Below are 40,617 nucleotides of genomic sequence, written 5' to 3'. Positions count from 1 at the left end.
GCGGGGCGTACAGCCGCTCCTGGGCCGCCTTCTTCTGCAGGATCGCGATCCGGGTCTCCAGGTCCGGCTCCCGGCGGGGCGCGGCGTGCGTACCCCGACCGGGTCCGATGTGTCCTGGACCGGTGGTCAGGCGGCCGGCGCGCCGGTGTACGCGGCGGTGGTGCGCGCCACCGCCGCCCGCGCTGCCTCCGGGTCGGTGCCGGCGACGACGCTGGCCTCGCCCCAGCTCTCGCTGCTCAGCGTGATGAACTGCCGCCCCTCTTCGGAGCCCAACCAGGCGGCGGCCTCCTCGGGCGCGACGCCGGCGCCGTCGGCGGCCAGGTGGGAGGCGAGGCCGAGCAGGCCCATGTCCCAGCCCACGCCCACGGCGCCGGGGCCGAACTCGGCCCAGCGCTCGTCGTCGACGTGCGCGACGTGCTCCAGTTCGAACCGGGTACGCCCGTCGGCCTCCGGCGTCAGCCGGACCTCGATCCCGCTGACGTCGCCGCCGTACTCCCAGGTGGCGGCGAAGCTCTTCGGCGGGTCGCAGCGCTCGATGGTGCCGCCCGCGTTGCCCTCGAGCTGGTAGCGGCCGTGCAGCCGCAGCTCGCCGGAGATCGGCAGGAACCAGCGGGGGATGCGTTCGGCGCTGGTGCAGGCGTCCCAGAGGTCGTCCAGCGGCGCGTCGTACGTCTGGCTGATGGTCACCACGCGGGCCTCGCCGGCTTCCAGTGTCCGGCTGCCCACGGTGCGCCGCACGGAGCTGATCTGGTGCGTGACGTCGGTCATCGGGATCTCTCCTCGCTCGGGTCCTTCGGTGGGTGCGAGCGCCGTTCGCGTCGACCACGCGCCAGTTCGGTGGCGAGGGCGTCCAGGGCCGGGGCCCAGAACCGGCGGAAGCCGGCCAGCCACTCGTCGACCTCGCGCAGCGGTCGCGGGTCGACGGCGTAGAGACGGCGGGCGCCCTGCGGCCGGACGGTGGCGAAGCCGTTGTCCCGCAGCACCCGCAGGTGCTGCGAGACGGCCGGCTGCGAGATGCCGTACTCCCGCTGGATCACCGCGCAGACCTCCCCGGCGCTGAGCTCGCCCTCGGCGAGCAGCACCAGGATGCGGCGGCGTACCGGGTCGCCGAGGACGTCGAAGGCGTGCACCGACCCTTTGTATCAGCCCGAGCTTATATAAGCAATCACCCGAGTCGGGCGGCGACGGCGGAGCGCAGCTCGGGGAGTCGGCCGTGCAACAGTCCGGGGCACTGGGTGTTGTTGAAGTCCTTGTGCCCGTAGATCTCGCTGGCCGGGATGCCGTACTGCTGGCAGGTGAAGGCGCAGAAGACGATGAGGCTGTCCCAGAGCGCCTGCGGCGGCTGCACGTCGAGGTAGATGCCGTCGTTCTCGATGCCGATCGCCTGGCTGTTCTGCCCGACGCAGTGCGCGCCCTGCACCATGGTCTGCCCGTGCAGCAGCGCGTAGAGGCTGCCGTGTCGGCCCTCGGTGAGGTACCCGCCCCGGCTGTTGGTGAAGTGCTGCCCGGAGTCGAGCCAGCCGTTGCTGTCCATGTGCAGGTTCTGGATGTCGCGCGAGTTCTGGTACGCCCGGGCCAGGCTGTAGTCGGTGGTGTTCGGGAACGCGGTGTGGTGAATGATGATCTTGTTGGGTCGGCTCTGCACCACGCTGACCGCCGACGACGGAGGCCGGGCGCTCCACGTGGCGCAGTTGGCGATGACCGGCTGGTCGACGGGGGTGGCGACGGCGCGCGCGCTGCCGTCCCCGCCGACCTGGGTCAGGGCGGAGGCGCCGGCGGCGGCGCCGAGCAGGACCGCGCCGCGCAGCATGGTCCGGCGGGACACGGGTACGGACATGGGGCCTCCTTCGTTCCGGTGGTGCCGGCGGCGGGCCGGGCGGCCCGCCGCCGGTCGTGGGTCAGCAGGGCCCGTTGCAGGCCAGCACCTTGAGCCGGTCCAGGGTGCCGTTCCAGACGTTCTGGTCACCGGGGAAGGTGCCGGAGGAGGCCCACTGCCAGAACGAGTACGTCCCCCAGCCGGCCGGCAGGGTGCCGACGGTGCTGGAGTAGCGGGCGATCCAGAGCGGGTTGTTGGCGGCGAACTGCGAGGTGTTGCCGGTGCAGGTGGTCCACCAGTCGGTGGTGGTGTAGATGGTCGCCCACCGGCCGGTGCGGGCGTAGTACTGGTTGACGAAGGAGGCGATCCAGCTGCGCATCGAGGCCTGGCTCAGCCCGTAGCAGGTCGCGCCGTACGGGTTGTACTCGATGTCGAGCGCGCCGGGCAGGGTCTTGCCGTCCTTGGACCAGCCGCCGCCGTGGTCGACGAAGTAGTTGGCCTGGGTGGCGCCACTGGAGTTGTTGGGCAGGGCGAAGTGGTACGAGCCCCGGATCATCCCGACGTTGTAGGAGCCGTTGTACTGCTGGGCGAAGTACGGGTTGGTGTAGCCGGTGCCCTCGGTGGCCTTGACGTACGCGAACCGGGCGCCGTTGTTCCAGGCGGCCGACCAGTTCACGTTGCCCTGCCAGCTGGAGACGTCCATGCCGGGCAGCCCCGCTGGGGCGGCGCTGGCGGGGCTGGCGCCGAGGCCGACGGTGGCGACCGCCGTGACGGTCGCCAGGAGTGCGGCCGCGGCCGCGCGGAGACGGTTCATCTTTCCTCCCTGGGGGTCGCCGCGCGAGGCGGCGGGAGTGGCGAAAGGAACTGTCAGTATTAGGTCATGAAGCGTAGATAGTTTTCAATAGAAGCAGTCAAGATTATCTATGGAATAGGGGTCAGTCGGGCGTGCCCGGCCAGCACCTCGGCGCGGCCACCCCGGACGACCCCCGGTCGTGCGCGATGTCCGCGCACCGGATCCTGGCCGCCGGCTACCCGCGCCTGAGGAAATTCGTCGCCGGAGTGTCGATCCGCCGGCCCGCCGATCGTGTGGAGGGTGGAAGCTGGTCCACATCCACCAGGAGGGGCGACATGAAGCAGTACCTGTTGAGCATCTACCAGCCGGCCGGCGAGGGCCTGCCGGACCCGGAGTTCCTGGCCGGCGTGATGCGGGAGATCGGCGTCATCCGCGACGAGCTGACGGCGGCCGGCTGCTGGGTCTTCGGCCAGGGCCTGCACGCCCCGGAGACCGCCACCGTGCTGCGCCCGAAGGGCGACGAGGTGCTGGTCACCGACGGCCCGTTCGTCGAGGGCAAGGAATATCTGGGCGGCTTCACCGTCATCCGGGCCGCCGACCTCGACGCCGCCCTCGAATGGGGCCGCCGCTACGCCCTCGCCACCACCCTGCCGATCGAGGTCCGCCCCTTCCAGGGCGAGGGGTGACCCTCGACGTCGAGGCGGCCTTCCGCGCCGAGTACGGCCGGGCGGTCGCCGTCCTGGTCCGCGTCCTCGGCGACATCGACCTCGCCGAGGAGGCGGTCCAGGACGCCTTCACCGAGGCGGTGCGGCGCTGGCCGGAGACCGGGCCACCGCCCAGCCCGGCCGGCTGGATCATCACCACCGCCCGGAACCGGGCCGTCGACCGGCTGCGCCGGGAGGCGTCCCGGGCGGACCGGCACGCCCAGGCCGCCCTGCTGTACGCCCAGGAGCCACCGGCCGAGGAGGGACCCGTGCGCGACGACCGGCTCCGCCTGATCTTCACCTGCTGCCACCCGGCGCTCGGCCCGGCCGCCCGGGTCGCGCTGACCCTCCGCCTGCTCGGCGGGCTGAGTACCGCCGAGATCGCCCGCGCCTTCCTGGTCCCCGAGGCCACCATGGCCCAGCGGCTGGTCCGCGCCAGGGCCAAGATCCGCCACGCCGGCATCCCGTACCGGGTCCCCGGCGACGCCGACCTGCCCGACCGGCTGCGGGCCGTGCTCGCCGTGGTCTACCTGATCTTCAACGAGGGGCACACCGCCAGCGCGGGGGAGCGGCTGGTCCGCGCGGAGCTCTGCGCCGAAGCGCTGCGGCTGGGCCGGCTGCTGGTCGACCTGATGCCCGATGAGCCGGAGGCGGTGGGCCTGCTCGCGCTTATGCTGCTCACCGAGGCCCGCCGGCCCGCCCGGGTCACCGCCAACGGCGCGCTCGTCCCGCTCGCCGCACAGGACCGCACCCGCTGGGACCGCACCCTGGTCGCCGAGGGGCAGGCCCTGGTCCGCCGCTGCCTGCGCCGCAACCGGCCCGGCCCGTACCAGCTCCAGGCCGCGATCAACGCCGTGCACAGCGACGCCCCGACCGCCGCCGACACCGACTGGGGCCAGGTCCTCCAGCTCTACGACCAGCTCCAGGCGCTCGCCCCCGGCCCGGTGGTGGCGCTGAACCGGGCGGTGGCCGTCGCCGAGGTGCACGGCCCCGCCGTGGCGCTCGCCCTCGTCGACGACCTGGACCTGGACCCGTACCACGTCTTCCACGCCGTCCGCGCCGACCTGCTGCGCCGCCTCGGCCGAGCGACCGAGGCCGCGCTGGCCTACGAGGCCGCCATCGCCCGCACCTCCAATGAGGCCGAACGCACCCACCTCCGCGCCCAGCTTGATCGTCTACGCCTCAGCGACCCGACACGCCGGTGGATGAGCCGCTGACACGTAGTCGATCACGGTGGGCGTAGCAGGTCGCGGGGGCGGATGGGGGTTGTCCACAGGGGGGTGAGCCTTCCACAGGAGGGCTTTTCGTGCTTGTGGTGGGGTTGAGGGCGCGGCAGGGTCTGCGGCGTGAACGAGGTGCTCGGGTCCCTGGTCAGGCATCGAGGCGGCGTGGTCACCTGGGGTGTGGCGCGGCAGGTGGTGCCGGAGTGGATGCTGCGCCGAGCCTGTCGAGCCGGCCACCTCGTCCGGGTGCTGCCTCAGGTCTACGTCGATGCCGGGTTGATTCGGGAGCCGGTCCTTCCGGGGGATCCTGTGCTCGCCCGCCTCGATCCATCGGCGGCGCAGCGCGCCGCGCTCGCGTACGCCGACGGGCGAGCCGCGTTGAGTCAGTTGAGCGCCCTCGACGTGTGGGGGCTGCGCAGGCAGCCCCTGGGTGAGTCGGTGCATCTCGACGTGGCCGCCGGCTCCGGGCTCCGCCCACGGCCACACCTCCTCATTCACCACCGGCGGGGGTTCACCCTCGCGCCACCGCAGGTCCTGAGTCGAGGTGGTCTCCCGCTTGTCCGGCTGGAGCGGGCGCTGGTCGACGCGTGGCCGCTGTTGCCTCCCGCGGAAAGGCTCGATGCGGTGATCCGGGCGGTGAACGATCGGCTGACCACACCGCAGCGGCTCGGCGCCGCGCTGCGCGTGAGCCCGAGACTGGCCGGTCGCGCCGAGCTGCGGACGCTGCTGGATCGGCTCCGGGCCGGCTGCCGCAGCCCGTTGGAGATCTGGGGTCACGACCACGTCTTCACCGGCCCGGGGATGCCGCCGTTCCAACGGCAGACACGGATCGTCATTGGTCGCCGGACGATGTACCTGGACGTCTGGGCCGAGCGGGAGCGGGTCGACTTCGAACTCGACGGCGCCGCCACCCCACGGTGACCGGCGACAACGCGAGACAGACCTACGCCGGGACGCGCTGCTCGCCACCGCCGGCATCCTCGCGGTGCGCTTCGCGCACCGCCGCCTGGTGCACGAGACCGACGCGGTACGCCGTGAGGTGCTGGCGATCCTGGCCAGTCGCCGCGCGGACGGATGAAGCGCGACGGGTGAGGTCAGTCGCGCAGCGTACGCAGGATGCGGGTGAGCTGTTCGCGATCGGCGGGGGAGAGGTGGCCGAAGAAACGGTCCGCCTCGGCGTTGCGGGCCGCGCGGATGGCCGCGCCGGTCCGGGTACCCTCGTCGGTCAACGCGACCAGGGTCGCGCGCCGGTCGGCCGGGTCGGGGTGGCGCGCGACGAGCCCCCGTTCCTCCAGACCGTCGACCACCTCGGTGGTGGAGCGGGGCGCGATGTGCAGGTGGTCGGCGAGCGCGCTGAGCCGCAGGGCGCCGTGCCGGCCGAGCACCGCGAGGGCGCGGGCGTGGCCGGGGTTGATCTCCCACGGTTCGAGGGTCCGCCGGGACTGGTGGCGCAGCTGGCGGGCGACCGCCCAGAACAGCTCGGGCAGGCTCTCCTCGTGCGCCTCGCGCTCGTCGGCGTCCACCGGAATACCGTAGCAGAAACTCGTGTTGCTACCTCATGATGAGGTAACCTCAGCAATTGTCTCCGACAGGAAGAGGCACTCCTTGGACCCGACCCCCACGCAGCGGCAGGGCCGCGGTGGCGCCCCCCGTACCGTCACCGCCGCCGAGAAGGCCCAGGCCCGCGAGGTGTCGCTGCGCCGTATCGGCCGGCTCTTCACCGCGTACCGCTGGCAGTTGGCCACCATCACCGTGATCATCATGGTCTCCTCGGTGCTGGCGATGGCCACGCCGTTCCTGCTGCGTACGGTGATCGACCGCGCGCTGCCGGAGCGCGACCTGGCCCTGCTGGTCTGGCTGGTCGTCGGCATGGTCGCGGTCGCGGCCGTGACCGCCGTCCTCGGCGTCGTGCAGACCTGGATCTCCACCCGGGTCGGCCAGTTGGTGATGCACCGGCTGCGCACCGACGTCTTCACCCACCTGCAGCGGCAGTCGATCGCGTTCTTCACCCGCACCCGCACCGGCGAGGTGCAGTCCCGCATCACCAACGACATCGGCGGCATGCAGGCCGTCGTCACCTCCACCGCCACCTCGATCGCGGCCAACCTCACCACGGTGGTGGCCACCGCGGTCGCCATGGTGGCGCTGTCCTGGCGGCTCTCCCTGGTCTCCCTGGTGGTGCTGCCCCCGGCGATCTGGCTGACCCGCAAGGTCGCCCGGATGCGCCGCGAGATCACCGCCCAGCGCCAGCGCGAGCTGGCCGACCTCAATGTCACCATCGAGGAGGGGCTGTCGATCAGCGGCGTACAGCTCAGCAAGACCCTCGGCGCCGGCGCCGCACTGATCAACCGGTTCGCCACCTCCTCGGCCCGCCTGGTCGACCTCGAACTCCGCTCCGAGCTGGCCGGACGCTGGCGGATGGCCACGATGACGGTCATCTTCGCCGCCATCCCGGCGGTCATCTACCTCAGCGCCGGCCTGCCCGGCACCGCCGGCACCCTCAGCATCGGCACGCTGGTCGCCTTCACCGCCCTGCAGGGCGGGCTGTTCCGTCCCCTGATGGGGCTGCTCAACGTCGGCGTCTCGCTGACCGCCTCGCTGGCGCTCTTCGCCCGGATCTTCGAATACCTGGACCTCCCGGTGGAGGTGGACGACCCGGCGCACCCGGTCGAGGTCGACCCGGCGCGGGTCCGCGGCCACCTGCGCTTCACCGACGTCACCTTCAGCTACCCGGGCAGCGACACCGCCGCCGTCGCCGGGATCACCCTGGACGTGCCGGCCGGCACCAGCCTGGCCCTGGTGGGCGAGACCGGCTCCGGCAAGAGCACCCTGGCCGCCCTGGTCAGCCGGCTGCACGACCCCGGCAGCGGCCGGATCACCATCGACGGCGTCGACCTGCGCGACCTGCGGCTGACCGACCTCGCGGCCGTCGTGGGCGTGGTCAGCCAGGAGACCTACCTGCTGCACACCACGGTGCGGGAGAACCTCCGGTACGCCCGGCCCGCCGCCACCGACGCCGAGATCGAGGACGCGGCCCGCGCCGCGCAGATCCACGACCTCATCGCCGGCCTTCCCGACGGGTACGACACGGTGGTCGGCTCCCGCGGCCACCGCTTCTCCGGCGGGGAGAAGCAGCGCCTGGCGATCGCCCGTACGCTGCTGCGCGACCCGCGCATCCTGGTGCTGGACGAGGCGACCAGCGCGCTGGACACCGAGACCGAACGGGCCGTCCAGCGGGCCTTCGACGCGCTGTCGGAGGGCCGCACGGTGGTCACCATCGCGCACCGGCTCTCCACGGTCCGCGACGCCGACCAGATCGCGGTGATCGACCACGGTCGGATCGTCGAGACCGGCACCCACCAGAGCCTGCTCGACCGCGCCGGCCGGTACGCGGCGCTCGCCGCCTGATCGGGCAGTCACGCCTCAGACCGGTCGGGGCACCGACGCGAACGGGGAGAGGGTGAACCAGCGGGGCACCGCCCGGCGCAGCGCCTCCGGTCCCTGCAGCTCGACCGTGTCGCCGCGCAGTGCGTCTGACCACGTCGAGTAACCGCGCCAGACGTCGATCAGGGCGCGCAGGCTGGCGCGGACGCTGACAGCGAGCGGGAAGCCGGGATCGGCGTCGCAGACGTCCGTCTCCGTCGGGGTGATCACCAGCCACCAGTCACGCTGCCTCGGCGGCACGTCGGTGAAGCTGAACCGGACCACCGTGCGTCCGTCCGGCACCACCGTGTGGTCGACGTGGCGATGCATGTCCCACAGCAACAGCTTCGGGTCGAGGTCCTCGTCGCCGATCTCACCGACCCAGCGGACGCCCCACACCCCGAGCGCCTCGACGATCGGACGCAGCTCCTGGCCGGCGGCCGTCAGGACGTACCGTACCTCCGTGCCGTCGGCCTCCCGACGCACGATGCCGGCGACGCTCAGCTCGTGCAACCGCCGGGACAGCAGTGCGGGCGAGAGCCGGGGCAGCCCGCGGCGGAGTTCGTTGAAGCGCCCGCTGCCACTGACCAGCTCGCGGACGATCAGCATCGTCCACCGCCCGTCGAGCAGCTCCATCGCCTTGGCGACGGGGCAGAACTGGTGATACGACGACCCCATGTCCGAAGCGTAGTCACCGGGCTGCACACACGCCCGGTACAGAACGTGTACTAGGCGCGCCGCGCGGCCGTCCCTAGCGTCACTGGCAGGAGCAGCAGACACGGAGGAGACAGCCATGACGACATCCATCGACGCGGCCGACAAGGCCCTCAAGTCCCGGCACCGCGCCATGTGGGCACTCGGCGACTACCCGGCCGTGGCGTCCGAGATCATCCCCGAGCTGGGGCGAACCCTGGTCGCGGCGTGCGGGATCCGATCCGGTGACCGGGTGCTGGACGTCGCCGCGGGATCGGGCAACGCGGCGATACCGGCCGCGCTGGCCGGCGCGCAGGTCACCGCCAGCGACCTGAACCCGGAGCTGCTGGAGGTGGGCCGGCGACTGGCCGACCAGCAGGGTGCCGATCTGGAGTGGCGGCAGGCGGACGCTGAGGCGATGCCGTTCGACGACGGTTCGTTCGACACGGTGCTGTCCTGTGTCGGCGTCATGTTCGCCCCGCACCACCAGGCCGGCGCGGACGAACTGGTCCGGGTCTGCCGGCCTGGCGGCACCATCGGCCTGCTCAGCTGGACGCCGCAGGGGTTCATCGGGCAACTGTTCGCCACGCTGAAGCCCTACGTGGCAGCGCCGCCACCCGGGGCGCAGCCCGCTCCGCTGTGGGGCGACGAGCAGCACGTGCGCGCCCTGTTCGGGGACCGGGTGGCCGACATCGCGGCGCGCCGCCAGACGCTGCGGGTCGACGGGTTCGCCACGCCCGAGGCGTTCCGCGACTACTTCAAGACCAATTACGGCCCCACCGTCGCGGCGTACCGGGGCATCGCCGACGACCCGGACCGCACTGCCGCGCTCGATCGCGACCTCGCCGAACTCGCGCGCCGCAACGACCGCGGCGCGGGGGCGACGGTCATGGAGTGGGAATATCTCCTCCTCACCGCCCGTCGGGTGGGCTGAAAGGCAGAGCCTGCTCGACCGGGCCGGCCGGTACGCGGCGCTCGCTTCCTGAGCGCGCCACGCACCGGCCCGCTGCGGTCAGGTCGAGGCGGGCGGGGGAACCGTGATGGACCGCTTGAGGATCTTCCCCGTGGGCCCCTTGGGCAGCGCCGGCACGATCCACACCTGGCGCGGGTACTTGTAGGCGGCGAGCTGCGCCTTGACGTGGTCGCGCAGCTCCTCGGGGGTGGCCGAGGCGCCGGGCCGCAGCGCGACCACGGCGACCACCTCCTCGCCGAGCGTCGGGTGCGGGGTGCCGAGCACCGCCGCCTCGGCGACGGCCGGGTGCTCGTAGAGGACCTCCTCCACCTCGCGGGGGTACACGTTGAACCCGCCGCGGATCACCAGGTCCTTCGTCCGGTCGACGATCCGGTAGTAGCCGTCCTCGTCCCGGGCGCCGAGGTCGCCGGTACGGAACCAGCCGTCCACGATCGCCTCGGCGGTGGCCTCCGGACGCCGCCAGTAACCCTTCATGACGTTGTGCCCGCGGATGACGATCTCACCCACCTCACCGATCGGGGCCGCCGCGCCGTCAGCGGTGCGGACGTCCATCTCGACGCCCTCGATCGGGGTGCCGATGGTGCCCGGCTTGCGCGGCCGGTCGGGATGGTTGAACGACGCCACGGGCGAGGTCTCGGAGAGCCCGTAGCCCTCCAGGATCACGCAACCGAACTTCTCCTCGAACCGGCGCAGCAGCTCGACCGGGAGTGCCGCGCCACCCGACACGCAGGTCCGCAACGCCGACAGGTCCGGCTCACCTGACCCGGCCGCCTGGAGCAGCGCCGCGTACATCGTCGGTACGCCGGCGAACATCGTGGCCCGGTCGCGGACCAGGATGGCCAGCGCCTCGGCGGCGTCGAACCGGGGGAGCAGGGTCAGGCAGGCGCCGGCGGCGACCGCGCAGTTCAGCGCGATGGTCTGGCCGAAGGAGTGGAACAGCGGCAGCGCGCCGAAGACCACGTCGTCCGGGCCGAGCCGCAGCAGCGTCGTCCTGCTGACCTCGACGTTGCGTCGCAGATTGTCGTGGGTGAGTTCGGCCCCCTTGGGCTGCCCGGTGGTGCCCGACGTGTAGAGGATGACGGCGGTGTCCAGGGCGTCCCGCTCGGCGACCTCGGTCACCGGCTCGTACGCCGCCAGGGTCTCGGCGAACCGGCCGGGCTCCACCACCAGGCTCACCCCGTCGGCCCGGTCGATGTCGGCCCGCTCTCCGGCGTGCCAGGCGAGGATCCCCTTCGCCCCCGAGTCGTCCAGGTGGTAGCCGACCTCCCGAGGCTTGAGCAGCGGGTTCATCGGCACGACCACGCCACCGGCCCGCAGGATGCCGTAGTAGCCGATGGCGAACTCGGGCACGTTCGGCAGCATCAGCGCCACCCGATCGCCGGGCCGTACCCCGTGCGCGCGCAGGTAGCCGGCGCACCGCGCCGAGGCGTCGTCCAACTCCGCGTAGCTGACCACCCGGCCGCCGAGCCGCAGGGCCGGTCGCTCCGGGGCGCGCGCCGCCGCCGCCACCAGCATCGAGGCGAGGTTGCTCATCGTGCCCTCCGCTCCGGCGCTCATTCGGCGGTGAGGTGCCGGGCGATGACGGCCGCCGGCCCCTCGGTCATCAGGATCGTGTAGTGGTTGCAGTCCTCGACCAGTTCGGTGACCAGGTGCGGGGCCTGTTCCCGCCAGTGCGCCACCAGGGGTGCGGGCAGCATGCCGGGTTCCTGACCGAACATGCCGCGCGGGGCGTGCAGCAGCATCGTCGGGACGGCCAGCCCGACCAGGTCGGCGCCGAAGGAGGCCGCACCGACCAGCAGGTCCCGGCCGTCCTCGCGGACCGCGTCGCCGCTGACCCGGGACCGGATCGCGCCGTGCGGGCCGGTCACGTCGTACCGGACGTAGGCGATCATGTCGTCGTTCCAGTCGGCGGCCAGGGCCGGGTGGGCGCGGAAGAAATCGACGTAGACCTCCTCCGAGGCGAACGTGTCGCTGAGCCGGGCGATGGCCGGCCCGAGGGTCGCCGCGAGGACCGCGTCCGGGTCGGCGTCCGCGGGCACCGGCAACGGCAGGCCGCCGTCGACCAGCACCAGGCGGGTGAACAGTTCCGGCCGGCGGGCCGCGGCGCGCAGGGCCGCGTACGCGCCCATCGACTGCCCGACCAGCGCCACCGGCCGCCCCTGACCGAACTGCTCGGCGGCGGCGCAGATGTCCTCGGCGTGCCGGGTCATGCCGTACGGGCCGGGCAGCTCGTTGCTGCCGCCCCGGCCACGTAGGTCGAGCGCGATCAGGCTCCAGTCCGGGGGCAGCTGCCGGGCGACCGCCCGGAAGGCCATGCCGGAGGCGGTGATGCCGTGGGCGGCGACGACGATCTTCGGGCCGGTGCCGAAGCGGAGCGCGGTCAGCGTGCCGTCCGGCACCTCGACCTTCACCTGTTCCATCTGGTCAACCTCTCGTGAGGGGGTGCCGGTCAGCCTCGGGGGAGTGGGCTGCCGACGAGTCGGAGGGCGAAGCCGACGAAGGCGTCGGCGACCTGGTCCCGGGTGTACGGCTGGTCGGGGCCGAACCAGTTGGCCACCCGCATGCCGAGGCTGCCGATGGCGATGCCGGTCAACGGGATGTCCTCGATGTCGAACGCGCCCGCCGCCGCGCCCCGGGCCAGCACGGTCAGCAGGAGCTGCCGGGCCTCCTCGCGCAGCGCCAGCGCGGGCGCGGCCCGCTCCGGTGAGAGGGCATGCAACTCGTGGTTGGCCACCAGTGCCAGCAGCGGGTAGTCGGCGTGCGTGAGCACCTGGGCGCGTACCAGCGCGGCGAGCTGTTCCGTCGGCTCGTCGCCGGCGGCGGCGGACGCCTCGCGCATGCGCCGGTGCAGCTCCTCGTGGCCGAGTCGGATCAGCTCGGCGAGGATCTGCTCCTTGGCGGGGTAGTGCGCGTAGAGGGTCGCGGAGTTGATGCCGACCTCGCGGGCGATGTCTCGGATGGAGGCGCCGGCGAAGCCGTACTCGGCGAAGAGCTTCAACGCCGCGCGCAGGATGCGGCCCCGTGTGCCGGGCGGGGTGACGTCCTGGGGCAGGTCCGCGGCGACCGCGGTGAGCCGGCGGGGGTTCCAGGGCGGTTGCGTCACCGGGCTGGTTCTCCTTCCCAGTGCGCCAACCAATCGATTGGTTGACACCGTAGCGCACCGAGCGGATAGTGACCAGCGTCACTACCCTACCAATCGATTGGCAGCCCCACCGACCAGCAGAGGAGAGTCGGTCATGCCCGATCCGGCCCCCACCCGGCGCGTCACCACCCGACTTCGCCGGCTCGCCACCACCGCCCTCGCCGCCGTGCTCGCGCTGACGGCGGCACCGGTCGCCCCCGCCAAGGCGGCCAGCGGCAGCTACTTCTACGGCACCTACACCAGCCTCGCCGGCACCCGCGACTACCACGGCTACGTGCCGTCGACCTACCGGGCCGGCACGCCGATGCCGCTGCTGGTGGCCCTGCACGGCTGCACCGAGAACGACGTGGGCTTCGATCTGCTGACCGGGCTGAGTGCCCTGGCCGAGCGGCGTGGCTTCCTCGTCGTCTTCCCCGACCAGTCCATCCTCGCCAACCCGGCCCAGTGCTGGAACTGGCCGCTGTCGACCAACCAGCACCGGGGCTGGGGCGAGCCGTCGATCATCGCCGGCATCACCAACCTGATGCGCTCGCGCTACACGGTCGACGCGAAGCGGATCTACGCCACCGGCGTCTCCGCCGGCGGCGTCATGTCGGTGATCATGGGCGTGACCTACCCCGACCTGTACGCCGCAGTCGCCACCGTCGCCGGCTGCGAGTACGAGTGCGACCTGCTGCAACTGCGCTCGCCCGACCAGGCCGGGCTCGACGCCTGGCGGGAGATGGGCAGCCGGGCGCGACCGGTACCGGTGCTGATCTTCCAGGGCACCGCCGACCTCGTGGTGCCCCCGTCGACCGCCGGCCGGATCGCCGGCCAGTGGGCACAGACCGACGACCTGGCCATCGACGGCGTCGACGACGGCGACGTCACCGCCACCCCGAGTCTGGTCGAACGCGGCCAGGTGGCGGGCGGTCGGACGTACACCCACAAGGTTCATCGGTCGACCGGCGGGACGGTCATGATCGAGCAGTACCTGATCGACGGGGCCGGCCACGTCTACCCGGGTGGCTGCTCGTGCAGCCTCTACGGCGACCCGTCCGGCCCGGACGCCAGCAACCTGAGCTGGGACTTCTTCCTGGCCCACCCCCGATCCTGACCATCACGCGGGACGGCCGGGGACCTGCCCGGCCGTTCCGCCGCGACCGTCAGGCGGTGTGCAGGCCGGCAAACCGCTACCGCCTGGTCACCTGGCCCTAGGATCTCTGCCATGCAGGAGGGCCGGTGGACCACGATCACGCCGTCGCAGTTCGCGCACGAGCGGGAGGCGCTGGCGCACGTCCAGGCGCTGCTGCCGGATACGGAGCCATACCGGGCGTGGTCCAACTTCACCTTCACCGCGCAGACCGGTCACCCCTACGAGGTTGACCTGCTGGTCGCAGCCCCGGGCGGGCTCTACCTGATCGAGATCAAGAGCCTGACCGGCCGGCTGATCTCCAGCGGCTCCAACTGGATCCTGAACGGGCCGAACAAAACCCGGGTCTTCGAAAACCCCCTGCACCTGGCCGACGCGAAGGCAAAGAAGCTCAAGTCGCTGCTCCAGGTCGCCGCCGAACGCCGGAAGGGGGCGAAGGTCACGATTCCGTTCGTGCAGGCGGCGGTGTTCCTGTCCAAGCCGGGGCTGCATATCGGGCTCTCCGATCACCACCTGCACGGCATCTACGGGCCCGAGCCGATGCCCGGCCACCAGCCGGGCCAGTTGCCGACCATCGGCTCGTTCCTGCAGCGTCCGCCGCAGGACGAGCAGCAGCGGGTCACCAAGGAGATGTCGGCGGCGTTGCCGGACCTGCTGAAAGAGGTCGGCATCGCCCGCAGCCGGCGGCACTACCAGATCGGCGCGTGGGAGCTGGAGCCGCGCCCGTTCGACCTCGGCCCGACCTGGCAGGACCACCAGGCCCGGCACGGTGACCTGGAGCGGGAGCGCCGCCGGATCCGGATCTACCTGGTCGAGCGGAACGCCGTCCAGGCCGAGCGGGCCAGCATCGAACGCGCCGCCAAGCGCGAGATGCAGGTGCTGCACGGCATCAACCACCCCGGCATCGTCCAGGTCGACTCGATGGAGTCGCACGAGGCCGGGCCGGCGCTGATCTTCCGGTACGACCCCCGCTCGATCCGCCTCGACCACTACATGGCCCAGTACGGCGACCGCCTCGACGCGCTGAGCCGCCTGGCGATGATCCGCCAACTCGCCGAGACGGTGGCGTACGCGCACCGCCGGCGGCTGCACCACCGTGCGCTGTCGGCGCGCAGCGTGCTGGTCAGCCCGGGACGCCGGCGGCGGGGTGGCAGCGAGGACGAGGCGTGGTTGATCCCTCAGCTGCAGATCAGCGACTGGCAGGCGGCGACCCGCGGTGTCGACGGGAGCGGCGGGGGCAGCAGCGGCGACCCGGTCACCCTCTCCACGCATGCGGCCTCGCACATCGAGCGCTCGGCCGAGGCGTACCTCGCGCCGGAACTGACCACGCCGAAGCCGGACGCGGTCGCGATGGACGTCTTCGGCCTCGGCGCGCTGAGCTACCTGATCCTGACCGGCCAGCCGCCGGCCGCGAAGCGTGCCGAGCTGCTGACCCGGCTGGCCCGGGACAACGGGCTGCGCGCCTCCGCGATCGCCGACGGGATCACCGAGTTCGCCGACGAGCTGATCCAGGCGGCCACCGCCCCGGTGCCGACCCAGCGCCTGACCACGGTGGCCGAGTTCGTCGAGATGCTCCAGGTGGTCGAGGAGGAGCTGACCGCCCCGCCGCCGGCGTCGGTGCACCCGGAGGAGCCGGAGCCCGAGCAGGTCGACCCTCTCGAGGCGCGCGGCGGCGACCGGGTCGGCGAGTGGAAGATCGTCCGCAGCCTCGGCACCGGGTCGACCTGCCGGGCGTTCCTCGGTTTCAACGAGCGCACCCGCCGCGAGGAGGTGCTCAAGGTCGGGCTCTCCGACGAGAAGGGCGCCCGGCTCGCGCACGAGGCGAGGGTGCTCGGCCCGCTCACCGACTCGCGGGTGATCCGGCTGGCCCGGCCGGAGCCGCTGCAGATCGGCACCCGCACGGTCATCGTGCTGGAGCACGCCGGTGACCGCACCCTGGCCCGCAAGCTGCGCGACGACGGCCGGCTCACCGTCGACGAGCTGGAAACCTACAGCGACTACCTCTTCGGCGCCCTCGACTACCTGGAGGGCGAGGGCGTCTACCACCGCGACATCAAGCCCGACAACATCGCCATCCGGGTCCGCCCCAACCGCACCCGGCAGCTGGTGCTCTTCGATTTCTCCCTGGCCGGCGTCTCGGTCAAGGAGATCACCGCTGGCACCCCGCGCTACCTGGACCCGTTTCTCGGCACCGCCAACCGGCCGGGCTACGACAAGCACGCCGAGTGGTACGCGCTCGGGGTCACCCTGCACGAGATGGCGTCCGGTGAGCTGCCGGTCTGGGGCGATGGCGGCACCGAGCCGCAGCTGACCGAGGGCCCGCCGGTGCTCGCCGTAGAGGCGTTCGACCCGGCGGTCCGCGACGGCCTGGTCGAGTTCCTCCAGCGCGCCCTGCACCGCGACCACCGCCAGCGGTTCGCCTCGCTCAAGGACATGCGCGACGCCTGGCAGCAGCTCTTCCGCCGCTCCGACGCCAGTGCCCCGGTCGGCACCGACCACCCCGAGATCGAGACCGAGGAGCCGGACGTCGAGGGCGCCGCGGCGGCCCGCGACGAGGCCGCGACCAGGGCGACCCGGGCCACCGCGCTGGAGGCCGCCGGTCTCACTCCGCGCGCCGTGTCCGCCGCGCACCGGCTGGAGGCCACCACCGTGGGCGAGCTGCTCGCGGTGGCCAACAAGCTCGCCCACCTGCCCGGCCTGGGCGCGAAGACCCGGCAGGAGCTGCAGCGCCGGGTCAAGGAGTGGCGCCAGCGGCTGGGGGAGCGGGAGACCATCTCCACCACGCCGGCCGCCCGCAAGGCCGCCACCGCCGAGGCGGCCACCGAGACCGCCGCCGGGGACGGCGACGCGGATCTGGTACGCGTCGGCCTGGACGCGATCGCCACGCTGCTCGTCCCGGCGAAGAACGGTCGCAACGCCACCGAGATCGAGGGCACCCGGCTGCTGCTGCACCTGCCCGACGAGTCTGGCGCGCTGCCGGCCCTGCCGATCTGGCCGCAGCAGCCGCAGGTGGCCACCGCGCTGGGCGTCACCTCCGGCCGGGTGGCGCAGGTCCTCGGCAAGCAGCGCAAACGCTGGCACGACATCCCGGTGGTCGGCAGCGTGCGTACCCAGATCATCGAGCTGCTGCGCGACGGCGGCCGGGTGATGGGCGTCGCCGAGCTGGCCGCGGCGCTGCTCGGCAGCCGCGGCTCGGTGCGTACCGGGGATGCGCTGCGTCTCGCGGTGGCGGTCGCCGCGGTGCGGGCCGCCGTGGAGGTCGACGCGCGCGCCGACGAGCCGCGCCTGCTGCTGCGCCGGCACGCCCGCGCCGACATCAACGGCAAGCCGCACCCGCGCGGTGACCGGCTGCTGGTGGCCCTCGAAGCCGGCGAGGACGACGCGCCGGACACCCCGGCCGCGCCGGCGCTGCTCGACTACGCCGACGCGCTCGGCAAGACCGCCGACAAGCTCGCCGCCAGCGAGGTGCTGCCCAGCCCGGCGACGGTGCTGCGTACCCTCGCGGCGGTGACCGCGCCCGGCGGGGCGGCCGACGCGATCGACGAGCGGCGACGCGTGCTGCTGGCTGCGGTGGCCTCGGAGCGGGCCGCCGCGACCGCGCGGCTGGAGCTCTACCCGCGCGACCTGGATCCGGTACGGGCGCTGCGGCTGGCCCAGGCCGGCGTGGTGCCCCCGGCGACCTCGCCGGATGGGGGCCGCGGGCTGACACCGGAGCAGGTGACCCAACGGGTGAGGACGCGCTTCCCGGAGCTGGATCCGCTGCCGCCGCACCCGAAACTGGACCGGCTGCTCGCCGAGGCCGGCTTCGAGCTGCGCTGGGACCGCGACAAGTACGTCCCGCCGCCGCCCCGCAACGCCTCGTCCTCCATGTCGATCATGCAGCGGCGTCCGTCGGTGACCATCGCGCCGAGCCGGTGGACGGCCGAGTCGCCGGAGCTGGCGGCGGCGATGCGGGCCGAGGAGCGGCTGACCGGCGCGAGGTCCGCCGGCGGGTTCCGGGCGCTGACGGTACGACTGTCGCGGTACGGCCTGGCGCGCGAGGAGTTGGCCCGGCGCTTCGACGCCCGGCCGGTCAACGTGGCGGCCCGCTTCCTCGACCACCTGCACGCCCTGGTCGACGCGCACCCCAAGCCGACCTGGGAGACGGTGGTCGGCGCGGACATTGCTCCGCCCGGCTCCCGGGGGGCGATCAAGCTGGGGGAGTACGTCGAGCGGGCCTGGGAGTTGGCCCTGCCATCGCTGCGGGCCTCGTTGTCTGCTGATGCCGGGCCGGTGCTGCTGCACGATGCGGCGGTGCTGGCGCGGTACCGGGCGATGGACCGGCTCTACGAGCTGGCAGACGCTGCGCGCGGTGGGGCGGGGGGCGTGTGGGTGCTCTGCCCGATGGAGGATCCGGCGCTGCTGCCCAAGCTGGACGGTGCGGTGGTGCGGGTGGGTGACAACGAGTGGATTGCGTTGCCGGACGCCTGGGTCGTCAACGCCCATCGGTCCCTGGTGGCATGACGAGCGCGGTCCGCTGGCCGCTCCTCCTTATCCATAGCCGGTGCCCATTCACAAGGGGCAAATCGTTCGTTAGTGGTCACTCCCCTTGGGAGGGTCGCTCTCGGCCGCTGTGGCCCATCGCGAAAACGACGGAAGCTGTGTACGTTGCGTAATGTGGCTCCTGTTCGGACGCAAGGTGGGGGGACCGAATGACGCAGATGCTTGACCGGAATCGTCTCTATGCGTTGATCGGAGCCTTGGAGGATGATCTTCGTGACCTAGTGCGGGCGCATCTTCTGGGTGTAACTGATGAGCGCCAATTGCTAGGTCCGGCTTATGACAAGGCCGTTGAGCGGTATCTCGACGACGCTGGGGCGGCGAGCGCTGGTTCGGACATCCTGGATTACCTGGACCTTGGGGATGAAATAGCCATCCTCAATCGATCTAGCCAAGCGCTGCCTGCAGGGGTGCGAGAGTCATTGGCTGCGAGTGCCCGACGTCTAGAAGACCTCATAGGTATCCGAAATAGGGTAATGCACCGTCGCCCACTGCTTCCAGACGACTACGACAATGCTGCTCGTTGGTTGAAGGATTTGCACGATGGCGGCTTTGTCGGGGACAGCTTGAAAACCACCCTGAAGCAACTGCGAGAGGACCCAACGTGGTCACCCACGACGTCATATGCTAGACCCTTTGCATCTAGGGTTATCAACAACCTGCCCTTGCCGGACTTTGACGAGACCGGCCTTATCGGCCGGCGTCGTCAGGTGGAACGTGTAAGGCGTCTTCTCATACAGCGCCGGTTTCCCGTTCTTACGCTCGCCGGCCCAGGTGGTGTAGGTAAGACGGCGCTAGCTTTGCAAACTCTTCACGAGGTGGCGGAGGATCTGGAGTCGCCCTACGACCTAATCGCCTGGGTGAGCCTCAAAACAGAGCAGCTAACTGCAGCGGGCGTCCAAGTGATCCGAGAAGCGGTGCGCTCTTTGGAAGACGCTATCCCGAGCCTTGCTGCTCCGCTAGATACATCGTTTGCAGGAGGCATTAACGAAATTGCGCAGTCGCTCGAGGGTATTGATGCAATCCTCGCGATTGACAACTTGGAGACCGTTAGTGCTGCCGAGGTGGTGACCCTTGTCGACCAACTGCCTGCAACCGTCACATGCTTATTCACCTCCCGAGTGGGGCTAGGCGAGATTGAACGGCGAGAAATCGTCGGCCCATTGGAGATGCAGTATGCGGTAGATCTTTTCCGGCGACTCTGTCGCGCGCGTCAGATTGAGCATTTTGCTAAGTTGCCGCCCCAGAGGATTGAGCAGGTACTCAGGATCTTGGGTACCAGTCCGTTGGCCATCAAGTGGTTCGTGCTTGCTGTTGAAGCCGGACAGTCGCCGGAGACAATTTTGAGGCAGCAAACCGACCTGATTCGGTTCTGCGTACAGAATGTGTACCAAGGGCTGTCTGAGCGCGCTAAGGATGCTGCTGTCGTTCTGGCTCATGTAAATCGTCCGTTGACTGTTCAAGATATGAAGCTTTACTTTCCTGACACTACTCCCGACGACCTTCGTTTTGTGATCCAGGAACTTCTTCGACGCAGCCTCTGCACGAGTTCCCTACTCGACGACTCCATGACGGAGCATTTCCAGGCGACGGATGCTCTTGTCGAATACCTCAGGATAATCGGCGGTGCGAGCAATGAATTCCTGCATCAGATCCAGCGGGCCGAGGACGAGTACCGCCGTGAAGAGGAACGGCTTCGCCTTGAGCAAGGAAGAACGCCACTCCGGGTAAATGTGATCAGCGGAGCAGGTGAGCACAGAGCGTCAGCCCTCAGGCTGCGTCAGGCTCTCACGATCTCATCGAAGGGCAACACCGAGGAAGCCCTCAGGATAATTCATGAGATTGAGCAGTTGGAACCCGAATACTGGGAGCTATTTAGAGTCCGTGGATTTCTGCTATCGCAGATCAATAGAATCGATGAAGCGACCTTGACTTACGAGCAGGCTCTGAAATTGGCAAGGGATGAGGAGTCCCGGGCCAGGGTGCACTTCTTTTACGCGGGCCACCTTACTCGAAAGGTTCGTGATTCGGAGAGCGCACTAGTACATGCGAAGGCAGCGCATAAGGTACTGCAACGGCACGAGACGGCGCTAGAACTCGGAAAGGCTCTCACCTACGTCCAGGAATTTTCTTCCGCGGTAGACGTACTTCGACGTGCGTGCAGGACGCCTGATGTTCGAGGGCAGTTGATCGCTGGTACCCAACTCGTGGATACTCTGAGGCGACGAGCCGAGGTCGAGGCGGATGAGTTGCGAAGCCCGTCAACCGCGCTGGAGTCTCTCAAGGAGGCGCTTGACGAGGGTTCGCAAATGCTGGCAGGCGGTATTCGTGATCGACGTCTAGAGGAACGCCTTTGGGAGTGCCTTTCCGACGCTCTTCGGTTCGCCTCATGGCTCTCGGACGGACACGGGCGGGACGAGGCGATCCGTCATGTTTTGTCGTCGGCGCGATCTCTCTCTCCGAGTTTTGGCGGCAAAGCACATCGGTTTGCCGCCGGCCATGCTGCTAGGCTGCTGGCAACTCCAAACCTGCCGACTGATGTAATCCCTGAGTTGAAGGCGATCGCTAACCGTGGATTGAATGACGTCGAGAGTGCGTCGTCAGGTGCGGCGGAATGGGATGTCGGGTCCGAGTTGGTTGGGACGGTAAAGACATGGAAGCCGGAAAGGAGCTTCGGGTTCATCTCCGCGATTGATGGCTCGGGTGATTATTTCTTTCATGCTACAGACCTGGAGAACCCGCCAGATCGAATTTTTCTCAATCAGGGAATTTCGGTGGAGTTCATCGTTGCTGTGGCACAGGACCGTCCGAGAGCGGCGGTGGTTAGATTGCGGGATGCCGCCGACCTCTCAATGTTGAGGCAGCGTCGGTTGACTATCCGAAGTGTTAGCCGGGGCTTTCTTTTGGCACAGGATGATCAGTCGGGCTCGACGGTATTTGTTGGCCGGCATGCGTTCAAGAGTATTGGGCAATTCAACTCGGCACGGGAGGGTGCGTCGCTTACGGCCGACCTAGAGGTGCAGGCAGGAGACCGTATTTCGGCCGTCGCAGGGACTGTCGTAGTCGGTTGACGTCGCCCCTGCCTTTCGCTGGGCGCGCTGAACTCGGGATACTTGAACTGACGTCCGAAGTTGCATGCCGCAGCGTTGCAGCATGTGGCCCAGTGCTGGCGGCCCGCAGCGTCCCGCTGGTCGGCGCCTTTCCGCCGGTCGCGCCGATCGCATCACCGAGCATCAGCCCGAGCAGGCTGCCTCGGGTGATTGCCAGCTGCTCTGTCGTCACCTTGGTCACTCAGCGGATCATAGGGGCGAGCACCAACGGCGTGACGCGCGTGTCGGGCCGGAGCACTTGCGCCCGGAGCGCGGCGGAGGCCGGCGAGCTGGACGTAGACCTCGCGTTTGGCGGTGGCCCGGCCGGCGCGGTTGATGACGTAGCCGGTAAGCCAGACTCAGCCGGCGTACGTCGGCCGGTCGCAGACCGAGACCACGCGGAAGGTCAGGGCGCGGTCCCCGGCGAACTGCACCGAGGCCCGGCCGTCGATGATCAGCAGGTCGCCGGGGGAGGGGCACACGGCTACCAGTGGCCCTCGTTGGTGTGGTACTCCTGCGGCGGCCGGCACTCCCGGGCATGCATGGTCTGCCAGTCGCGCAGCGCCCGCTTGAGCCGGTCATTCTCCTGGCTGAGTATCCGTACCTCCTGGTGGAGGTCGTTCAGCTCGTCGGCGACCTGGGCCTGGAACTCGCGTACCTGATCGGGGTCGACGCCGCGGCGGCGCGGGTCGAACGTGCGGGTCCGCACCTCGTGCGGGGTCAACCGGGCCGGGTGGCCGGTCCCGTAGAGCTGGCCACCTCGATACACCTGGGCCACGTCGGTCCTTTCCGGGGCAGGCGGGAGCGCGGAGGGTCGGTGCGGTGGGTCTGGAAGGGCGGGCCGTCCGCACGCCGGCCGCGGGCGGCCCGCCCGCTCCGCCGCCGCAGCTTGAGATCAGCGGTACGACAGCGGAGCAGTCCGGTTGGTCGGGACGGGCATGCACACCCGCCCCGACCAGGGGGATGAGCCGAACTCGTTGCCACGCGAGGTGCGACTCGCGATCAACCATATATGCCTAAGTGGCGGAAGGCAACGCTCGGTTGTCTGGCCAGTGCGTGTCGTGATCAAATTGGCGTGCCACGCGAGGAGTGCCATGCCACAGACACCGGACTACATCCGGATCGCCGACGAGATCACGGATGACGTACGCAGCAGGAAGGTCCAGCCGGGGGACAAGCTGCCCTCGATAGCTGAGATGTCCCAACGCTTCGAAGTCAGCTCCTCGACTATCCAGATGGTCTACGTTCGGCTCGAAGCGCTGCGGGTGATCCGCCGGCATCAGGGCAAGGGCATCTTCATCACCGACCCGAAAACCTGGTTGCGCGAGCCGTAGGTAGCGGGCTGGCAGCCAGAACGGGCCTTGCGGGTACCCCCGTCCCGTGGGCGGGACGACTAGAGTCTTCGTGTGATCGACCGGAAGCTGCTCTTGTCCGACCTGCAGAAGCAGGTCAAGAACCTGGAGAAGGACCTGCGGGAGCAGGCCGAATCGGTCGAGGAGGTGCGCCTGCGGCTGCGTGGCGAGTACGACCACGCCTTCAAGGTCGGGCGTACCGCCGCCACCTGGGCGGCCTGGCGCGACGAGCGGGTGACCCAGGTCGCGGTCGCCTGGATGCTCGGCACCGTGTTCGTACGCTTCTGCGAGGACAACGGCCTGCTGCCCGACCCCTACCTGGCCGGGCCGGGGGACCGGCTGGTGCTGGCCGAGGAGGCCGAGGCGCAGTTCTTCCGGGAGCGGCCCGAGGAGACGCTGCGCGGCTGGCTGGAGCAGGGCTTCGATGCCATCGCCAGCACCCAGGCCGGCAAGTCGCTCTTCGACAAGCGGCACAATCCGCTCTACCAGATCCCGCTGTCTCACGATGCGGCCAAGGAGCTGATCGGCTTCTGGCGCCGGCGCACCGAGCAGGGCGACCTGGTGCACAAGTTCCGCGACGAGTTGTGGGACACGCGCTTCCTCGGCGACCTCTACCAGGACCTGTCCGAGGCGGCCCGGAAGACCTACGCACTGCTCCAGACACCGGAGTTCGTAGAGGAGTTCATCCTCGACCTCACGCTGACTCCGGCGATCGCCGAGTTCGGCCACGACGTGGTCAAGATGATCGACCCGACCTGCGGCTCGGGCCACTTCGTCCTCGGTGCCTTCCACCGGCTTTTGAAGGAGTGGGAGCAGCACGCCCCCAACCGCGACCCCCACGAGCGGGTACGCCTCGCCCTCGACGTCGTCCACGGCGTCGACATCAACCCCTTCGCGGTGGCCATCGCCCGCTTCCGCCTCCTCGTCGCCGCCCTGCGCGCCTGCAACGTCAAGACCCTCGCCGACACGGCCAGCTACGTCTTCCCGCTGCACCTGGCGGTCGGGGACTCGCTGATCAAGCACCGTCCGGGGACGCTGTTCGGTGACGATCCGATGACGGAGTTCGCCTACGCGACGGAGGACGTGCTGGAGCACCCCGGCATCCTGAGCGTTGGCCGCTACCACGCCGTGGTGGGTAACCCGCCCTACATCACCGTCAAGGACAAGGGCCTCAACGAGGCCTACCGCGACATGTATGACGCCTGCTCTGGCAAGTACGCCCTGTCGGTGCCCTTCTCGCAGCGGTTCTTCCAGCTTGCGAAGACCGCTGACGCGAACGGCACGGGCGCTGGTCATGTCGGGCAGATCACCGCCAACTCGTTCATGAAGCGCGAGTTCGGCAAGAAGATGATCGAAAAGCTGTTCGCCGTCGAGGTCAACCTGACCCACGTCATCGACACCTCCGGCGCCTACATCCCCGGCCACGGCACCCCGACCGTCATCCTGGTCGGCCGCAACACGAACCTGAACCGGGCCGGCACGATCCGCACCGTCATGGGCATCCGCGGCGAGCCCAGCGCGCCCACTAATCCCAGCCAGGGCCTCGTCTGGCAGGCAATCGTCGGCCAGGTGCACAGACCCGGCTCCGAGAGCGAGTGGGTCAGTGTCAGCGATCTCGCCCGGGCGCAGTTGGCACACCATCCGTGGAGCCTCAGCGGCGGAGGGGCGGACGCCCTGCTTGCGGCTCTGGAATCGTTGCCGGCCAGGCTCTCCGCGATCGCAGATTCAGTTGGCATCACCTCGGTCACGGGCGAGGACGATCTTTACCTGCTTCCCATCAACGGGGCCCGGGACAGGCTTCGCGTTAATGACACCCGTGCTCTCGTGACGGGCGACGTGATCCGTGACTATCTGACCGCCGTCGATGCGGAGGCCGTGTGGGTTTACGACGAGAACCTGCGCCCGCTGCCGCTCCGAAAGCAGGCGGGCAATGCCGCCTACCTTTATCCCTTTCGAACCGCGATTTCTGGCAGGAAGCGGTTCGGCGTGCCGATGCTTCAGCGCGGGATGGTCTGGTGGGAATGGCAGGAGGTCTACCCGAACAAGCTGCGGACGCCGTTGACGATCACGTTCGGTGAGGTGGCGACGCACAACCACTTCGTGTTCGACCGGGGTGGGAAGGTCTTCAAGCAGACTGCGCCGGTGATCAAGCTACCGGAAGGGTCGTCGGAGGACGACCACCTTCGGCTGCTCGGCTTGCTCAACAGTTCGACCGCCTGCTTCTGGCTCAAGCAGGTTTGCCACGGCAAGGGGAATGGAGGCGTTAACGAGGGCTATCGAGGCGATGAGTGGGAAGAGTTTTACCAGTTCAACGGTACGAACGTGCAGCGGTTTCCGCTGCCCGAGGCGTACCCGCTGGAATTGAGCCGGGGGATCGACGGGTTGGCGCAGCGGCTCGCCACAGTGACCCCGGCGGCGGTCGCGGCTTCTGGCGTGCCTACCCGCGAGTGGCTGAGTGCCGCTCGCGACGAGTGGCACTCGGTGCGGACGCGGATGATCGCGTTGCAGGAGGAGTTGGACTGGCAGGTCTACTCGCTCTACGGGCTGCTGGACGAGGAGTTGACCGTCCCGGCCGGCTCGGTGCCGGAGTTGAAGCTGGGGGAGCGGACGTTCGAGATCGTGCTCGCCCGCAAGGTGGCCGCCGGCGAGACCGAGACGGTGTGGTTTGCCCGGCACTCCTCGACCCCGATCACAGAGCTGCCGGCGCACTGGTCGGACGAGTACCGGGCGGTCGTGGAGCGGCGGATCGCGATCATTGAGGGTAACCGCAACATCGGGCTGATCGAGCGGCCGGAGTGCAAGCGGCGTTGGGCCAGCGAGGGCTGGGACGCGATGCAGGCGAAGGCGCTGCGCGACTGGCTGCTGGACCGGTGCGAGGCGCGGGAGCTGTGGTACCAGCACGTCGACGGGCTCGAGCAGCCGCGCCCGCTGACCACCGCGCAGCTCGCCGACGAGCTGCGCCGCGACGCCGACGTGCTCACCGTCGCCAACCTCTACGCGCCCGGTCAGGATCTCGGCAAGGTGGTCGCCGACCTGGTCGCCGACGAGCACGTGCCGCACCTGGCCGCGTTGCGCTACAAGGACTCCGGGCTGGCCAAGCGCGCCGACTGGGAGCAGGTGTGGGAGCTGCAGCGGCAGGAGGACGCGCTGCCCGACGAGGCGGCGAAGCGGGAGTTCCGCAAGCAGATCCCGGTGCCGCCGAAGTACACCTCGGCGGACTTCCTCAAGACCAGCTACTGGCGGCATCGGGGCAAGCTCGACGTGCCCAAGGAGCGGTTCGTCTCGTACCCGGGTGCCGGCCGCGACGGTGACCCGTCGCTGCTGGTCGGCTGGGCCGGCTGGGACCACCGCGAGCAGGCCCAGGCCCTGGCCACCCTGATCGTGGCCCGCGAGCAGGAGGACGGCTGGGCCGCCGACCGGCTGCTCCCGCTGGTCGCGGGGGTGCGCGAGATCCTCCCCTGGGTACGCCAGTGGCACGGCGAGTTCGACCCGGAGTGGGGCGCCTCGCCGGCGGACATCTACGCCGGCTTCCTCGCCGAGACCACCAACCGCCTCCACCTCACCGACGAGGCACTGACGTCGTGGCGACCGGCCAAGGCGACCCGCGTCCGCAAGGTCAAGGCATGACGACCGCCGACCCGATCCCCGCCGCGTCCACCGCATGGTGGTTGCCGGAGTATGTCGACGAACTGGCCGACGCCCTGGCGCAGCGCCGGTCCCGGCTCTGGCAGCTCACCAGTCCGGGCGAGCTGGCCGCGTGGGCGCTCGCCGAGCCCGAGCCGGCGCCGCTCGACCCGGGGCCGGCCGCGTTCGAGGGCGACTGGGCGGATGGGCTCGACGGAACCCAGCAGGCGGCGTGGGCGCTCGCGGGCTGGGTTACCCGGATGACAGTGCCCGAAGCCGCGGCGACCGCCGGCAGGCACTGGCTGCTGTCCCGGGTCGACCAGGGCGGCGGGCCACTGCTGCGGCTGACGGTGGGCGTACTGGAAACCTTCGGCGTCCTGGAGGACGGCGCGGAAGTGTGGCTCCGGGTCCTCGCGGCGCCGCTCGACAGCGCCGTCGAAGCCGGCGCGCTCGACGAGGAGGAGTGGGAGCGGCGAGGTGTCGAACTCCTGCGGGACGGCACCAAGACACTCTCCGAAGACAAGTACCTGCTGCGCTGCCCGGACATCCGTACCGCGCAGTGGTTGCTGCGGCAGCCGCCGGTCATGGCCGGCGCGCGGATGCTCAACGGGTGGGTGGCCGCCGGCCCATTCCCCTTCAAGAGCAGGTACCGGCCGGAGATCGCGGCACGCGCCTGGCTGGCCGCCGAGACGCTGCTCGGTGCTGAGTCGCCGGCGGCGTCCCCCATGGGTGGCCAGGGCTTCGACCGGCCGTACACCGGCTCGGCCGTGCCCGCCGAACTGCCCGCGCAGCGGTCGTTTGACGCAGCGGCCTACCGGGCCGGGGTGAACGAACACGACCGACTCTGCCGAGCGTTGGTCGACCACCTTGCCGCGTCAGGGCTACGGGTCGGCGCCGGGCTTGCTGGAGTGAATATCGACCTGGCCTGGCGAGACACCAAGGGGCGGCAGTTCATCGCCGAGGTGAAGAGCGTGGTCGGCGGCAACGAGGTCGAGCAGCTCCGGCTCGGCCTCGGCCAGGTCCTCGAATACCGTCACCGGCTGGCGACGCTCGGAATGTGGGTGACGCCCGTCCTGATCGTATCGAGATTTACGGACCGGGCTTGGCCGGCCATCTGCAGTGAGAACCACGTCATCCTGCTGCAGGGTGAGGGCACTTCGGATTGGACGGTTGCGCTGACAAGAGGCCGCGAGCCACACGCCGGTGCTGGTGATCGATGAAGCCGAGGCGTGCAGAGGAGGAGGCGCAGCGCTCGGCTCCCTGGCACCCACCGCGCCCCGGTCGCGTCCGATCCGCGCTGCTGCGGTACGTGCCTCGGGCGGAGGCCGTCGCGTCGGGGCCCGACGCCCGCAACGGGCGGCAGCCGACCCGAAGCGACCACTGGGTCGAAGGCTTCGTCCGCCGACTACCCCCGGGGCGCAGGCATCCCCGACCAGCTCGACCTGCACCGCGAGGCGGTCCGCGCCGTCGAGGTGGTTGACTAGCCGCTTTCCGAGGGACACACCTACGTGCGGCGCCACCACCGTACTGGTTCCCGTAAGGCTCGCCGGAAAGGTTAACGGGCGGCTGCGGCAGCGTACCGGTCCACCTGTTTGTCGAGCAGGTCAGCGACGACATCGGCGTCGGCGCTCATGAGGCCGCCGGCGCCGGTCGAGATGAGCGTCGGCCCCACGACGGCAAATCCCTGCAAGACCGTCGCGCTCTGCGTCTCGATGCGTACCCCGAGGCTGTCATCGCCCATCTTTGGCAGGTTCATCAGCGCGTAGGTGAGCTTCTGTCCCTCCGAGGAGTCCTTCTTGCAGGTTTCCAGCGTCTCGGCCATCTTGGCGAACGAAGCCTTCGCCTGGTCGGCGTTGGCGTACTGCCGTAGGGCGATCGACGCGATCTCGGTCTTCAGGCCGCCACCCTTCTGATACGCAGCGGAAACCTTGATCTTCGCCGTGTACGGCTGCCGGTAGTTGCAGAACGTCTTGTCAGGACCGTCCTCGTCCTTGGACGGGTCCTCGCTGTAGCCAGCCGGCATCTCCTTGAGCGTGAGCAGCGCCTTGGCGAGTGCGGCCCTGTCGAGAATCTTGTAGCTCGGTGCTGCCGGAGTGGCGGCAGCCGCCGAGGACGAGGCGGTGACCGCCGAAGCCGCAGACTGCGGTGCGGCATCGCCACCGCCACAGCCGACGAGCGCCGACATCGCGGTGACAACGGTGGCGACGAGCACGGTGGTGCGGGTGGCGGTCATCAGAGCATCCCTCTACCTGGCAAAATCACGGTAGACGCAGCCTAGTGGGGTGCGACCCATGAGGTGGGCGCGGCGTTCGAGCCACCCTTCGGCACCCTTGACGGCCACCGATCTTTCGACAGACTCATCGGGTGGGCTTGTTCGAGATGACCGCCGACGGGGAACTCGTTCCCGTGCCGTCCTCCACCTTCGCCGCCGAGCAGATCCTGGAGCGCGCGGACCTTCAACGCGCCCTTCGCGAGCACATCGCCGCCCTTGGGGAGGACCTGCTGGTCGTCGCCGAGGAGTTTGGTGACTTCGAGGTACGCCGACGAATCGACCTGCTCTGCGTCGACCGCAGTGGCCGGCTCGTGGTCGTGGAGCTCAAGCGCACCGAGGACGGCGGTCACATGGAGCTCCAAGCGCTCCGGTACGCCGCGATGGTCTCGGCGATGACGTTCGAGCAACTCGTCGACACGTACCAGCGGCACCTCGCCCAGACCGATCCCGAGAACGCCGACGGTGCAAGGGAGCGCCTCGCCGAGTGGCTGGACGAGGCCGGCGGCGACTCCGCAGTCATTCAGCGTCAGGTCCGGATCATCCTCGCCTCCGCCGGCTTCGATCCGCAGATCACCACGACCGTACTTTGGCTCAACGACATCTACGGCTTGGACATCACCTGTGTCCGCCTGACGCCGTACCGGATCGGGGAGCGGAGACTCCTCGACGTGCAGCAGGTCATCCCGCTGCCCGAGGCCGCGGAACTCACCGTTCAGTTGCGCCGCCGGGAGACCGCCGCACGAGCCGCTGAAGCGAGCAGCGGCCGGGACCTGACCAGGTACGTGATCATCACGCCGTCGCGGAGGACGGGAGCGTTGCCGAAGCGTAGAGCGCTGCTGGCACTCATCAGCGCGCTGCACGAAGCCGGTGTGGACGTCGCCCGGATGGCAGAGGTGCTCCCCGGATGGCCGCGGTTGCTACCGGTCGACGGCATTCTCATCGGTGAAGCACATCAAGAAACCTTCGTTCGGGCCCACGGAAGCGGCCGTCAGCTTGAGCGATGGTTCTTTGAGAGCCCCATCCATCGAGACGGCAGGACCTGGGTGCTCTCGAAGATGTGGGGCGCGGACACGGTGGACGCCCTCGATGCTCTACTCGGCCTGGCGCCGACACCCGGATACGACTACGAGCCGGTCGGGGCGCAGTCGTGACTTCGCCGCACGCTTCCCGGACGGCCTGGCTCTCACGGGCATCGAGCACTGCGCCGCGCCGGAGGTGATGGCGTAGCGTGTCCTACTTGGGCATGCTGGTTTTCGATGATCGCAAACGCGGCCCCCTGCCTGCGCGTCCGGGATTCGAGCGACGCTGGGTGTGGCGGACTGACACCGACACGTGACAGCTGGCCCGGTCGTGGTGCTGCTAGTGGTCGATTTCGTCCGGCGACACATGTACTGACCGGCGGGTGGCCCGGCCGGCTGCATTGTCGGATGGACAGGCCAGAGCGAGAGCGGGAGCGTCAACTCCAGCGCGCTCGGCGGCCGTCATCGTCGTACCAGTGGTTGAGGTGATCCGGATCGGCCTTGCTGTCCTGCTGAACGCCGTGGACGTGGTCACTCATGCTTGCCAGCGACCAGATCGCGTTGGCCAGGCGGGCGTAGTCCTCGTGAGGAGTGTCGTAGCGCAGTTCGACGGTTATCGTTCGACGGACACGCGGCATGGCTTGTCTCCATTCCCGTAGGCCTGCATCTTGCCGGGAGAAGGGCTACTTGCCAAGGCAAGTTGTGTTCACCCCCGGGCCGCCTGTGGATCGCCCACCGCCGTCCACGAGCTGTCGGAGGTGTTGGCCGAGCGGGGACGGTGACAAGGGCATCCGAGCTGGCAGCAGTCGCGCGGGGCGTGGCATTCACATACTTCAACAAGTGCCTCTATTCGGAAAGTCCCTCCCACATCCTCACGATGGGGGCATCCGGCGTGCGACACCTTGTCCACGGTGTTACGTCTGGTCTGCGGCGAACGATGCAACATTCGTATCGGCGCGCCGGACGTGGCCGAGGAAGGCAGGGATGTCATGGAGCTACGTGCCAGGAGGACCCGGGTGCCCCGTTCGGTGGCGCTCGCGGCCGCGACGCTGCTGGTGATGGCGGTCGGCGGAGTGACTGCCGCCGAGGCGGCCACCCCGGGCGCCGGGACGGTGTCGTCGACCAGCCCGACCGCCACCTGGACCGGCGGGCCGTTCGCGGTGCCCAACGCGACGGCGACGACCGGCACGCTGACGTGCAACGCCGCAGCGCCCTGTGACGACTACGCGCTCACCGTCGACGTCCCGGCAGGGTACGACGCCGCCAACGACCTGAAGATCAAGGTGAGCTGGCCCAACTCCGCCGCCGACTTCGACGTCTACCTGTACGACAGCAGCGGCGCCGAGGTGGGGCAGGCGGCCTCGACCGCCGACCCGGAGACCCTGGTCGTGCCGCCGGTGGCCGGTCAGTACACGGTGCGGATCGTGCCGTTCGCCCCACTGGCCCAAAGCTACTCGGCGACCGCCGAGCTCGCGGCGAAGCCGGCCGCTCCGGCGCCAGGGCCGGTGGGTGCCGCCTCCTTCACCAACTACCCGGCACCCGGGACGCTGCCGCGCGCCCATGACGCCGGAGAGCCGTCGATCGGGGTCAACTGGAAGACCGGCAAGGTCATGTACCAGGCGTACACCGACACGTACCGGGTCTCCTTCGACGACACGAAGTCCCCGGCCACGGCGGCGTGGGAGGACAAGAGCGCCCACCTGCCCAAGTGCACGGCCAACGCCTCGCTGGACCCGATCCTCTTCACCGACCACGACACGGGCCGCACGTTCGAGTCGCAACTGGCCGGCAAGACCTCGCTGATGTGCTACACGGACGACGACGGCGAGACCTGGACCCCGTCACAGGGTGGGGGCATCAACTCCGGCGTCGACCACCAGACCGTCGGCGGCGGCCGCTGGTCACCCAACGGCGTCGGCGGCACCCCGCTCTACCCGAACGCGGTCTACTACTGCTCGCAGGACATCGCCGACGCGCTCTGCGCGACCAGTCGCGACGGGGGACTGACCTTCGGCCCGGCCGTACCCATGTACACCCTGCTGGACTGCGGCGGCCTGCACGGGCACGTCAAGGTCTCCCCGAAGGACGGCACGGTCTACGTACCCAACAAGGGCTGCGGCGGCAACCAGGCCGTCGCGGTCTCCGAGGACAACGGCCTGACCTGGCAGGTACGCAAGGTGCCGGCCAGCCTGCCGGCGGACAGCGACCCGTCCGTGGGCATCGGCTCGGACGGCACGGTTTACTTCGGCTACCAGAATGCCGACGGCCACGCGCACATCGCGGTCTCGCACGACAAGGGCCGCACCTGGGAGAGCGACCAGGACGTCGGCGCCGCGCTGGGCGTGCAGAACGTGGTGTTCCCGGCCGTCGTCGCCGGCGACCCCGACCGGGCCGCGTTCGCCTTCCTCGGCACGACGACCGGCGGCAACTACCAGGACGCCACCAACTTCACCGGCGAGTGGCACCTGTACGTCACCGTCACCTACGACGGCGGGCGCACCTGGTCGTTGACCGACGCGACGCCGAACGACGCGGTGCAGAAGGGTTCGATCTGCACCGGCGGCACCACCTGCGGCACCGACCGGAACCTGCTCGACTTCATGGACGTCCAGCTGGACAAGCAGGGCCGCGTCCTCGTCGGGTACGCCGACGGATGTACCGGCGCCTGCGCCACCGGCGGCGCGCAGAACTTCGACGCGCTGGCCACCATCGCCCGGCAGAGCGGCGGGAAGTCGCTGTTCGCCGCGTCCGACCCGGTCACGACGGAGAAGGCGAAGAAGAAGTGATCCGCGTACGAGCGGGTGCTCTCGTGCTGGCCGCCGCCGCAGCCCTCACCGGCTGCGGCGGCACCGCCGACGAGACGGACCTCGGCGATCCGGACGCCCCCGGCGCGGCGGAGCCCCGAACCGAATCCTCGGCCGCCGCCCTCGTCTGCGCCGACGCGGCGACGGCCGTGCCGCAGCCCACCGCGCTCCCGGGCGAGGTCCCGCTGCCGTCCGACGCCGTCCTCACCGGCTCCGAGGAGCGGTCCGGCGGGCGGCTGGTGGTCACGGCGGTGACGCCGGGCGACTTCCGCTCGACCCTCGCGTTCATGCAGCGGGCCTACCCGGCGGCCGGGCTGACGCTCAAGGAGGGTGAGGTCGAGGACCGCGACGCGGAGTCGAACTTCGCCGGCAAGGGTCTGGTCGGGCGCTGGACGCTGCGCGAGATACCGGACTGCGACGGCGACACCCTGGTCACCGTGCTCGTGGCCAGGGCCTGACGGAGGCGCCGAGGCCGAGCAGCACGCCGCTCGGCCTCGGCCAGAGCCTTCGACCAGCCGAAACGCTTCACCACGGAAACCGAGATCGAGGTGATCAATCAGTTTGCGCGCGGCGTCCGGTTAGGCAGCGACTGCAGGGAACACTACGAGCGATCCGTCACTGCTTCGCTCGATCTCAATCGCAACGTCAGCTTGGTGGACTCCCACGTTGAGGCCATCGCCCAAGGCGCGAAGGCGATATGCGGCTTTGAGTAGGTCGTCGACCTCGCCCTGCGTGAACATGATGCTTCGGAAACCGCCGTGACGCCTCAACTCGAGAGTCGACAGTCGAAGTAGGACTGAGTTGATGCCTGATTCCAACTCGTCGACCCGACGCTCGTCGTCGTGCAATGTTCCGATAAAGCTCTTGAACGGATTGTTCGTTCCCGCCAGTTGAGCGTGTTCAACTGCTTGAAGCACGAGCACTCGGCGTTTGAGAGCAATGGCGAGTCGGGCAAGCTCCAAGTGTGCGCGGAATGCGCCGCCTTCCTCATTGATGCCGGGGAATGCTTTCGTCAACGCAGCGACTTCAACCGGGCCGTCGGGCAGCCTAGCTAGCGCATCTTGCCATTTGGTGAGCCGACGCTTGGTTCGTTCGATCGCCGTGCTGATCGCGTACGACGAGGAATCCAGTCCTAACGACAGACCGATTCTGCCCTGGTCGAGGAGAACCGACGTCGCCTTGTCGATCGCGTCACGACAACCATCCAACTCACTGCGTTCGTTCTCGAGGTTGTCTTCGTGCAACTGCTCCAGGAGGTCGGTGATTCGCTCGATCGCTTTCTGACGTTGGTGATCAGCGTAGGCGCTGACGCCGACCGCGACGGCCATCAGCACAAGTGGCGCGGCAACTGTCAACGCTCCGGCGCTGGCCGCGGCCACACCAGCTGTGGTGGCCGAGCCGGTTGCAGCACCTGCAACAGCGGCCTTGCCGGCAACGGGCACAAACGTGGCTTGGGCTGCGATGCCGCCGGTGGAGTTGACCAGTGCGCCGCGAATACCTGCTGCAGATGCCTTCGAAGACATGGGTTTGACAAGTCCTTTACCGACTTGTGCGGCGACCTTTGCCGGTATCACCATTCGGTAGAGCACGTCACCGGTAGCGGCGACGTTCAGCGTCGGAGGCGCTGACTTCGCTGTCTGAGCCACGAGGTGCGACAACTGCTGAGCGAGGGGACTGGCTGCATGAAGCGGAATCCCGCCGTTCCGGTCGCGCTTGGTTGACATCGGATGCGCTTCCAGCGTGGCGATGGGGGAATCCGCAAGTGTTGCCAGGACTGTTCTCAGTTCTGCGAGTCGGGCCGGTGTCATGCCCTCATCGCCCAGCACGTTCGGCACGCTCACGGCCTCTGTGGCGAGTGTCCATACTGGCACGGGTGCCTTGTTGTCAGTGGTCACGTCCTGTCCCCTCCCGAACTGACGTACACCATAGGTGGTGGTAGCGACACCAACAACAACACCAGGCCGCAGACCGTGGTCCTTACCCCCACCGCTATTCGTTATCGGGCTCTTCGGACATTTGGTGGGCGTGAGGCTCGCCGGGTGATGGTCGGCGGGTAAGGGCCAACCGACCTCTCTGAGTTACTGCGCCGCGCCGAGGAGGGGCGAGACCACTTCTACCGCGCCGCTCGTGGAGTCTGTCCGTCCGCGGCGGATCAGTGGAGCAGGTCCGGCGTTCGTTGTCGGAGCCGATCACCGCCGAGCCGGTGGTGCCGGCACGGCGGCTAGATCCCGTCGGGACCGCGGCCAACCGGCGCCGCCTGCCGGAGAGCGCGTCGGTCCCGGCGGCCCTCGCCACGTCGGCCACCGCGTCGCGCGGGTACGAGGAGGGCTGGACAGGGAGGGGCTGCCCAGCTACTCGACGGGAGCCGGCCAGACCGCGGTCGATCTTCCTCGCTACGCCCCCAGGGTAGTGACCGTCGCCGTGCCTCCTGGTCAACGCAATGAGGAGCCGTCAGCCCGCCGCGACCACTGGGTGGACGGTTTCGTACGACGCCTCCCAGCCGGTGCCCATGCGTCTGCGGAGTCGATCGAGGCCCATCGCGAAGCGGTACGCGCGGCTCAGATTGTGGACCGTGCCCTCCCGGACGGTTTCACCTATGTGCGGCGCCACCGCCGGGCTCGCTGACCGCTCACCATGCCTCCCTAGGGGATGCGGCGTGACGGATATCTGACTCACTGCTCAGATCGACGGATGTCGGTAATGTGCCGCGGAACGTAAGCACGAGGGTCCTGCTCACGCAGCTTGCACCACTGTTCGACGAAGAAGGCGGACATGGGCACACCGAACTGCGACGCTGACTTGACCGCCGGCCCGCACCCAACCCCCCACAATGGCCGTCGCTGACCGCACTGGCCATGTTGCCCGGAATGGCTCAGCGGGTCAGTCTCTGCCGGGGCCGGGGGTGGAACCGTTCCGGGACGGCTTCCTCGGCTCCGCCGACGCTGCCCGTCCTTGGGACTTCAGCCGTTCGGTGAGGAATTCGAACGAGGTGGCCTTCTCATAGGCGTCGTCGCTGCGCAGTCCTTCGGCGAGCAGGTCGTCCAGCCGCTGTGCGGCCGCCTGCTGCTGAGCAATGAGTTCCTGGACGACGGCGGCAAAGTTCTCGTTGGTCATCTTCGCTGCGCCCCCGGCGACCGGACTGTCCACCAGTTTTTCCAGGATCGACAACCACTGCCGGCTGAGCCGATCGGCATACTGAGCCCGCTTCACGTCGACGTCGTACTCGCAGTCGAGCTTGATGAGCTGCTCCCAGTAGGGCCGGACGGCCTGCTTGACACTCTCATCGAGCTCCACCCACACGTACGGCTGACAGGTGACCTGCGCGCCACCGCGCTCGTAGCGCCACGGTCCCGTTTCGGCCAGCGCACGCTGCAACTCCACCTCCAGATCCCTGGCCCGGTGTGCGGCGAAATTGCGAGCGCGGGCAGCAGCCAGGCGGGTCAGTGCGCGAATGGCGTACGGCATGAAGTACTGCGCGGAGCCGCTCAGGATCTCCCGCGGGATTCCGTCGGATGACCAGACGAACGCGGCGCGGATGCGGAAGGTGAACACGTAACCTCGTGCCGGCACGATGAGCGGCGCTGACACGTCTCGTCGTTCCGTCAACCGGCCGGGTGGTGGCGGCGGTGGTGCCGACGAGATCGGCGCCGGAATGGGCTCCGGCCCCTGCAGCGCCACGAGCAGACGACGCCACAGCGTCAGCAACCATGTCCCGAACCGGTGCCACAGTCCCACCCGCGGCTCTTCTGTGCTGAAGAGGTCTGTCATGTCACCACTCCCTCATCGCGTTCTCGAGCCACCCGGGCAGGCCGTTCTGGAACTCAGTCAGTCGTACGAGATGGAACTGCAGTCGGTGCCGTAGTGCCGGAACGGCCGCCAGGTCGGTCACCAACGCACCGATCGACTTACGGAAGCTTTCATCGGAATCGGCCTTGTGCAGCCACTGGCCGAAGATCCGCCACGCCCGACGGGAGGAGAGCGTGGCGAGCAGCGACACCTGCCAGAGACGAGCGAGATCGGCAGCGTCGACCTGGCTCGCCGCGAGCTTCGTCATCAGGTCAGGAGGGGCGCTACGAAGATCGTCGACGGCCCGTGACGCCAGGGTGAGCAGGGCATTGCAGGCGTGCCGTTGCAACTGTCGCTCATCCGACCACCGCGCCAGCTCGAAGATGATCTGGTGCGCCCGGTCGGGCGAGTGAATGTAGAGCTGGTACACGCTCTCGGCCACTGCGTAGGTGTGCTGCTGCATCTGATCCTCGGCGATGCGGCGCAGGTCTGCCAGACTCCAGCTCAGGTCTGGTTGCTGAAGTCCGCTGGCATAGACGAGAGCGGCCGCGTCCCGTTGGTAGTTGCGGTAGCCGCCGGCCCAGTCCCGTACCTTCCGGCGGACGAGGTGGTGCACATTGCCGCCCATGTCCGCCGCAACGATCGCCCGGGCCGCAGCTTGACGGCTCCGAGGCCTGGGCGCGGACGCCCAACCGTCTATCAGATCTGTGCAGACCCGGTCGAAGTCGTGATGAGCGAGCAAGCCCGCCGCTTCGGCGGCCGCACGGCGCACCGGCTCGTCGTCGGAAGCGACCAAGGTGTCGAGCCACTTGAGTATCGCAGGTCTGGTGCTGTCGAATTCGTGCCACGCCTCGTCGATGATGGCGCCTCGCATGGCGCCGTCATGCAGCCATGCCGACCGGGACACGCCACCGCGTGAGCGCGCAGCCTCCCGGCCTTTCCGCCAGTCGACATCGAGTGGCCCGAGCAGCTCGGACACCGGATACTGCAACGCCATCCGGCCCCAGTCCGGCCGCTTTGCCTGCCCGTCGATCTCCTTGAGCAGCAGACCGGCAGCCTCGAAGACGTAGTGCAGCGGTTGCCAGGCGAAGACGGCGTACCCGATGCGGAAAGCTCGTTCGTGCTGGTCAGCTCGGTGGGGACGTCGTTCTCCGCCGACGACCTCGGAACGGAGGATTTCGGCTGCGCGCGCCCTTCGCCTCGGCTGGGATATTCCTACGATCTCGGCGAGTGCATCGTCGTCGGCGGGATGGCGATCCGCGACAGCCGTAGCGAGCGGCACCACCTCGCGCGGCCCGTATGTGCTCTCGAGCGCCGCACCGAGATCCTCATGCTGGAGGTATGTCTCGACCTGTCGCTCGTTCTCCTCGTCACTCAGGTCCGCACGATCGCGTAGATGGTTCTGCAGGTGCCTGCGGAAGACGGCCACAGGATCGGGGCCGCGGTGCGGCACCTCGGCGCTGTGCCTACTTCCGGCGCGTGAGTCGTCATCCCGAATCAGAAGCAGGCTGGCCGAGCGTTGCCGGAAGACCTCAGCCAGCAGACGCATCGCCTCGACATGTCTGTCGCCGGGCAGTCGCAGGACATAGCCATGACCTTCCGCGAGGCTGTCAGCCGCGCGGTGGAGGGCCTCCGGCCCGACCTCCTCGGGCAGCAGCACCTCGTGTACGCGATCCGCGCTGTGGCGTCGAGCGAGCGCGACGCACGCCGTGCTGAATCGGCCGGTGTTGGGACGGCCGGTCAGACAGGCGGTGGACCGTTCATGGAGCAATGCGGAGAGCTTGCTGTCCGCCGCCGCCCCCGCGTAGACCTTGAGGAGATCCGGCACTCCGACGAGATCCCGAATGATCGGCTTGGCGGGTGGTTGACCTTGGTAGCTGATGTGGTGGATGGTGTTGTTGTTGCCGAAGGCGTTCACCCCGCTGGCGTTGATGTCGGAGTAGCTGGCCTCGAAGTTGGTGCCGTACAGCTCCTCGCCCACCCGAGGATCTAGCCGAAGCGAGCCCGGAGGGATCTCGTCCTCCTGGTCACTGTCCGACTGGCTGCGGGCCTCTACCTGGGCGGGCGAGTCGTCCAGCGGAGCATCTTGCTTCACGACCGCCTTACGCCCACCACCGTCCTTCGGGGTGCCAGGCGCGTTGGCAGCATCTTCGGGCTGTGATTCGCTCACGAGTCCGACCGCCATGGATCCGTGTTGTCGTGCGCGCCTGAGGTGGAAATGACGTTGCCGTTTCCGTACGCGTTGACCCCGTGGGACGTGATGTTGCTGAAGACCTGGCCGCCGGGGAGGGGCTGCGGGGTAGGGACACGGCTGCGACGGCCAGCGTCACCGCTACCCTTTTCAGAGTTGCCGGCAGGACGGCGGCTTCTCTCACGGTCGTTCGCGTCGGCGTCACCGGCGATGTTCTCACCCGGCACGTAGATCCAGGCGACGGCTTCGAAGTTCTTCTCCGGCACCTTGGCCGACACCCGCTGAAAGTGCTCCGGCCTCAGGTCTTGATAATGACGGACGAGGTCCTGGTGGATCCGGTCCGAGACGATCAATGCGACCGCAGCGCCCGGGAACTGTCGCAGCGCGGCCTTGAGCTGTGGTGAGTCGATCAGCCGACAGACGGTCACGACCGCGTCGCCTGGGTAGCCGTTCGCGCCGTCGAGATGGACCAGCCCTTCATGGACGCCGATTCGTAGTCGGATCCGCGCCTCCGGAGCCAGGCCGAGGTTGTGCTCACGCAGCAGGCGATCAACGGTTGGCGTCAGCCGCGTCACCACCACCCGCTCGCTCGTTCCAGCAGGCAGGATCGCCAGTTCTCCGTCGCCTCCCTGCTGGATGAGCCAGTTGGCCCGGTCGAGGCCCAGCTCCTCGCAGGCCTCTGTCATGAGCTTCTGAAAAGCCAGTTGAGCTCGGTACTGCAGGATGTTGTCCCGTTCGCTGTAGCTCTCCATGTCCACGGCCACGAGAACGCGGCGGTCCGGATCCGTGAAGTCAGGCACGCGATCCACCCTTCAATGATGACGGTGAGCCGGTCAACGTCATCTCTATCGGTTCGGCGCGCTGGAAATTCCATAGAAGTACGGGTTGTCGCTTCACCGTCGGGTGGACGACAACCCATACTTCGACTTCATGTCCGTGTCGGCGTCCGCCTTCACTTGACGTATGGGAAACGTTCGGCGGACGGCCAGACAGCCTCACTTCGATCCGTGGCGCGATCTTCAGGTTGGCCTGGCCACGGCAGCTTCGCTCCAGACCTCTATTCGTCACGCGGATACCAAGGCCTTTGCGCTCCTGGCGATCGAGGGCGGGGTGGCAACCGCGGTCGTGGACAGAGTCGTGCCGCACTTAGTTGGCGGTGCCCCGATCACCGTCTTGCTGGCTGCGCTCCTGGTGATCCTCTTCGTCATCGGGCTCACGTCGGCCGCCTCGCTGCTCGTGCTGGCGCTTAGGCCCCGTCTCGACGGCGCCAGAGGCGCCAACCGATTCGCCTTCCCGAACCTCATCCGAGGAGAGGGCAGCCCGTCCGCGGCGTCGGTTCGACGGCACAGGGACGAAGTGTGGGACCTCGTCTCCGTACTCGCCCACATCGCGATGGCGAAGCACCTGCGGGTACGCCGGAGCATGCCATGGCTCATGGTGGCGATGGCGTCTGCTGGGGGACTGATGCTCGTCTCGACATTCTCGGCACCGGTGATGCCGTGAGCCGAGGCAGCAATCAGTAGCGATCTCGGAGCCGAACGTGAATGATGATCTCGTAGATGGAGGGGAGGCGTTACGTGGACGACACGACCTGGCTGCCCGGGACCTTCCTCGGTCGACTCGACAAGACAGCTCGGGATCGCCTCCTGGCCGTCGGGATCCGTCGTTCAGTCAAGGAGTCCCAGGTCGTGCTTCAGGAGGGTGCACTCGAGTCGCACGTCATCCTGCTGGACGATGCCCTCGCCAAGGTCACCGTCGAGATGGCAGACGGTCGACAGGCGCTGCTGGCGATCCGTATGTCCGGTGACATCGTCGGCGAGATCTCCGCGCTGAACGGCACGCCGAGGACCGCAACGGTCACCGCCTGCCGGCCTTCGATCGTTCGGATCGTCCACCACAACGCGTTCCGTGCCTTTCTTCGGTCCAATCCGGATGCCGCCATGGAGGCACGGCCCCGGCGTTGTTCCGGCTTGAGGTGTTCTGTCCAGGTTGAGGACCGGGCAGGGCTGGAGTTGTGGGACGAGCGCGACTCTGATGATCTT

General features: G+C 69.0%; 32 protein-coding genes and 1 pseudogene. 16 read left to right on the top strand and 17 right to left on the bottom strand.

Annotation, left to right across the window (positions count from 1 at the left end; translation table 11 throughout):
• Positions 1-126: 126 nt before the first annotated feature.
• The 4 genes from AB0I41_RS27425 to AB0I41_RS27410 all read right to left on the bottom strand — a co-directional run bounded on the left by AB0I41_RS27425 (position 127) and on the right by AB0I41_RS27410 (position 2,630).
• Positions 127-768 carry an SRPBCC family protein gene (locus AB0I41_RS27425; RefSeq protein ID WP_357113278.1) on the bottom strand — a complete coding sequence of 214 codons (642 nt, stop codon included), beginning with the start codon at positions 766-768 and terminating at the stop codon, positions 127-129.
• On the bottom strand, positions 765-1,130 hold the full coding sequence (locus AB0I41_RS27420; RefSeq protein ID WP_357113276.1) for a metalloregulator ArsR/SmtB family transcription factor: 366 nt from the start codon (positions 1,128-1,130) through the stop codon (positions 765-767). Before AB0I41_RS27420 ends, AB0I41_RS27425 begins: the two co-directional genes overlap by 4 nt.
• Positions 1,131-1,165: 35 nt before the next feature.
• Positions 1,166-1,837, bottom strand: coding sequence for a peptidoglycan recognition family protein (locus AB0I41_RS27415; RefSeq protein ID WP_357113274.1), 672 nt, complete (start codon positions 1,835-1,837; stop codon positions 1,166-1,168).
• Positions 1,838-1,898: 61 nt separating this feature from the next.
• Positions 1,899-2,630, bottom strand: a complete 732-nt coding sequence (locus AB0I41_RS27410) for a lysozyme (RefSeq protein ID WP_357113272.1) — start codon at positions 2,628-2,630, stop codon at positions 1,899-1,901.
• A gap of 314 nt (positions 2,631-2,944) precedes the next feature.
• On the opposite strand from AB0I41_RS27410, the gene AB0I41_RS27405 reads away from it, so the two are divergent.
• The 3 genes from AB0I41_RS27405 to AB0I41_RS27395 all read left to right on the top strand — a co-directional run bounded on the left by AB0I41_RS27405 (position 2,945) and on the right by AB0I41_RS27395 (position 5,457).
• Positions 2,945-3,295: a YciI family protein gene (locus tag AB0I41_RS27405; RefSeq protein ID WP_357113270.1), complete on the top strand. Its 351-nt coding sequence runs from the start codon at positions 2,945-2,947 to the stop codon at positions 3,293-3,295.
• Positions 3,292-4,530 carry an RNA polymerase sigma factor gene (locus AB0I41_RS27400; RefSeq protein ID WP_357113268.1) on the top strand — a complete coding sequence of 413 codons (1,239 nt, stop codon included), beginning with the start codon at positions 3,292-3,294 and terminating at the stop codon, positions 4,528-4,530. Before AB0I41_RS27405 ends, AB0I41_RS27400 begins: the two co-directional genes overlap by 4 nt.
• Positions 4,531-4,659: 129 nt before the next feature.
• Positions 4,660-5,457, top strand: coding sequence for a hypothetical protein (locus tag AB0I41_RS27395; protein ID WP_357113266.1), 798 nt, complete (start codon positions 4,660-4,662; stop codon positions 5,455-5,457).
• 173 nt (positions 5,458-5,630) lie between these two features.
• Here the strand turns inward: AB0I41_RS27395 and AB0I41_RS27390 are convergent, their stop codons facing one another.
• On the bottom strand, positions 5,631-6,059 hold the full coding sequence (locus AB0I41_RS27390; protein ID WP_357113264.1) for a MarR family transcriptional regulator: 429 nt from the start codon (positions 6,057-6,059) through the stop codon (positions 5,631-5,633).
• 82 nt (positions 6,060-6,141) lie between these two features.
• Here AB0I41_RS27390 and AB0I41_RS27385 point away from each other — a divergent pair, with 82 nt between their 5' ends.
• Positions 6,142-7,944, top strand: a complete 1,803-nt coding sequence (locus AB0I41_RS27385) for an ABC transporter ATP-binding protein (protein WP_357113262.1) — start codon at positions 6,142-6,144, stop codon at positions 7,942-7,944.
• Between the two features lie 15 nt (positions 7,945-7,959).
• On the opposite strand, the gene AB0I41_RS27380 is transcribed toward AB0I41_RS27385, so the two are convergent.
• A complete protein-coding gene (locus AB0I41_RS27380) occupies positions 7,960-8,637 on the bottom strand; it encodes a helix-turn-helix domain-containing protein (RefSeq protein ID WP_357113260.1) in 678 nt (225 codons plus the stop codon).
• Positions 8,638-8,752: 115 nt separating this feature from the next.
• On the opposite strand from AB0I41_RS27380, the gene AB0I41_RS27375 reads away from it, so the two are divergent.
• Positions 8,753-9,586, top strand: a complete 834-nt coding sequence (locus tag AB0I41_RS27375; RefSeq protein ID WP_357113258.1) for a class I SAM-dependent methyltransferase — start codon at positions 8,753-8,755, stop codon at positions 9,584-9,586.
• Between the two features lie 78 nt (positions 9,587-9,664).
• Here the strand turns inward: AB0I41_RS27375 and AB0I41_RS27370 are convergent, their stop codons facing one another.
• From AB0I41_RS27370 to AB0I41_RS27360, 3 genes are read right to left on the bottom strand one after another with little or no spacing between them, the layout of a single operon-like run.
• Positions 9,665-11,158: a long-chain fatty acid--CoA ligase gene (locus tag AB0I41_RS27370; protein WP_357113256.1), complete on the bottom strand. Its 1,494-nt coding sequence runs from the start codon at positions 11,156-11,158 to the stop codon at positions 9,665-9,667.
• A gap of 20 nt (positions 11,159-11,178) precedes the next feature.
• On the bottom strand, positions 11,179-12,045 hold the full coding sequence (locus tag AB0I41_RS27365) for an alpha/beta hydrolase (protein WP_357113254.1): 867 nt from the start codon (positions 12,043-12,045) through the stop codon (positions 11,179-11,181).
• A gap of 29 nt (positions 12,046-12,074) precedes the next feature.
• On the bottom strand, positions 12,075-12,728 hold the full coding sequence (locus AB0I41_RS27360) for a TetR/AcrR family transcriptional regulator (protein ID WP_357113252.1): 654 nt from the start codon (positions 12,726-12,728) through the stop codon (positions 12,075-12,077).
• 133 nt (positions 12,729-12,861) lie between these two features.
• On the opposite strand from AB0I41_RS27360, the gene AB0I41_RS27355 reads away from it, so the two are divergent.
• The 3 genes from AB0I41_RS27355 to AB0I41_RS27345 all read left to right on the top strand — a co-directional run bounded on the left by AB0I41_RS27355 (position 12,862) and on the right by AB0I41_RS27345 (position 21,509).
• Positions 12,862-13,863 (top strand): PHB depolymerase family esterase, encoded by a 1,002-nt coding sequence (locus tag AB0I41_RS27355; RefSeq protein WP_357113250.1) that lies wholly within the window; start codon positions 12,862-12,864, stop codon positions 13,861-13,863.
• Positions 13,864-13,974: 111 nt separating this feature from the next.
• A complete protein-coding gene (gene pglW, locus AB0I41_RS27350) occupies positions 13,975-18,402 on the top strand; it encodes a BREX system serine/threonine kinase PglW (RefSeq protein WP_357113248.1) in 4,428 nt (1,475 codons plus the stop codon).
• Between the two features lie 188 nt (positions 18,403-18,590).
• Positions 18,591-21,509 carry a cold shock domain-containing protein gene (locus tag AB0I41_RS27345; RefSeq protein ID WP_357113246.1) on the top strand — a complete coding sequence of 973 codons (2,919 nt, stop codon included), beginning with the start codon at positions 18,591-18,593 and terminating at the stop codon, positions 21,507-21,509.
• A gap of 287 nt (positions 21,510-21,796) precedes the next feature.
• Here AB0I41_RS27345 and AB0I41_RS27340 read toward each other — a convergent pair.
• Both AB0I41_RS27340 and AB0I41_RS27335 read right to left on the bottom strand, forming a co-directional pair.
• Positions 21,797-22,018: pseudogene (locus AB0I41_RS27340) on the bottom strand (hypothetical protein); the annotation flags it as partial.
• Positions 22,012-22,305 carry a DivIVA domain-containing protein gene (locus AB0I41_RS27335; protein ID WP_357113244.1) on the bottom strand — a complete coding sequence of 98 codons (294 nt, stop codon included), beginning with the start codon at positions 22,303-22,305 and terminating at the stop codon, positions 22,012-22,014. The gene AB0I41_RS27335 and the pseudogene AB0I41_RS27340, both read right to left, overlap by 7 nt.
• Positions 22,306-22,621: 316 nt before the next feature.
• Between AB0I41_RS27335 and AB0I41_RS27330 the strand changes: the two genes are divergently transcribed.
• From AB0I41_RS27330 to AB0I41_RS27320, 3 genes are all read left to right on the top strand, one after another.
• Positions 22,622-22,861: a winged helix-turn-helix domain-containing protein gene (locus AB0I41_RS27330; protein WP_357113242.1), complete on the top strand. Its 240-nt coding sequence runs from the start codon at positions 22,622-22,624 to the stop codon at positions 22,859-22,861.
• A gap of 72 nt (positions 22,862-22,933) precedes the next feature.
• On the top strand, positions 22,934-26,506 hold the full coding sequence (pglX, locus tag AB0I41_RS27325; RefSeq protein WP_357113240.1) for a BREX-2 system adenine-specific DNA-methyltransferase PglX: 3,573 nt from the start codon (positions 22,934-22,936) through the stop codon (positions 26,504-26,506).
• Positions 26,503-27,723, top strand: coding sequence for a hypothetical protein (locus tag AB0I41_RS27320; RefSeq protein WP_357113238.1), 1,221 nt, complete (start codon positions 26,503-26,505; stop codon positions 27,721-27,723). Before pglX ends, AB0I41_RS27320 begins: the two co-directional genes overlap by 4 nt.
• Before the next feature lie 335 nt (positions 27,724-28,058).
• On the opposite strand, the gene AB0I41_RS27315 is transcribed toward AB0I41_RS27320, so the two are convergent.
• Positions 28,059-28,736, bottom strand: a complete 678-nt coding sequence (locus AB0I41_RS27315; RefSeq protein ID WP_357113236.1) for a hypothetical protein — start codon at positions 28,734-28,736, stop codon at positions 28,059-28,061.
• 131 nt (positions 28,737-28,867) lie between these two features.
• On the opposite strand from AB0I41_RS27315, the gene AB0I41_RS27310 reads away from it, so the two are divergent.
• Positions 28,868-29,926: a hypothetical protein gene (locus AB0I41_RS27310; RefSeq protein ID WP_357113234.1), complete on the top strand. Its 1,059-nt coding sequence runs from the start codon at positions 28,868-28,870 to the stop codon at positions 29,924-29,926.
• A 305-nt stretch (positions 29,927-30,231) separates the two neighbouring features.
• Here AB0I41_RS27310 and AB0I41_RS27305 read toward each other — a convergent pair whose 3' ends face one another.
• Positions 30,232-30,432, bottom strand: coding sequence for a hypothetical protein (locus AB0I41_RS27305; RefSeq protein ID WP_357113232.1), 201 nt, complete (start codon positions 30,430-30,432; stop codon positions 30,232-30,234).
• Positions 30,433-30,810: 378 nt separating this feature from the next.
• Here AB0I41_RS27305 and AB0I41_RS27300 point away from each other — a divergent pair, with 378 nt between their 5' ends.
• Together AB0I41_RS27300 and AB0I41_RS27295 are read left to right on the top strand one after the other, a co-directional pair.
• Entirely contained in the window at positions 30,811-32,580 is a 1,770-nt protein-coding gene (locus tag AB0I41_RS27300) for a sialidase family protein (protein WP_357113230.1), read from the top strand.
• The gene (locus AB0I41_RS27295; protein ID WP_357113228.1) at positions 32,577-33,056 is read left to right on the top strand and encodes a hypothetical protein; all 480 of its coding nucleotides are present in this window, start codon (positions 32,577-32,579) and stop codon (positions 33,054-33,056) included. The genes AB0I41_RS27300 and AB0I41_RS27295 overlap by 4 nt, the downstream gene beginning before the upstream one ends.
• Positions 33,057-33,176: 120 nt before the next feature.
• On the opposite strand, the gene AB0I41_RS27290 is transcribed toward AB0I41_RS27295, so the two are convergent.
• From AB0I41_RS27290 to AB0I41_RS27275, 4 genes are all read right to left on the bottom strand, one after another.
• Positions 33,177-34,493, bottom strand: coding sequence for a hypothetical protein (locus AB0I41_RS27290; RefSeq protein WP_357113226.1), 1,317 nt, complete (start codon positions 34,491-34,493; stop codon positions 33,177-33,179).
• Between the two features lie 985 nt (positions 34,494-35,478).
• Positions 35,479-36,366, bottom strand: coding sequence for a hypothetical protein (locus AB0I41_RS27285; RefSeq protein ID WP_357113225.1), 888 nt, complete (start codon positions 36,364-36,366; stop codon positions 35,479-35,481).
• A gap of 1 nt (position 36,367) precedes the next feature.
• A complete protein-coding gene (locus AB0I41_RS27280; RefSeq protein WP_357113223.1) occupies positions 36,368-38,365 on the bottom strand; it encodes a hypothetical protein in 1,998 nt (665 codons plus the stop codon).
• A gap of 185 nt (positions 38,366-38,550) precedes the next feature.
• Positions 38,551-39,327 (bottom strand): hypothetical protein, encoded by a 777-nt coding sequence (locus AB0I41_RS27275; protein ID WP_357113280.1) that lies wholly within the window; start codon positions 39,325-39,327, stop codon positions 38,551-38,553.
• Positions 39,328-39,538: 211 nt separating this feature from the next.
• On the opposite strand from AB0I41_RS27275, the gene AB0I41_RS27270 reads away from it, so the two are divergent.
• Together AB0I41_RS27270 and AB0I41_RS27265 are read left to right on the top strand one after the other, a co-directional pair.
• The gene (locus AB0I41_RS27270) at positions 39,539-40,078 is read left to right on the top strand and encodes a Pycsar system effector family protein (protein ID WP_357113221.1); all 540 of its coding nucleotides are present in this window, start codon (positions 39,539-39,541) and stop codon (positions 40,076-40,078) included.
• 74 nt (positions 40,079-40,152) lie between these two features.
• Positions 40,153-40,617: cyclic nucleotide-binding domain-containing protein (locus AB0I41_RS27265; protein WP_357113219.1), on the top strand; the 465-nt coding region annotated here is incomplete at its 3' end.

The sequence above is a fragment of the Micromonospora sp. NPDC050200 genome (genome assembly GCF_040656135.1).
Classification (GTDB): Bacteria; Actinomycetota; Actinomycetes; order Mycobacteriales; family Micromonosporaceae; genus Micromonospora.
This window is presented reverse-complemented; position numbering and strand designations above follow the sequence as displayed.

Coding starts and splice junctions, on each gene's coding strand:
- AB0I41_RS27425 (WP_357113278.1), bottom strand. CDS start 768: ATGACCGACGTCACGCACCAGATCAGCTCCGTGCGGCGCACCGTGGGC.
- AB0I41_RS27415 (WP_357113274.1), bottom strand. CDS start 1,837: ATGTCCGTACCCGTGTCCCGCCGGACCATGCTGCGCGGCGCGGTCCTG.
- AB0I41_RS27410 (WP_357113272.1), bottom strand. CDS start 2,630: ATGAACCGTCTCCGCGCGGCCGCGGCCGCACTCCTGGCGACCGTCACG.
- AB0I41_RS27405 (WP_357113270.1), top strand. CDS start 2,945: ATGAAGCAGTACCTGTTGAGCATCTACCAGCCGGCCGGCGAGGGCCTG.
- AB0I41_RS27380 (WP_357113260.1), bottom strand. CDS start 8,637: ATGGGGTCGTCGTATCACCAGTTCTGCCCCGTCGCCAAGGCGATGGAG.
- AB0I41_RS27375 (WP_357113258.1), top strand. CDS start 8,753: ATGACGACATCCATCGACGCGGCCGACAAGGCCCTCAAGTCCCGGCAC.
- AB0I41_RS27370 (WP_357113256.1), bottom strand. CDS start 11,158: ATGAGCAACCTCGCCTCGATGCTGGTGGCGGCGGCGGCGCGCGCCCCG.
- AB0I41_RS27365 (WP_357113254.1), bottom strand. CDS start 12,045: ATGGAACAGGTGAAGGTCGAGGTGCCGGACGGCACGCTGACCGCGCTC.
- AB0I41_RS27355 (WP_357113250.1), top strand. CDS start 12,862: ATGCCCGATCCGGCCCCCACCCGGCGCGTCACCACCCGACTTCGCCGG.
- pglW (WP_357113248.1), top strand. CDS start 13,975: ATGCAGGAGGGCCGGTGGACCACGATCACGCCGTCGCAGTTCGCGCAC.
- AB0I41_RS27345 (WP_357113246.1), top strand. CDS start 18,591: ATGACGCAGATGCTTGACCGGAATCGTCTCTATGCGTTGATCGGAGCC.
- AB0I41_RS27330 (WP_357113242.1), top strand. CDS start 22,622: ATGCCACAGACACCGGACTACATCCGGATCGCCGACGAGATCACGGAT.
- AB0I41_RS27320 (WP_357113238.1), top strand. CDS start 26,503: ATGACGACCGCCGACCCGATCCCCGCCGCGTCCACCGCATGGTGGTTG.
- AB0I41_RS27315 (WP_357113236.1), bottom strand. CDS start 28,736: ATGACCGCCACCCGCACCACCGTGCTCGTCGCCACCGTTGTCACCGCG.
- AB0I41_RS27305 (WP_357113232.1), bottom strand. CDS start 30,432: ATGCCGCGTGTCCGTCGAACGATAACCGTCGAACTGCGCTACGACACT.
- AB0I41_RS27285 (WP_357113225.1), bottom strand. CDS start 36,366: ATGACAGACCTCTTCAGCACAGAAGAGCCGCGGGTGGGACTGTGGCAC.
- AB0I41_RS27275 (WP_357113280.1), bottom strand. CDS start 39,327: ATGGAGAGCTACAGCGAACGGGACAACATCCTGCAGTACCGAGCTCAA.
- AB0I41_RS27270 (WP_357113221.1), top strand. CDS start 39,539: ATGGGAAACGTTCGGCGGACGGCCAGACAGCCTCACTTCGATCCGTGG.